This window comes from Massilia sp. Root335, from assembly GCF_001425685.1.
Lineage (GTDB): Bacteria > Pseudomonadota > Gammaproteobacteria > Burkholderiales > Burkholderiaceae_D > Telluria > Telluria luteola.
In genome coordinates, this window is sequence record NZ_LMCY01000013.1 from 7,502 (window position 1) to 63,409 (window position 55,908).

The window sequence follows — 55,908 nt, forward strand, 5'->3', positions numbered from 1 at the left end:
GCTCCACCTGGGCGAGCAGGACGGCATCCGACAGCGGCGGCGGCGCGGACGCGGGAACAGCGACCTTGCGCGCGGGCACGGGCGCCGCAGCGGGGCCGGAAACGGCGACCGGACCGGCCTTGCGCCCGGGCACAGCCGCAGGCTCGGGAACGACGACCGGGCCAGCCACCCGCGCAGGCGCAGGCGCGGGATTCGGATCGGGCGTCAGCCACAGCGTGGCCAGGCGCACGGCGCGGTCGCCCTTGTCGACGAGTTCCAGGTACAGGTGCACGTGGTCCGCGTCGACGGGACGCAGCGACGTCACGTGCAGGAATTGGCGGCCGTCGCGCCGCATCACGGACAGGTTCAGGCTGGACAGCACGGGCGGCACGGCGATGCCGGCACCGTCGTAGACCTCCGGACTGGCCACGCGCACGCGCACGGGCGTGGCGGCATCCTCGAGCATCGTCAGTTCGACGTCGGCCACGAGGGGTTGCCCGATATGGGAGACCACGCGCGGATCGCCCAGCTCGGCCGCATGGGCAGGCACGAACGCGGCAAGGGCGAGGCTGGCGAGGAAAAGGCGGGAACGGCGGGCCATGGCGTGGAAAATTAAGGGCTTCAGCGTTGTTAACGGTCGTTGCGGTACACTCTTTAATCCATTGTCAAACCAACAGGATCCCTCCATGGAAAACCGGACTGAAAAGGACAGCTTTGGCCCGATCGACGTACCGAACGATCGCCTGTGGGGCGCGCAGACCCAGCGCTCGCTGCACCATTTCCACATCTCGAGCGAAACGATGCCGCCCGAGCTGGTCGCCGCCCTGGCGCAGGTGAAACGCGCGGCCGCGGCCGTCAACCGCTCGCTCGGCAAGCTCCCGCAGGACAAGGCCGACGCCATCATCCGCGCCGCCGACGAGGTGCTGGATGGCCGCCATCCGTCCGAATTCCCGCTGTCCGTCTGGCAGACCGGCTCCGGCACGCAGAGCAATATGAACATGAACGAGGTGCTGGCCAACCGCGCCTCGGAACTGCTGGGCGGCGAGCGCGGCGAAGCGCGCCTGCTGCACCCGAACGACCACGTCAACATGGGGCAGTCGTCGAACGACATGTTCCCCACCGCGATGCACGTGGCGGCCGCGCAGGCCGTCGCCAAGAACGTGCTGCCGGCGCTGGCCAGGTTGCGCGGCACGCTGGAAGTGAAGGCGCGCGACTTCGTCGACATCGTCAAGATCGGCCGCACCCACCTGCAGGACGCGACGCCGCTCACGCTCGGCCAGGAATTCTCCGGCTATGTGGCGCAGCTGGAATTTTCCGAGCACGCGATCAAGAACGCCCTCCCCGGCCTGCTGCTGCTGGCCGCCGGCGGCACGGCGGTCGGCACGGGCCTGAACGCGCATCCGGAATTCGCCAACCGCATCGCGGCCGAGATCTCGTCGCGTACCGGCCTGCAATTCAAGTCGGCGCCGAACAAGTTCATGGCGCTGGCCGGCCACGACGCGATGGTGCTGGCGCACGGCGCCTTCAAGACGCTGGCCACGGCGCTCATGAAGATCGCCAACGATGTGCGCTGGATGGCGTCCGGCCCTCGTTCGGGCCTGGGCGAGATCACGATTCCGGAAAACGAGCCGGGCAGCTCCATCATGCCGGGCAAGGTGAACCCCACGCAGTGCGAGGCGCTGACGATGCTGTGTTGCCAGGTGTTCGGCAACGACGTCGCGCTCACCGTCGGCGGGTCCCAGGGCAACTTCGAGCTGAACGTGTTCAAGCCGATGATCGCCCACAACTTCCTGCAGAGCGCGCGCCTGCTGGCCGACGGCATGCGGTCGTTCGACGAGCACTGCGCCCAGGGCATCGAACCGAACCGCAAGCGGATCGGCGAGCTGATGGAGCAGTCGCTGATGCTGGTGACCGCGCTGGCCCCGCATATCGGGTATGATCGCGCCGCCCAGATCGCCAAGACCGCCCAGCACGACGGGCTCACGCTGCGCCAGGCGGCACTGCGCTCGGGCTTCGTCGACGAGGCGCAGTTCGACCAGTGGATCGTGCCGATCGAGATGACGCGGCCGAGCCCGGCATAAGCCGTCGCCGGCGATCTGCCGTCGTCCTCGCGCACGCGGGGATCCAATATTGCATGCACCGCCGCGGCGCATGACTTGGGTCCCCGCCTTCGCGGGGACGACGTGTTTTAAGCGGGGCGACGTGTTTTAAGCAGGAGCGACGTATTTTAGGCACTGTGTTGTCTAAACGAACACAACAGTACGACATTGATTTTTGACCGAGGATAGAATGCAAACGACAACTTTTGAATTGACATCGGAGTTCATCGAGCTGAACCAACTGCTGAAGCTGGTCGGCGTGGTGGACAGCGGCGGCGCCGGCAAGCACGTGGTGGCGAGCGGCGACGTGTCGGTCGACGGCAAGAAGGAACTGCGCAAGACGGCCAAGATCCGCTCGGGCCAGGTGGTGACGCTGGGCGACGTCCGCATCACCGTGCGCTGATCGCGTCCAGGCGCGCCGTGCGCACCCGCGGGTCGCACCGGGCGAGCCGTCCCCGACGGTAGGGGTTGACGTTTGCGCGCTGACAAACTTGGGCAGTCCCCCTTCTCTATATTGAAGTCGTAACATTCGGCTAAAGGTGAGGAAGATGGAAACCCCAGAACCAAGCTCCATGACGCAGCAGCGCTTGATCGGCGACCTGCGTCTCGTCATCGAAAACGCGGAAGAATTGCTCAAGAATACCGATCACTACACCGGTGTCGTGTACCAGAACGCCCGTGCCAAGCTGGCAGTGGCGCTCAATGCAGCCAACGAGGAACTGGCCCGCTTCGAGGAGGAACAGCTGAACCGGATGATGGAAGCGACGCGTGCGGCGAGCGAACTGCACCACGACAACACCGGCGAAGCACGCATCCTGCGCGCCTTCTACCACTGAACAGCGCGGCGCCGCCTCGAAGGCGCCGCCCTTGCCGCCGCATCACCCCTCCCCGCTGTCTCCGTCCCCGCTGTCTCCGTCCCCGCTGTCTCCGTCCCCGCCTGTCACGATCGCCGTCACGATCTGTCCATCCAGCCAGCGCCGCAAGTGCGCGGCCACGTCGAAATCCCCGTCCAGATCGAAGGCCGCGTCGAGCGCCATGCCGAACGTGCCGCCGCGCGCGAGGCAGGCCAGCGCCGCGTAGTCCGGCGCGCCGATGGCGTCCGCGATGACGTCGCCGCGGGGACGCCATACCAGCGCCCGCGTGTCCACGCTCAGCACGTCCGGGAATGCCGGGCCGCCGTCCTGGTGCGCCCGCCACAACGCCACCGTGGCCCAGGGCGACGCATGCAGGCGCAGCGACGGGTGCAGCACCGCGCGCGCGGCCTCGAAGACATCGGGTGAAACGCCGGCCAGCGGCGCGGGAGGACCGTCCGCGTCCGCGGCGAACCAGGCCTCGTGCACGGCCCACTCGAGGCGCGCGACGTCGGGCAGATACGGATAATCGGCGGCCGGCGCGAAGCCGGCGAGGAAATCCGGCAGCGCGGCGCCGAAGCGGTTCAGGTCCGGGTCGTGCGCGGGATGCGCGCGGCCGTAGACGCGCGCCAGCGCGTCGAAGAATTCGTCGCCGACGAGCCGGCGCAGTACCGGATAGGCGGACGACAAGGCGCGGCTCCAGTGCGCGCCCAGATTGCCGCGATAGATGCCGACGCGGCGCGGATCGCCCTTGAGCAGCGGCGCCAGCGCGGCCTCGCGCGTGCCGTCGAACAGCGCGGCGCCGAAGGCTTGCTGGACGGCGTCGAGGCTTACGGTCGCGGCCGCTTTCGTGCCCGGCGCGGCCGCAGCGGCGAAAACGAAGGCGGCAGGGCTGGCGGCGCGAGCGAAGACGGAGGGGTCGGCGGCGGAGGTAGCAGCGGTGACGCCGGGAACGAAGACGGCTGGCCTTGCCGCGGCCGCGATGCGGCCCGCCTGCGCCGCCTCGTCCAGCAGCACGTCGAGCGCGGGCAGGTCGGTGTCCCACTCGACCAGCGTGGGCACGGCGCCGAAGCGCGCCAGCGCCGCGCGGTACAGGTCCCACACGGGCGGCGCGACGCGGGCGCCGTGGTGGTCGATGAGGCCATCGCTGGTCACGAGGTGACCGCCCAGGTGGATCTCGCCCACGCTGGCGATCGGCAGCGCCGCGATGGCGGCATGCGGGTCCTCGCCGTGGTTGACCTCATTGACGTACAGATTGTTCACGTCCAGCAGCACGCCGCAGCCCGTGCGGCGCGCGAGTTCGGCGAGGAATGCCGCCTCGCTCATCGCGTCGCCCGCGAAGCGGACATAAGTGGAGACGTTTTCGACGAGGATGCGCCGCTTGAGCAGTTCCTGCACGCGCTGGACGCGCGCGGCGACGAGGTCGAGGGCGGCGGCGTCGAGCTGCAGGGGCAGCAGGTCGTTCAGCTGGCGGTCGCGCAGGGCGCCCCAGCTGAGGTGTTCCGACACGAGGACCGGTTCGAGCGCCCGCACGAGCGCGGCGACGCGGGCCAGGTGGTCGTCGGAAAAGCCGTGCACGGACCCGAGGCCGAGGCCGACGCCGTGCAGGCTGACCGGATAGTCGCGCCGCACGTCGCGCAGGACCTGCCAGTCGCGGCCGGCGCGCGCGAGGAAATTTTCCGTGTGGACTTCGACCCAGCCGACGTCCGGCTTCCGGTCGAGGAAGGCGCGGTAGTGCGGCGCGCGCAAGCCGATGCCGGCGCCTGTCACGGGTCGCGTGCTTATTTGCCCTGCTTGGGCGGATTGCGCTTGCCGCCCGCCTTTTCGCAGGTGCCCTTGGGGACGTATTTCCAATCGCCCGGGTCCTTGTCGGCCGTCGCCTGGCCGGCGCAGCCGTGGGTGGCGGTGCCGCAGTCGTTCTGGCCGGCCTTGGTGATGCCGTAGCATTTTTCCTGGTTGCCGGATTGCGTGTCCATCTGGCCGGCGGCCGATGCCTGGGCGGCGCAGACGCTCGCGAGCGCAGCGGCGATCAGGGCTTGTCGTTTGTTCATGAGGGGTCTCCAAATACCGGTACGTACATGCACCGCGGCAAGCATTCTATCGCGGCCGGGCGTGACGAGGGGAAGTGTACGCCGGCCGGGGCGGCCGTTATCGGCTGCGCGCCGGACGCCGGTCCTGGCTGCGCAGCCCGTTGGTGGCGGCTGAGCGGATGTATGTTGTGTGGCCGCCCCCGTCGCGCCGGGTACTGGGCCGATAACGCGGCGGGCGGCGATCCCGTTGACGTACCCGGGTGAATGTGCCGGTTCAGGCGGTGGTGTTGATATGGTTGCCCAGGTGCGGCGGCAGGTTCGGCGCCGGGGCGGCCGACTGCACGGCTTCCAGCATCTGGGTGGCCGCCGCGGCCTGGATGTCCTGCGACTTCTTGAGCACGGCGATGGCGACGTCCTGGCGGGTGCCGGTGTCGGCGATGCTGGTGGCAAGCTTGGCGATACCTACGGCGTCCATGATGCGCTCCTGGTGGGTGTTCTCGACGGGTCGACCGGCCGCGGGTTCGCCCGCACTGCCGCTCATCTGATATTAACGGCAGCACGCGCGCGGACTTTAGGCCGGTAGCCGATTGAAATTCCTGATCCAGGTCAGGACGGCGTCAGGGTCGAGCAAATCGAGCCACGCCACGTGCGGCGCCAGCCCGTCCGGCCGGGCGCTGCTGGACGCGACGGCCACGATGTGCGGGTCGTCCGGGAACATCGGCGGCTTGCCGACTTCGGGCCGGTACACCTCCAGCTTGGGCAGCGCTTCCCATTTATAGCCTTCCACCAGCGTCAGGTCGGCCGGCGCAAGACGCGCCAGGTGCTCGGCCAGCGACGGTTCGGCCGCGCCGCGCAGTTCGCGCATGATGGCCACGCGGTACGGCGACGCGATCATCACCTCCGCCGCGCCGGCCGCGCGCACGCGGGCGCTGTCCTTGTGCGGCGGCTCCAGCGTGACGTCGTGGTGGCTGTGCTTGATGACGTTGACGCGCAGTCCCGCCGCCGCCAGCCGGCCCACGACGTATTCCAGCAGCGTCGTCTTGCCGCTGCCGGACCAGCCGATGATGGCCATCACGGGCCCGCGGTCGGGCTCAATACGGGACACGGTAGCGGGTTCCCCGGTAATTCATGACGGCCGCCCTGGGCAGCAGTTTTTCCAGCACGAGGCCGGGTGCGACCTCCTCGCCCTCGTGGCGCAGGGCCTTGTCGACGATCAGCAGGCGGTCGGCCGGATTCGACGAATACATGTAGCCGCCGAACGCTACGCGCGGGATGTCGCGCTGCCGGGCCTCCGGCAACTGCTGCAGGAACGGCAGGCTCTCTTCCGGCGCCGGCCTGGCGGTGGAGGCGGCGGGTGCGGCCGCGCGTGCGGCCGCGGCCACGGCGGCCGGCGCAGGCAGCGGGGCGGCTGGCGCCGTCGGGGCCGGGCGCGGCGACGCCGGATGGGCGGCCGCGATCGCCGGTTCGCGTTCGGATTCGCGCGCGCGCGCGGGTGCCGGCGCGGGAACGGGGGCTGATGCAGGTTCGCGCACGGATGTGTATGCGGATGCGGGCGCCGGCTCGCGCACGGGCGTGGGCGCGGGCGGCGCAGTGACGGCCAGCGTATCCGGCGCACCGGCCGCAGGCGCCGGCGCATGCGCCGCCACCGATTGCGGCGCGGTCACGGTTTGCGGCGCCGCCACGGCTAGCGGCGCGGGCGCGCGCATAGGCGCGGGCACGGGCGCCTGCGCGCGCGGCCACACGAACAGCGCGCCGGCCGCCACGACGAGGGCGCCGCCGGCCAGGCCCACGAGCAAGGGCTTGCGGCTGGCCGCCGCGCCGGCCGGCGCCGCGGGCACGACCTGCGGCGCGTGGATCGTCGGCGCGCTGCCGAGCTGGCGTTCGGCCTGGGCCTTCTTCAACGCTTCGAGGATGTACGACATATCATTTTCCCGTGGCTACCAGCAGATGCGGCTCGTCGACGCCGGACAGCTGGTTCAGGCGCATATAGGTGCGCGGACCGGCCAGGCCGTCCGCCTTCAGGTTCTGCTTGACCTGGAACGCGCGCAGCAGGCGCAGCGACGGCTCGTCCAGGACCTGCCCGGCGGGCGGCGCCGCGTGCTTGCCGTCCAGTTCCGCCAGGCGGGTGGCGATCCAGTCGACGTCCGGGCCGCGGTCGCCCGGCCCCACCTGGTCGCGGAAACCGCGCGGCACTTTCCACAACGTCGTGTACTCGCCGTCGACGCGGGTTGCCAGCGCGCCCAGGCTCACCGAATGGGGCTGGCCGTCGATGGTGAGGGTGGCGCTGCCGTCGTCCATGCCGGTCAGCACGGCGTAGCCGACCTTGGCGCCGTCGTGCAGGGCGATGATGGCCGGCCGGTCGAGCAGGCGCAGTTCGTACAGCCCGCCGCGGCCCTGGTAGCAGCGCAGGCCGAGGCGCGGGGCGCCGTCGCACGGCGCGCCGGCCGGCAGTTGCTGGCCCCACAATGCCCCCAGTTCGCGCAGCGCATCGTTCTGCGTGGACAGCGCCAGCGGCCTGGCCGGCTCGCCGCCCCGTGCCCGCGCGGGCATGGGTGCGGCGGCAGGCGCCGGCGCCGGATTGTGCGGGACGGCCTGCCAGGCCGCCGCGCTGATCGCCGCACCGGCCAGCACGCCGCCGGCGACGAGCGGCCAGCGCATCGGCTTGCGCGGCGCGGCGGCCGCGCCCTCGCCGGCGAACACTTCGCGCGCGGCGCGGCGCAGGATCTTCGGCGTCACCTCGCGGCTGTTCTCGACGTACGCGCCGAGCAGCGCGCGGTCGCACAGCAGGTTGATGCGGCGCGGCACGCCGTCCGTCAGGCGGTGGATCTGCGGCACCAGCGCGGCGGGAACGGGCGCCGCGCCCTGCACGCCCGCGACGGCCAGCCGGTGCGCGACATACGCGCCCGTGTCGGAGGCCGACAGGGGCCCCAGGTGATAGCGGGCGATGACGCGCTGGGCCAGTTGCTCCAGTTCCGGCCGCGCCAGCATCGCGCGCAATTCCGGCTGGCCGATCAGGATGATCTGCAGGAGCTTGCGCTCGCTCGTCTCGAGGTTCGTCAGCAGCCGCAACTGCTCGAGCACCTGGGCCGACAGGTTCTGCGCCTCGTCGATCACGAGCACGTTGTTGTGGCCGCGCGCGTGGCTTTCCAGCAGGTAGGCGTTGATCGCGTCGACATAGGCTTTCACCCCGGCCGCGGGCGCGACCCCGATGCGGAATTCGTCGCAGATCGTCTGCAGCAGCTCTTCGACCGTCAGCTTCGGATTGAAGATATAGGCCAGGCGGCAGTCGTCCGGCACCTGTTCGATGAAGCAGCGGCAGACGGTCGTCTTGCCGGCGCCGATCTCGCCCGTGAGCAGCACGAAGCCGCCGCCGCTGCCTATCCCGTACAGCAGGTGCGCGAGCGCCTCGCGGTGGCGCTCGCTCATGAACAGGTAACGCGGATCGGGCGCGATCGAGAACGGCGCCTGCTTCAGATGAAAGTAATTTGTGTACATACCCATAGCAAAGGCTTACCGGCGCGGCGGCAGCGGTTTGAACTTCGCGCAGTATATTTTGCTTTTGGCATTGTAGTAAGCGATCGTACTGCCGGGGACGGATACGCGCAAAGGGTAAGGCGACGCATCGGCCGCCACATGGCGCACGCCGGCCGCCTTGCGGACGTCCTGCTCCAGCTCGTCCGGCGCCACCTCGGCGACGGCGCCCAGGAACACCCATTCGCTCGTGTCGTCGCTGACCATGACCTCGGTGACGGGCGCGCCCCACAGCGTCGTCTCGCCCGTGCGGAACCAGTATGCGCCGCCCTCGTGCTTGTAGGCCGGGCCGAAATGGGTCTTGAGCCAGGAATAGAAATACGCGTTGTCGAGATGGTCGTGGCACAGCAGCGCCGCGCCGATGACGGGGGCGAACGTGGACGGCTGCTTGTCCTGCGTTTGCGCGTGCGCCGTCCCGGCGAGCGTCAGCGCCAGTGCGAGCGGGGCCGCCCGCCGGCGCAGCGAAGTCACAGCTTGGACAGCCATGCGCGGTTGGCGGCGATCTTCGCCTTCACCGAGGCCGGCAGGGCTTCGTAACAGCCCGGATGCTGTTTGAGCGCATGCTCGCGCACTTCCTTTTCCAGGCCGTTGACGATGAAAACATAAACGGCGGCACCTTCCGCATTCTTGCGAGTGCCCATGTAGCGAATCACGATGGTCTCCTTGACGTGCCGCCCATTATGACATTCGCCCCCCGTTCCGGCCACGGCCGTGCGGCAGCCGTGCGTCGGGATGGGCTGCTGATCATGACCGGGCAGGCGCGGTCGTTGCGCTTGAGCCACATTCAGACGGTGCCGCGGCCGCGTTGCGTGGACAGACTGTCATGTTTTCCACGGCCGGGCGGGCCGCCGTCCGCCCCCTGTTTTGCGCAGCCTGTCCCGCGTTTTCGCGCATTCGTCGAAAGGCGGCTGCGCCGGGGTGCCGCATGCCGTATGGTGCAATCTCCCGGCACCGCCACACGACAACGACACATCATGAAAAACGCCCTCAAGCTCACCGCCCTCGCCGCCGCGCTCGCGGCCGCCGCCATCGCCACGACGCCCGCCTCGTTCGCCCAGCCGCAGGACGCGGGCGCCGGCGCCGCCACCGAACAGCGTGCGGTGACGGCGTTTTCCGCGATCGAGCTGGCGGGCCCGTACCACGTGGTGATCGACGCGCAGGCGAAGCCGGCGCTGGCGCTGACGGGCGAGCGCAAGCAGCTGGCCGAGGTCGAGACCGTCGTGCGCGGCGATACCCTCGTCGTGCGGCCGGTGCAGCGCAACGGCTTCTTCTTCAGTTTCGGCAAGCGCCGCGAGACGGTCACCGTGCACATCGGCGCCAGCGCACTGAAACGCCTGACGGTGGCCGGCAGCGGCGACGTCGACATCGACCGCATTGCCGGCGATCGCTTCACCCTGGCCGGCAACGGCCCCGGCGACGTGCACGCGAGCGGCGCCGTGCGCCAGCTGGCCGTGACGAGCAGCGGCAGCGGCGACCTGGACCTGCGCCGCCTGAAAGCGGCCGACGTCGACCTCGCGATGAACGGTCCCGGCGACGTGCAGCTGGCGGACGTGGCCAGCACCCTCGCCGTGCAACAGGGCGGCTCGGGCGACCTGCAGGCGGACGGCCTGCGCACCAGCAAGGTCACGGCGCGCATGCGCGGTCCGGGCGACGTCAAGCTGTCCGGCACGAGCCGCGAACTGGACCTCGAGATGTCCGGCTCGGGCGACTTCGAAGGGTGCGACCTGCGGATCGACGGCGGCGCGCACAGCGTGCAGCGGGGACCGGGCAATGCCTGCATCGCGGGCACCGTGCGCAAGTTCGACGGCGAAGTGGACGGTTCCGGCGAACTGGCCGTGCGCGGCCTGCAGGCGACGACGGCGCAGTTGCGCATGAACGGACCGGGCAACGCCGCGCTGGCCGGCACGGTGGGCGACCTGAACGTCGACATCGGCGGCTCGGGCGACCTCGACGCCGGCGGCCTCAAGGCGGGCAAGGCGACGGTGCGCGGGCGCGGTCCGGGCGGCGTCACGCTGGCGAACGTGGGCGACACGCTCGACGCGGAACTGAGCGGCTCCGGCGGCCTCGCGGCGAACCTGTCCGCCAGGCGCCTGCTGCTGCGCATGAACGGTCCGGGCGACGTCCGCATCGACGGCAACGTGGCGCAGGTCGATGCGCAGCTGTCGGGATCGGGCAGCCTGGATGGCCACGGCCTGACGGCGGGCCATGCGGACATCGCCGTGCACGGGCCGGGCAGCGCCAGCGTCAACGTCGTCGACACCGCCGGCGGCAGCGCCCGCGCCAACGCGAAGACCGTCGGACGCGGCCAGTTGCTGCTGGTCGACCGCAGCGGTTCGCACACGTCCCGGTAACGCAAGGCGCCGCATCATGCTGTCCGTGTTCGCCCGCCTGAAACGCTGCCTCGCGCCGGCGTCCGGACCCGCCGTGTGCGTCTTCCAGGACCGTTTCGCCACGCCGGGCATCGTCGTGCCGTGGGACGACGTCAGCCGCGTGCTGGCCCATGCGGACGCGAACGGCATGCGCATCGAAGTGCGCGCCGCGCACCTCGAGGACGCCGTCGTGCTGGCCGACACGCAGCCCGGCTTCGACGCCTTCGTGCGCATGGCCGACCGGCGCCTGGCCTTCCCGCTCGCGTGGTGGGAGGCGCTGCCGCGCGCGCGCCGCGTGGTGCTGTTCGAGGCCGCGCTGCGCGAAGTCCGGCGCGCCGATCCGCATCCCGCGCCGCGCAGCGCCCACGGCTGAAGGCGCGATCCTTGTGCTAATGTAGCGGCGCCGCCTACGACACGCCAAGGATCCCGATGACGCCTATCCCAGTCCGCCCCGCGCTCCGCCTGTCATCGCTGCTCGGCGCCCTGGCGCTCGCCGGACTGGCCCACGCCCAGTCGGCCCCGCAATATCCCGCCCTGCCCTCCGAGACCCCGGCCGAATTCACGCCGCCGAACGCCGGCTTCAATTACGTCAAGCGCACGGTGATGATCCCGATGCGCGACGGCACGAAGCTGAACACCATCATCGTCGTGCCCAAGGGCGTGCGGAACGCGCCGATCCTGCTGACGCGCACGCCGTACGACGCGGCCAGCCTCGTGAACCATGCGGAGAGTTCGGACCTGGAGACGATCCTGACCGGCTACGACAACGCGGCCGACGTCATCGCGGAAGAAGGCTATATCCGCGTCGTGCAGGACGTGCGCGGCAAGTACGGCTCGGAAGGCGACTACGTGATGAACCGCCCGCTGCACGGGCCGCTGAACCCGACGCCCGTCGACCACTCGACGGACACGTGGGACACCATCGAGTGGCTGACCAAGAACGTCCCGGAGACCAACGGCCGCGTGGGCATCATCGGCATTTCCTACGACGGCTTCCTGCCGCTGATGGCGCTCGTGAATCCGCACCCGGCGCTGAAGGTCGCGGTGCCGATGAACCCGATGGTGGACGGCTGGATGGGCGACGACTGGTTCCACAACGGCGCCTTCCGGCAGATCAATATGTCGTACATCCTCGAGCAGGTCGTCACGCGCGCCAACACCGCCAAGTGGCCCGTCACGAACTACGACGACTACGACATGTACATGCGCGCCGGTTCGGCCGGCAGCCTGGGACGCGAACGGGGCCTGGAACAGAGCGGCTTCTGGAACAAGCTCGTCGCGCATCCATCGTATGACGACTTCTGGCAGCAGCAGGCGATGGACCGAATCCTCGCCCGCCAACCCGTCACGGTGCCGACCCTGCTCGTGCACAGCCTGTGGGACGCGGAAGACATCTACGCCGCCATCGCCGTGTGGAAGGCGATCAAGCCGCACGATACGGAGAACAAGGTGTTCCTGTCGCTGGGCCCGTGGTCGCACGGCGGCGCCATCGGCGACGGCAGCACGCTCGGCACGCTGAAGTTCGGCAGCGACACGGCGCTGTACTGGCGCCAGCAGGTGTTGAAACCGTTCCTCGCGCGCTACCTGAAAGGCGACACCACCGTCCCCGCGATCCCCACGGTGACGGCGTTCGAGACGGGCACGAACAAGTGGCGCAACCTCGCCGCGTGGCCCAGCGGCTGCAACGCCGGCTGCGCCATCGAACCGGCCGTGCTGCGCCTCGCGGCGGGCCAGAAAGCCGTCCTCGGCGGCCCCGCCGACGCGCAAGGCTATGACGAATACGTGTCCGATCCTGCGAAGCCCGTGCCGTTCCGCCAGCGCCCCATTCCGCCATACGGCTACGACGAGACGAAGGGCCAGACGTGGCCGCGCTGGCTCGTCGACGACCAGCGCGAAGCGTCCGGCCGCACCGACGTGGCGACGTTCGTGTCCGACGTGCTGGCGGCGCCCGTCAAGATCAGCGGCGAGCCCGTCGCCCACCTCGTCGCCTCGACGAGCGGCACCGATTCGGACTGGGTCGTCAAGCTGATCGACGTGTACCCTGACCAGGTGGGCGCGCAACCGGCAATGGGCGGCTACCAGCTGATGATCGCCGGCGACATCTTCCGCGGCCGCTACCGCGACAGCTTCGCCACCCCGAAGGCGCTGGCGCCGAACAAGGCGCTGCCTTACCGCTTTGCCCTGCCGACGGCGAACCACGTGTTCCTGCCCGGCCACCGCATCATGGTGCAGGTGCAGTCGAGCTGGTTCCCGCTGTACGACCGCAATCCGCAGACGTTCGTGCCGAATATCTTCTTTGCCCGGCCGGGCGACTACAAGAAGGCCACCCAGCGCATCTACCACAGCAGCTACGTCGAACTGCCGCTGGTGCGGGCCGCGCAGTGACGGGCGGCGTGCGCAACCTGTAGAATCATATTTTTTCGAAGAAATCCTTCCAGATACTTCGCTTTTTCAAGATTCGTCATTGCCCTATCCTTCGCCTTGACAACGGCCTTCGAGGCCATGATTCTTGTTACCGATGAGAGATACGACCATGAAACGAATCCTGCTTTTCCTTGCCACCAACCTCGCCATCATGCTCGTGCTGGGCATCACGGCGAGCCTGCTCGGCGTCGACCGCTACCTGACGGCCAAGGGCCTGAACCTCGGCGCCCTGCTCGTCTTCGCCGGCCTGATGGGCTTCGGCGGCGCCTTCATCTCGCTGTGGCTGTCCAAGCCGATCGCAAAATGGACCACGGGTGCGCGCGTGATCGAGCAACCTGCCAACGCGACCGAGCGCTGGCTCGTCGACACGGTCGCGGACCAGGCCCGCAAGGCCGGCATCCCGACGCCGGAAGTGGCCATCTACGAGGGCGCGCCGAACGCGTTCGCCACCGGCGCGACGAAGAACGCGTCGCTCGTCGCCGTGTCGACGGGCCTGCTGACCTCGATGACGCACGATGAAGTGGAAGCCGTGCTGGCGCACGAAGTGGCGCACGTCGCGAACGGCGACATGGTGACGCTCACCCTGATCCAGGGCGTCGTGAACACGTTCGTGATCTTCCTGGCGCGCGTCGTCGCGTATGCCGTCGACCAGTTCCTGCGCCGCGACGGCGAGGAGCGCGGCCCCGGCCTCGCGTTCACGATCACGTCGGTCGTGTGCGACCTGCTGTTCGGCCTCGTGGCCAGCATCATCGTCGCGTGGTTCTCGCGCAAGCGCGAATACCGCGCCGACCGCGGCGCCGCGCAGATCATGGGCACGCCGCGCCCGATGATCGCCGCGCTGCAACGCCTCGGCGGCATCGATCACGCCGACCTGCCGAAGAACCTGGCGGCATCGGGCATCGCCGGCGGCGGCGTGCTGGCCCTGTTCAGCAGCCACCCCTCGTGCGAGGACCGCATCGCGGCCTTGCGGCACGCATGACGGACCGCCGCACCAGCACGCTCGTGGCGCCGGCGCTGTTCGCGCTGGCGCTTGCCGTCCTCCTGCAGCACTTCCTCGGCGCGCTGGCCTGGGCCGGCCTGCTCGCCGTCATCACCTGGCCCGCGCACGTGCGCCTGCAGGCGCGCGGCTGGCCGCCGGCCGCCAGCGCGGCAATCCTCGTCGGCCTGCTCATCCTCGGTTTCGTGGGCCCGTCGCTGCTGCTGCTCGATACGCTCGGCGGCGAACTGGCCGGCGTGCAGCGCCTGCTCACGCGCCTCAACGAGACCGGCGTGCCGGTGCCCGCGTGGCTCGCGCGGCTGCCTCTCGTCGCCGAACACGCCACCCAGTGGTGGAACGAACATCTGGCCTTGCCCGGCGGCCTGAATCGCCTCGTCGGCAGCGCGGCCGGCGACTTCGCCCCGCACCTGACGGGCGCCGCGCGCATCTGGGGCTCGACGATCCTCGCCAACGCGCTGTACCTGTTCCTCGCCCTGCTCACCCTGTTCGTGCTGTACCTGCACGGGCCCGCCGCCATCCGCCACGTCGACACCGCCGGCATGCGCGCGCTGCCGCGCCAGTATCCGATGCTGCGCCGCGTGTTCCCGCTGTCCGTGCGCGGCACGGCACTGGGCCTCGTCTCGGTCGCCATCCTCGAAGGCTGCGTGCTGGGCGCCGCCTACGCCATCGCGGGCGCGCCGGCGCCGGCGCTGCTGGCCGTCTTCACGGGCTATCTTGCGCTCGTGCCGGGCGGCGCGCCGCTGTCGTTCTCGCTCGTCGCGCTGCTGCTGCTGGGCCAGGGCCATTCCGGCGCCGCGCTCGGGCTGTTCTGCTGGGGCGCGTTCGAGCTGTTCATGGTCGACAAATTCATCCGCCCCAAACTCATCGGCCGGCGCGTCAACCTGCCCTTCCTCGCCGTGCTGTTCGGCCTCCTCGGCGGCGTGTCGACGCTCGGCGTCATCGGCCTGTTCGCCGGGCCGTTCATGATGGCGATCCTGTTCGAGTGGCTGCGCGGCGATGAGGACGACAATACCGCATTGAATACCAATTCAACGCATTTTTCTGGCTCTCCAATCAGCAAAAACGAGACCAGTTCGCCGCCGCCCGGGCAACGCGACAATACCAATTAAATACCTGTTGACAAGCCTATCAGTGCTGCCTATAGTGCCCTGACTTTCCCGGCACAGCATTCACTATGATCGACTATCTCATCGGCGTCGACGGCGGCGGCACCGGCACCCGCGTGCGCATCGCACGGCGCGCGCCCGGCGGCGCCGCCGAACTGGCCCAGGGCGCCAGCGGCCCGTCCGGCCTGGGCCTGGGCATCGCCCGCGCCTGGGCGGCCGTCCAGGAAGCCGTCGCCCGGGCGTTCGCCGCGGCCGGCATCGCGCCGCCGCCCCCGGACCGCATGGCCATCGGCCTCGGCCTGGCCGGCGTGCACAATCGCCAGTGGGCGCAGGAATTCGAAGCGTTTGACCCCGGCTACGCCGCGCTCGTCCTCGAAACGGACGCGTTCACGACGCTCATGGGCGCGCACGGCGGCCGGCCCGGCGCCATCGTCGCCATCGGCACGGGCAGCGTCGGCGAAGTCCTGCTGCCCGACGGCACGCGGCGCGAAGTGGGCGGCTGGGGCTTCCCCGCCGGCGACGAAGCGAGCGGCGGCTGGATCGGCCTCGCCGCCGTCAACCACATCGAACAGGTATTGGACGGACGCCGTCCAGCGAGCAGCTTCGCCGCCGACGTGATCGAAGCCTGCGGCGGCAACCGCGCCGCCATCCAGGTCTGGCTCGGCAAGGCCACGCAGACGACGTATGCGAGTCTGGCACCGCTGGTGCTCAGGCATGCCGACGATCCGGCCGCGCGCGCCATCCTGACGAAGGCCGGCGACGAAGCGGCCGCCATCGCCCGCGCGCTCGACCCCGACGGCACGCTGCCGCTCGCGCTGTGCGGCGGCTTGGGTAGCGCCCTGCGCGACTGGCTCCCGCCCGCGCTCGCGGCCCGCGCGAGCGCGCCCGCCGGCGATTCGGCACGCGGCGCACTGCGCCTGATCGAGCTGCACATCGCGGCATGAAAGGATTCCCCATGCAAGGCAATATCCTGACCCCGGACGGCTGGATCCGCGGCCGCCTCCACATCGGGGACGGCGCCGCGACGATCGCCGCCATCGACGGCGAGGCGGCCGATCCGGCATCCAATCCGGACGACTATATCCTCCCCGGCTTCATCGACCTGCACGTGCACGGCGGCGCCGGGCGCGACATGATGGAAGGCGGCGACGCCCCGCACGTGATCGCGCGCCTGCACGCCCGGCACGGCACGACGAGCCTGCTGGCCACGACGATGACCGCGCCGCTGGACGACATCGACCGCGCGCTCGCCGCGATCGGCGGCGCGTGCGAACAGCGCGGCAAGGGCGAGGCCCGCATCCTCGGCGTGCACCTGGAGGGGCCGTACATCAACTCCGGCAAACTGGGGGCGCAACCGCCGTTCGCACGCGAAGCAAGCATGGCGGAGGTCGAGCGTTTCAACGCGCAGGCGCCGCTGCGCCTCATCACCGTGGCGCCCGAAGTCGACGGCCACCTGGCCCTCGTGCGCCAGATGGCCGACGCCGGCATCCGCGTCCAGATCGGCCACACGAACGGCAACTACGACGACGGCGTGCGCGCGCTGGAACACGGCGCGGCCGGCTTCACCCACCTGTTCAACGCGATGCCGGGCCTGCACCACCGCGACCCCGGCATGGTCGGCGCGGCGCTCGCGCATGCGCAGTACGCCGAGATCATTCCCGACCTGCTGCACGTGCACCCCGGCGCCATCAAGACCGCGCTGCGCTGCATCCCGCACCTCTACTGCGTGACGGATTCCACGGCCGCCGCCGGCATGCCGGACGGCCAGTACATGCTGGGCCGCCAGGTCGTCCACAAATGCATGGGCGGCGTGCGCCTCGCGGACGGCACGCTGGCCGGCAGCACGCTCACGATGGACCAGGCGCTGCGCAACCTGGTATCCATCGGCCTCGATCTCGCCGACGCCGCCCGCCGCGTGTCGACCAACGCCGCCGACTACCTGGGCGAGACGCGCCGCGGCCGCATCGCGCCGGGCTGCTTCGCCGACCTGGTCGTCCTCGACCGCAACCTGAACCTGAAAACCGTTTATATCGAAGGAGAGCCCCGTGACCTCGCTGATGCTTGAAGAAGCCGTATCCGCGGCCGACTGCGTCGCCCTGCAGTTGTCGAACGACGCCGAGCGCTACGCGGCCCTGGGCCATCACCTGCGCAGCGCGCCCTTCCACAACGCGGTGACGGTGGCGCGCGGCAGTTCGGACCATGCGTCGGGCTACCTCGCCTACCTGATCATGGCGCGCATGGGCCGCCTGGTGACGTCGCTGCCGATGTCGCTCCTCACCCTGTACAAGGCGCCGCTGCAGGCGGCCGGCACGCTCGCGGTGTCGATCTCGCAGTCCGGCCAGAGCCCGGACGTGGTGGAACCGATGCGCTACTTCCGCGCCGGCGGCGCGACGACGGTGGCGCTCGTGAACGACATCGATTCGCCGCTCGCGCACGAAGCCGAATGGGCGCTGCCGCTGCGCGCCGGGAAGGAGCACAGCGTCGCCGCGACGAAGAGCTTCATCACGAGCCTGACGGCCGGCGCGCGCCTCGTGGCCGAGTGGCAGCAGGACGACGAACTGAAAGCCGGCCTCGCCGCGCTGCCGGACGCGTTGCGCCAGGCCGCGCACACCGACTGGTCGGCCGCGCTGGGCGTGCTGGCCCCGGCGCGCAACATCATGGTCGTGGGCCGCGGCATCAGCTTCCCCATCGCGCTGGAAGCGGCGCTGAAATTCAAGGAGACGTCCGCGCTGCAGGCCGAGGCGTTCTCCGGCGCCGAGATCAAGCACGGCCCGATGGCATTGATCGACGACGGCTATCCGCTGCTGATCTTCGCCACGCGCGGCCCCACGCAGGCGGGCCTCGTCGCGCTTGCCGACGAGATGCGCGGCCGCGGCGCGCGCGTGCTGCTCGCCGCGCCGACGGACGTGCCGTCGCGCGACCTCGACCTGCCCGTCGCGAGCTGCCCGGACCTCGACCCGATCGTCGCGATCAACGCGTTCTACGTGATGGCGGCGCACCTGGCGAAGGCGCGCGGGCTCGATCCGGACAAGCCGCGCCACCTGAACAAAGTCACGAAGACGCACTGACCCACCGACACGCTGACACACCGATGCACACGAACGATTTGCGCCGACTGGCCGGCCGGCTGATCATGATCCGGCTGTTCGGCACGGCACTCGATGCCGATACGGCCGACTTCATCCGCGCCAACCGCATCCGCGGCGCGTGCCTGTTCCGCCAGAACATGGTCGATGCCGCCCAACTGACACGCTTCACCGACGACCTTAAAGACGCGATGGGCGAGGAAGCGCTGATCGCGCTCGACCAGGAAGGCGGCGCCGTCGTGCGCGCGCTGTGGGTGCCGCCGCCGCCGTCCGCGATGGCGCTGGGCGCCGCCGGCGACGCGGCCCTCGCGCGCGACGTGGGCGCGGCCGTGGCGCGGGCGATCCGCGCGCTCGGCTTCAACTGGAACTTCGCGCCCGTGCTGGACCTGAACAACAATCCGCAGAACCCGGTCATCGCCGAGCGCTCGTTCGGCGCCGATCCGGCGCAGGCGACCAGGCTGGCGCTCGCGTGGATGGCCGGAAGCGAGAGCGAAGGCGTGGCCTGCTGCGTCAAGCACTTCCCCGGCCACGGCGACACGCACGTCGACTCGCACCGCGACCTGCCCACGGTGAACAAACCCTTGGCGGAACTGGAGCGCTTCGAATTCGCGCCGTTCCGCACGGCGGCACCGCACGCACCCGCCGTGATGACGGCGCACATCGTCTACCCCGCCCTCGACGCGGACCATCCGGCCACGATGTCGCGCGCGATCCTGCACGACCTGCTGCGCGCGCAATGGGGTTATGAAGGCGTGATCATCACGGACGGCATGGACATGCATGCGATCGCGCACCGCTACGGCGCCGGCGAGGCCGCCGTGAACGCGCTGGTAGCCGGCGCCGACATGGTGATGGCAATCGGCAGCCGCGCCACGCAGGAAGAGACCATAGCCGCCATCGCCGCCGCCATCGCGGACGGCCGCCTGCCGCTGAACGAGGTGCACGCGCGGCTGGCCCGCCTGGACGGCCTCGCGCACGCGCATCCGGCAGCGGCCGTGCCTTACGCCACGGAGGACGCGGACCGCGCGCTGATGGCGCAAGCCTGGCGCCGGGCACTGACGGCGCGCGGCAATCCGCACAGGCCCGTGCCGCAGGCCAGGGTGCGCCTGGTGGCGCGCCAGGACGTCGTCAGCGACGGCGTGTCGGAAGCGGGCGTGCCGGCCGGCGCCATCGCGGCGATGCTGCAAGAGCTGTTCGACGTCGACCTCGTGACGTTCGCGGACGCCGAAGCCTTCGACTGGAACGCCCTGCCGGACGACGGACGCTTCACGATCCTCGCGTCGACCTCGCGCCGCCGCTACGGCCCGCACGCCCGCGCCACGTGGGCGCCGGACCTGCATCTCGCGCTGTGGAATCCGTACCAGGCGCTCGACTTCGCGGCGCCCGCGCTGCTGACGTACGGCTTCGCGCCGCCCGCGCTGGACGCCGTGCAGGCGTGGCTGGCCGGCGCCGCCGAAGCGCCCGGCCACTGCCCCGTGCCGGGCTTTTGACGGTGCGGGGTAACGCATTGTAACGAGGCCGCGCGCACCCGCACGGCTCGGGCACAATTGTCACACCCATCAGCAGTTTGTGGGAGAATGCACGCTTTGTCCGAGTTCGGCACCAGGCACCGTCGGCGTATGTATGCAGAGCAACCAGCGGTGCAACCTTATCGTCATTAAAGAGTAAGAGAGGATTTTTCAATGTCCCAATTCCGTTTTGCCCGCCTCGCCCTGCTGCTGGGCGCCCTCGGCCTGAATGCCGCGCCGGCCCTGACGCACAACGCGTCGGCGCAGGACAAGAACGCGCCGGCTGCCCAGCCGAAGCCGGACACGGTCCGCCCGGAACTGTACAAGCTGCTCGACCCGGCCCAGATCAAGCCGCTGATGGACGCGAAGAACTACACCGAGGTGCAGAACCGCATCACGCAAGCGGAAGCGTTCCCCGACAAGACCCCGTACGAAACCTATGTGCTGAACCGCATGAAGCTGTCGCTCGGTACGTCGACCGGCAACGACAAGATGGCGATGGACGCGCTGGAAGCGATCCTGGCCTCGGGCAAGCTGTCGGAGGCGGACAAGCCGAACTTCATTCAGGCGCTGGCGACCTACTACTACAACGCCAAGAACTACCCGAAGGCGATCGAGCTGTACAAGCAGATCCAGGCGTCCGGCAAGGCGTCGGACCAGATCAACTCGGCGCTGATCCGCGCCTACTACCTGAGCGGCGACTACGCGTCGGCGCTGAAGGCGCAGGAGCCGGTGCTGCAGGCCGCGGAACAGGCCGGCAAGACGCCGACGGTGGAAGACCTGCGCCTGTACGCGTCCGCCGCGAACAAGGTCAAGGATGACGCGGCCTACCTGCGCGGCCTGGAAAAACTGGTCGCCTACTATCCGAACGACGATTACTGGACCGACCTGATCCACCGCGGCATCGTGCGCAAGCCGGGCTTCGCCGACACCAGCATCCCGGACGTGCTGCGCCTGGAATTCGCGGCCGTCAAGCAGATGTCGGGCGACGCCTATACGGAACTGGCCGAGCTGGCCCTGAAGGACGGCTTCCCGACCGAGGCGAAGAAAGTCGTCGACGCCGGCTTCGCGGCCGGCGTGCTGGGTACGGGCAGCGGCGCCGCCAAGGACCGCCAGCTGCGCGACCGCGCCACCAAGGAAGCCGCGAGCGACGCCAAGAACATCGCGGCGGGCGAAGCGGGCGCCAACAAGGCCAAGACCGGTGCTGGCCTCGTCAACCTGGGCTGGGCCTACGCGACGATGGACCAGTACGACAAGGGCATCGGCTTCATCCAGCAGGGTATCGCCAAGGGCGGCCTGAAGTCGCCGGACGAAGCGAAGCTGCGCCTGGGCATGGCCTATGCGAAAGCCGGCCAGAAAGACAAGGCCATCGCCACCTTCCAGGAAGTGAAAGCCGGCGGCGGCCTGGCGGACACCGCCAAGTACTGGATCCTGCTGCTGAACCATCCGAGCGGCGCGGCGGCAGCCAAGTAATTCCCGGCGGGGCCAGCCCCGTGGACGAGGCGGCGCGGACTCACGTTCGCGCCGCTTTTTTTCGTCTGTGTGAATCAGCGTACGGGCACAGCCGGCCCGGCGGCGGATAATCGCCGCACCACTTTCCGAAAGGCCGGCCATGAGCACCGTACGCAAGGGACAGGCGCCCGCGAAGCTGAACCGCAACGAATTCCACCTCGTCTTCGCGCGCGACTTCTACGACCCCGCCTACCAGGCCGTGGCGCGGGAACTGGCTGCCGTCGAGGAAGTCGCGTGGCAGAACTACATCGGCTCGCACAAGGCGCCCGTCACCGTCAAGGCGGGCCCCGGTTTCGCCGACCCCGACTACGACCTGTCGGTCGAATGGAAAGAAACGCACGACCGCCTGCGCGCGGCCGAGGCGCGCCAGAAGGACCCGGCGACGCCGAGCCGCATCCTGCTGATCAACGGCGCGGCCCGCAACGACGGCAGCTGCCCGGGCGAGGTCTCGAAGACGTGGCGCCTCGCGAAGCTGTGCGAGGAGACGCTCGCGGCGGAAGGCGTGGAGACCGACCTGCTCGACCTGTCGCGCATCATCTCCGACTACGACCGCCACATCCATCCGTGCAAGGCCTGCGTGTCGACGGCCATGCCGCTGTGCCACTGGCCCTGCAGCTGCTATCCGAATCATTCGCTGAACCAGGAGAACGACTGGATGAACGAGATCTACGAGCGCTGGGTCCAGGCGCACGGGATCATCATCGTCACGCCCGTCTACTGGTATCAGTCGCCGTCGATACTGAAGCTGATGATCGACCGCCTCGTGTGCGCGGACGGCGGCAATCCCGACCCGACGTCCACCCACGGCAAGGATGCGGAAAAAGCCAAGGCCCTCGAGACAGACTGGTCCTATCCGAAACACCTGGCCGGCCGCGTCTACGGCGTCGCCGTGCATGGCGACGTGGCCGGCATCGAAGGCACGCGGCGCTCGCTCTCCGACTGGCTCGACTGGATGGGCCTGATCGACGCGGGCCCCGTGGCCCAGCTCGACCGCTACGTCGGGTATTACGAATCGTATGCGGACAGCCATGACACGCTGGACCGGGACACGGCCTTCCAGGAAGAGGTGCGCAACGTGGCGCGCGCCGTGTCCGCCGGCGTCACGGCCGTGCGCTCGGGCAAGCTGCTGCAGCCTGACCGCAAGCTGGCCAATCCGCGGCCCAAGTAGGAGGCCGGCAGGCGGTCTTTTTTTGGTATCATCGAGGCTTCGTCCGTCCTGTCGACCTTCCCGCATGTCCCACCTCGCGCAGTTGATGCACCAGCTCTCCGCCACCAGCAACCTGCCGCTCTACCAGCAATTGCAGCGCGCCCTGCGCGACGCGATCGACCGCGGCGTCTACGGCCCGGCGGAAGCCCTGCCGGCCGAGCGCCAGCTCGCCGCCGAACTGGACATCTCGCGCATCACCGTGCGCAAGGCCATCGACGGCCTCGTCGAGGAAGGCCTGCTCGTGCGCCGCGCGGGTTCGGGCAATTTCATCAACACGCGCATCGAAAAGAATTTCGCCAAGCTGACGTCGTTTTCGGAAGACATGCGCTCGCGCGGACGCACGCCGCGCAGCGTGTGGCTCAAGCGTTCGGCGGGGACGGTGACGCCGGAGGAAGCGCTGCGCCTGCGCCTGTCGCCGGGCGCCGCCGTCTACCGCTTCAACCGCATCCGCTACGCCGACGATATGCCGATGTGCCTGGAATACGCGACGATCGCGGCCTCCGCCCTGCCCTCGCTGGACGCGGTGGACGTCTCGATGTACGAAGCGCTGGAAGCGAACGGCAAGCGCCCCGTGCGCGCCCTGCAGCGCCTGTCCGCCCTGCTGCTGAACGCCGAACAGGCGAAGCTGCTGCAATCGAAGGAAGGCGATGCGGGCCTGTGCGTGGAGCGGCTGGGCTTTTTGCCGGACGGGCAGGCGGTGGAATTCTGCCGCTCGTACTTCCGCGGCGACATGTACGACTTCGTGGCCGAGCTGAGCGCCGGCTGATACAACCCATTCAAAGAACCACCATGACCGAACTGACCTACGAAGCCTACCTGGACGAAGTCACCACGCTGCTGACCGAACTCTACGACCTGGACGACGCCACCGCCATCAAGCTCGTCGTCGACGCGCAGTCCGCCGAGTATTTTTCGCCGCATGACGATCATCCGGCGATGCGGACGCTCACGCGTGCGCGCGAGGATGCCGTCGCGTTGTACAAGGCGCGCCAGGCGCGCGTCGATACCCAGGCAAAGCAGCAGCGCGCCGCGCGCCGGAAGACCCCGCCGCGCAACGGCCGCGGGTAGGCGCTCAGATTGCCGTCAGGCCGCCATCGATCGCGAGCTGGTGGCCGGTCACGAACGACGCCTGCTCCGAGCACAACCACAGCGCCGCATTGGCGATCTCGGCCGGATCGGCGATACGGCCCATCGGGTGCGCCGACTTCAGCTTCTTGTCACGCCCCGGCTCGCGCTCGAGCATGCGCGCCAGCATCGGCGTCTTGACTGCGCCCGGGCAGATGCTGTTGATGCGGATACTGTCCTTGGCATATTCCACGGCCGCGCTCTTGGTCAGGCCGACGACGGCGTGCTTGGACGCCGAGTAGATCGCGCGGTGCGGTGCCGCGACGAGGCCGCCGGCATCGGCGATGTTGACGATCACGCCGCCGCCTTCCTGCTTCAGCATCTGGCGCAGCTGGCTCTTCATGCACAGCCAGACGCCCTTGACGTTGACGCTCATGATGCGGTCGAACTGGTCGTCGTCGCCCTCGGCCAGCGGCAGGTATTCTTCCTCGACGGCGGCGCCGTTGACGGCGCAGTCGATGCGGCCGTAATGGCCGACCGCCTTGTCGATCAGGGCCTCGACGTCCGCCGGGACCGTGACATTGGCTTTAACAAACAGCGCCTTGCCGCCCGCTTCGACGATCAGGGCCGCGGTCATGTGGCCGCCGTCGACCGACGTGTCGGCGATGACGACGCAGGCGCCCGCGCGCCCGAATGCCAGCGCCGTCGCGCGGCCGATGCCGCTGGCGCCTCCGGTTACCAGCACAACCTTGCCGGCATACGAAATGCCACTCGGTGTCTGCTTGGTCATGCCCTTCATCATGCTTCCTTTTCAATAGCTTGACGCAATCTTTGCTTCCTACAAGCAATACTGCGTTAAGGCAACATGATAGCGCCCGTGCCGGGCATTGACCAAGTTTCTCGACACTTCGGCCGGATAATGAACGACCGAGTGTTGCAATCAGGGTGCAGGTTTCACTTTTGCCTTGTCTCCAGCCATGACGACGGACATTTTCGCGGGGTCGACCGCCTTGCGGAACGCCGCGTTCAGTTGGGGCAACGTGACGGCCATCAGGTGTTTTTCGAACTCGGCCGACCATGCGTACGTACGGCCTCGGTACATGTACGCGGTCCAGCCGGCCGCCAGTGCGCCGTCGTCGGCACGATTCTGGATGCGTTGTTGCATCAGACCCGACTTGGCGCCTGCGAGTTCCGCGTCCGTGAAGCCATCCTTGAGCACGCGCGCGAGTTCTTCGCGTACGGCGGCGTCGACCTTGGCGAGGTTTTGCGGCGCGGCGATGGCGTTGATCGCGAACATGCCGGCACGGTCGAGGTCGCCGGCCGCCAGGTTCGAGCCGACGCCATAGGACAGGCCGTCTTTCTGGCGGATGCGGTCCATCAGGCGCGACCGCAGCCCGCCGCCGCCGAAGATGTAGTCGGCCAGCATGAGGGCCGGGTAATCCGGGTCGTCGACGTTCAGGTCGAGGTTGATCCGCGCCGTGTAATAGCCGTTTTCCTTGTCGGGCGTATTGAGGAATTCGTGGATCGGCGCGATGTCGCCATTCTTGCGCAGCACGGGCGCCACGTGCATCGGGGCTTTCCACCGCCCGAACAACTGGTCGATGAGCGGCACGACGGCCTGGGCATCGAAATCGCCGACGATGGACATTTCCGCCGGCACGGTGCCGTAATAATCGTGGTGGAAAGCCTTGACCTGGTCCAGCGTGGCGCCCTTGAGGTCGGCAAGATCTTCATCGTACGTCGTTTCGTGGCGAATATCGCCCTTGGGATAGATGTCGAAATGCTCATTCAGCGCGCGCGACGCCACGCTGGTCGGCTCGCTGCGGCTGGCCTGCAGCCCGACGATCGCTTGCTGGCGCAATTGCTCGAATTCGTTGGCCGGGAAGCTGGGTTCGCGCAGCACGTGGGCGACGAGTTTCAGGGCTTCCGGCAGGTTTTCGCGCGTCGTCTGGAAATGCGTGACGCTGCCGGAAATCTTGAGCTTGTCGAACGCGTCGGCCAGGTGCACGCGGTCGTACTTCGTCGTGCCGCGCATCAGCATCGCGGACGTCAGGCCGGGCAGCGCGCCCTTGCCGAACAGGTTCTGCTCGTCGCCGACGTGCTGGCGCAGGTCGACGGTGACCGTCTGGCCGCGATTCTTCTTGGGCAGCAACGCCAGCTTCACGCCGCCGGCCGTCGTCAGCGTGGTGCGCTTCATGATGTTGGCCTGGCTGGGATCGAAATCCTCGGCGCTCAGCGTGGATGCCTTCGGCTTGAAATCCTTCAACAGGCTTTGCACGCTGGGCGCGGGCGGGATCACGGCGCGCTGCGGATTATCGTCCGGGATGAATTCGCCCGTCACGCGGTTGTCGCGCTTGAAATAGCGGCCCGCTGCTGCCGCGATCTGTTCCGACGTAATCTTGTCGATGCGGTCGCGGCCGACGAAGAACAGGCGCCAGTCGCCCAGCGCGATGACTTCCGACAAGGCGAGGCCCACCTGCTGCGGGTCGTTCAGGCTGCGCTCGAATTCATTCAGGAAGCTGCGTTTGGTGCGTTCCATTTCTTCCGGCGTCGGCGGGTTCTTGGCGAACTCTTCCACGGCCTGCGTGAGCGCGGCGCGCACGGGTTCGAGCGGCGCGTCTTTCTTGACGACCGCGCCGAAGAATTGCAGGCCGGGCGCATAGCCCGTCTGGCCATAGGCGAACACCTGGCTCGCCTTGCCGGTCTCCACGAGCAGCTTGTGCAGGCGGCCCGTCGGCGCGTCGCCGAGGATGGTCGATGCGAAACTCAGCGCGTCGCTGTCGTCGTGCAGGCCGGACGGCACCTTGTAGCCGAGCGCGACGATCTGCACGTCGCCCTGGCGCCGCACGGTGAAGGTGCGGTCGCCGTCCTGCGTGGGTTCGACGGTCCAGAATTCCGGCAGCGTGCGCTTGGGTTTCGGAACCGCGCCGAACAGGCGGTTGATCGACAACAAAGTCTTCGCGGGATCGAACTTGCCCGCCACGAGCAGCACGGCGTTATCGGGCTGGTAATACGTGTGATAAAAATTCTGCAGATTCGTGATCTTGACGTTCTCGATGTCGCTCTTGTTGCCGATCGTGGACCGTCCATACGCATGCCAGTCGTACGCCACGCTCTGCATGCGCTTCATGAGGACGGCACCCGGCGAATTCTCGCCGTTCTCATACTCGTTGCGCACGACCGTCATCTCCGAATCGAGATCCTTCTTGGCGATATTGGAATGCGTCATGCGGTCCGCTTCCATGCCCAGCGCCCAGTTCAGGTTGTCGTCCGACGCCTGGAACACTTCGTAATAATTGGTGCGGTCGAGCGACGTCGTGCCGTTGAACTGCATGCCGCGGTCCTGGAACTGGCGCGTGATGTCCGGATGTTTGGGGCTGCCCTTGAACATCAGGTGTTCGAGCAGGTGGGCCATACCGGTCTCGCCATAATTCTCGTGGCGCGAGCCGACGAGGTACGTGACGTTGACGGTCACGGTCGGACGCGAGGAGTCGGGGAACAGCAGGACTTTCAGCCCGTTCGGCAGGCGGTATTCCGTGATGCCCTCGACGGAGGGGCCTTGCACAACGCCCTTGGGCAGGTCGAACGCCCAGGCGCTGCCCGTCGCGATGAAGGCGAGGCCGCCAACGACGGCATAAGTCGTCAAACATGCGGCCGCGCCGCGCTGGAAAAACGTCGAGCTCATAGTACTCCGTCTGTAAGAACCATTGTCCGTGGGACATGGTAACAGACGGGGACTTAGGCGAGCCTTACCCTCATTGCCGCGTACGCCGTTCGTGCTGTTGCTGGTAGGGGCTGATGCGGGCGAGGTCTTCCATTTCCTCGGCCAGGAAGCCGAGCAGGTCGTCGGCGCTGACGATGCCGACGAGGCGCCCGCCCTCGCCCACCACCGGCACCCGGCGGATGCCGCGCAGGCGCATGCGTTCGATGGTATTGGTGACGTCGTCGTGCTCGTCGGCGGTGAGCAGGTCGTCCGTCATGATGTCGCCCACCTGCAATCCGCCCGGATCGAGGCCGAGGGCGACGACGGAGACGACGATGTCGCGGTCCGTGACGATGCCGGCCGGCGTGGGGACGCTGTCCGCGGCGTCGACGACGACGATGTCGCCCACGTGATGTTTGCGCATGAGAAAGGCCGCGCCCTGCACGCTTTCGTCGCGCGCGCAGAATACGGTGTCGACCGTGCAGAGTTTTCCGACTTCCATGGCCAGCTCCAACGTCAGATGCTTACGCTATCCTTGGAGCATAGTGCAGGTTGGCGATAAATCAAACCCGCGCGGCGTCGATCAGGATGCTTTGTTTTCTGCCGGGGGAACGAAGCACGCCTCGACGACTTGCAGGTCGTTGTCTTTGGCGAAATTGCACACGAAGTGGTAGGCCAGCGGTTCGATGCTTTTGAGGGCATTGTTCACGACGACAGCCTTGACGCCGTTGACGACGGTCGGGTGCACGTACGGCGAAAACTTGAGGTGGGCGTTCGGTCCGCCGCTTCCGGCCGGCCGGAAGCACGACATGACGCCGCACAGACGTTCGGCCCAGTCACTCGGGCGGAACTGCCTGCCCTTACTTGTCACGCCGAGAATGAAGAATTCGTCGGCGCCTTTCCCGGTTTGCGGTGAGTCGGCCATAGTGCGGCTTCTGAAACAAAGGCGTGGATGAGAACAACCCGACTATTATATCTTATAGAAGACCTGCGGACGAGCCCCGCGTGCCGATCCGGTCGACCGGCACGATGACGGGCGCAACATCTTGCGGCCCGATGAAGGTCAGCCGAGCAGGACAGCGCCCGACAGCAGCAGCAGGAGCAGCATCCATAATAACAGTGCGCGCCACACCAGGCCGACCGTGCTTTGCAGTGCGCGCACGTTCGGCTCGTCGCCGGGCAGCATGTCGTCCTCGCTGGCCGACAGGTCGACCGCCGCCGCGTCGGCTGGCATCACGCGCGGCGCGTTCTCGGCCGGGCTGCCGAGGCGCACGCCCATGGCGCCGCCGCCCGCGGCCAGGATGATGCCTTTCGATTCGTCCGTCCACCGGTCGGCGAAATTGCGCCACGCATAGATCGCGTCCTCGAAATTGCCGACGACGGCGAACGCGATGGCCGTCAGGCGCACGGGCACCCAGTCGATCCAGTAGAACGCGCGGGCGGCGAATTCGCCGAACGCCTCGTTGCGCATATGGTCCGGTTCGTTCCATGCGCGCGCGAGGTATTCGGACACGCGGTACATGACGGCGCAGGCCGGGCCGAGCGGCATCAGGAACCAGAAGAACACGCCGAACACGTTGCGGTGCGTCGTGATGAGGGATTTTTCGACCGCGATGCGGGCGATTTCCGTCGCATCCATGCCGACCGTGTCGATCCTGGCCCATTCGCCCAGCAGCGTGCGCGCCGTGGCCTCGTCGCCCGCGTTGAGCGCGAACTGGATCGACGTGAAGTAATGGCTGTAATGGCGGAAGCCGAGCGTGAGATAGACGATCAGCACGTTCCAGGCGAACGCGGCGAACACGAGGCGGTAATACAGGAGGGCGCCGTAGATCACGGCCGTCGGCAGCATCAGGACCGCCATCATCAGGAACCAGCCCAACCGGCCATGGCTGGCCTGGCCGGCATTGAACCAGCCCTCGATCCGCATGGCCAGGCGCTTGATCTCGGCGTAGATCTGGTTATCTGCGCGCAGCGGCTTCAGCTGTTCGATGAGCAGCGCGCACAGGATGGAAAAGAATGTCATGCACGGTCCTTTGTCGTTGTTGCCTTACTTCACTGCCCGCTACGATAGCGCAGAGACCGGCGAGAGTCCATTCCCCATCAGGCGCGTAACAAATGAAACAGATTGCGCAGCATACCCGCCGTCGCGCCCCAGATGAAGAAGCGCTCGTAAGGCATCGCATAAAAACTGCGCCGGCCGCCGCCGTCGGGCAGGTCGAACGACATGCGCTGGTGGTTCATGCCATCCATCAGGAACTGCAAGGGCACTTCAAAAATGGCGGCCACTTCGTTCGATTCGGCGACCAGGTCGAACGGCGGCGTGACGAGGCCCACCACGGGCGTGACGACATAGGCCGAAGCGGTGACATGGTCGGGCAGCACGCCGATGATTTCCACGTGGCGGCGCCCGAGGCCGATCTCTTCCTCCGACTCGCGCAGGGCCGTCTCGATGGGCGAGGAGTCGCCCTCGTCCGTGCGGCCGCCGGGAAAGCTGACCTGGCCCGCATGGTTGGTCAAGTGTTCAGTGCGCTGGGTCAACAACACCGTCAGGCCGTCGGGCCGGCGCACGATGGGTATCAGCACGGCCGCGCGCCGCAGCGCCGGGAAACGCAGGCGCAAGTCCTCGGGCAATTCCGGCGCCCACAGCGGCGGATGGGCAAGGCGCTCGCGCAGCCAGGCGACATCCATGCGCTCGGCCGCCAGGGCGGGCTCGCCGGCGATCGCGTCGACGGGCAGACGCTTGGGATCGATATGCAGTGTTGCCAAGGCTTTCTCCAAAAAGAAAAGGCATCCAAATGGATGCCTTTTCCTCACCACAGACGCTATTACTTCGCAGCAGTCGTAGCGGCTTTGCGGGTCGGCAGTTTCTCTTTGATACGTGCCGATTTGCCCGAACGCTCGCGCAGGTAGTACAGCTTCGCACGACGCACGTCGCCGCGGCGTTTCACTTCGATCGAAGCGATCAGCGGCGAGTACAGCTGGAACGTACGCTCCACGCCTTCGCCCGACGAGATCTTGCGAACGATGAAGTTCGAGTTCAGGCCGCGGTTACGACGCGAAATCACGACGCCTTCGTATGCCTGGGCGCGCTTGCGGTTGCCTTCGACGACGTTGACGCTGACGACGACGGTGTCGCCCGGTGCGAAATCAGGGATGTTGCGGCCGAGGCGCGCAATCTCTTCTTGCTCGAGTTGCTGGATCAGATCCATTTGTAGACTCCTTATACCATCTTGCCGGCGCGTTCGGTGCCCGGTAGAGGATGGGGTTAAACACGGGGGTACCCATGCAGGCACCGATTGGTGCCCGCCTTTATTCCGCGACCTTTTCCAAGGTTGCGAGAAACTGCTCATCGGCCTTCGTCAGCAGACCGGCGCCACGCGCCTTGTCCAGCAGATCCGGCCGTTTCTTCGCGGTCGCCTCCAGCATACGCTGGCGGCGCCACTTCATGATCTCGGCGTGATTTCCGCCCATCAGCACGGGCGGCACGGCCTCGCCTTCGTAGACTTCCGGACGCGTGTAATGCGGCGAATCCAGGAGGCCGTTCACAAAACTGTCTTCGACCGCCGATGCACCGTCGCCCAGCACACCGGGCAGTTGCCGCACCACGGCATCCATCAGGGCCATCGCCGGCAATTCGCCGCCGGACAGCACGAAATCGCCGAGCGAGATTTCCTCGTCGACGACGCGGTCCAGCAGGCGCTGGTCGACCGCTTCGTAGCGTCCGCACAGCACCACGAGGCCGGGCTCGTTCTTCAGGCCCATCACGCGTTCGTGCGTCAGCGGCTTGCCTTGCGGCGACATGAATACGACGCGCGGCGCCGGGAGACCCATATCGACCTGGCGCTGCTTCGCCGCGCCGATCGTCGCTTCGAGCGGTCTGGCCAGCATCACCATGCCAGGGCCGCCGCCATACGGGCGGTCGTCCACGGTGCGGTGGCGATCTTGCGTGAAATCGCGCGGATTCCAGATCGCGAGGTTCCACAAGCCCTGCTCGTGCGCGCGCCGGGTCACGCCCGACTGCGTCAATGCGGCAAACATTTCAGGAAACAAGCTCACGACGTCAAACTGCATCGGGACCTCGCTTCAGGTGGACGGGATCAATAATCCAGGCCCCAGTCCAGGGTAATCAGTCTGGCTTGCAGATCGACCGTCTTGACGTACTGGTCCACGAACGGCACCAGCCGCTCCGGCGCCTTGGCGTCGGGAGCGGCGCTCGGATCGGACTCGGGCGTGATGCGCAGAATGGACTGCGCGCCATTGTGCATCATATCGGTGACCTTGCCGAGCGCTTCGCCCTGCAGGTTGACCGTATCCAAGCCGATCAGGTCGGTCCAGTAATACTCGTCTTCCGGAAGCTCCGGAAAATCCGCACGCGACACCTGGACCGTGGCGCCCTTCAGCGCCTCGGCCATCTCGCGGTCGTCGACGTCGGCCAGCGTGGCCGTCACGTCGCCGCTGTGATACTTGGCATTCCGCACTTTGACGGTATGCAGCGACGGCTTGTCGATCCACCAGGTTTTGACGCTCAGCAGCGCATCCGCATCCATCGAATGCGGCGTGACGCGCACGCCACCGCGGAGCCCGTAGGCGCCGGCAATGTAGCCGACCTGGATCAGGTCGTCAGGCACTTGCGTCCCGGCTTGCGCCGGGGTCGATGCCGAATGTGCTGCCGAATCGGTCAAACCGTACAACCTTGAATTAGGCTGCAGCCTTTTGCGACGAGATCAGGCGGGCAACGGTCGGGGACAGTTGTGCGCCAACGCCTTGCCAGTACGACAGGCGATCTGCGGTGATGTTCAGGCCGACTTCCTTGCCCGAAGCCATCGGGTTGTAGTAACCGATGCGCTCGATGAAACGGCCGTCGCGGCGATTGCGCGAGTCGGTTGCAACGATGTTGTAGAACGGGCGCTTTTTGGCACCACCACGAGCTAAACGAATAACGACCATAATATTTCCAAAAGTGTGCTGGACGGAGAAAGCCGACGATTATAGCGCGCTACACCGTGCATCAGCAAGCGTTTATATAATGGAACGTCAAAAACCTGCCGCGGGCTCGCGACGGTTTTTGAGGTTCCGTTAAACAACCAAGAACGCTGGGCGCGCTGTCCCGGCCGAATCCAAGATTATCGCCTATTTTGCGACGCTCCGCCACTATCCCGCCCTGCCGGCTTCCCGGGCGCCGCCTCGTGCGCCGGCGCGCGACCACGAAAGCGCGTGCTACGCATCCCGTTTTGGACGATACTGATGGCTTTCCTTTCAACAATAACGCGATGCCGCAGCATAAGAACAAGACTTTCGCCACCGCCCTCGCCTTCCTGCTCGGCGGGCTCGGCGCGCACCGTTTCTACCTCAAGGGCAGCGTCGACCGCATCGGCCTGCTGCACCTCTGCAGCGTCCCGGCGGCCGGCCTCGTGTACGGGATCGGGCACGCGCCCAATCCGTTCTATGTGCTGCTGCCCCTCATCGTGTCCTGGATCGCCGGGTTCGTCGAAGCCCTGGTCTTCGGTCTCATGCCGGACGAGAAATGGGACGCCCGCTACAACGCCGGCTCCGGGCGCACGTCGCATTCGCACTGGTTCGTGATCCTGCTGGTCGTGATTACGATGCTGGTCGGCACGACGGCACTCATCGCCACCATCTCGCGCCTGTTCGACCTGCTCTACACGGGCGGCGCATACGGCTGACCGCGCCGCGCCGGCATCACAAACCGCTCGTATATCACAAACCGCTCGTATTCCAGTTATACCGGGGCACCTGCGTGGGCGGCGTGCCCGTCACGACCACGATTTCACGGTGCGCATCCAGCGTGATGGCGGACGGATCGGCCGTGACGCGCGTGACCTTTTCCTTGTCGACGACGTAATAGGTCGGCTTGCCCGGCAGGCCGGCCACGGACGTGGCGCTCAACGGTTGCCCCCACAGCGCGAAGAACTGGCCCAGCGTGAAGACCTTGGGCACGTCCGTCTCGATGTGCATGACGCCCGAGCCATCGTGCGTGTGCATCTCGTACGCGCACCCGCTGCCGCGGCCGATCGACTCCGGCAACGCGAGCCGCACGCCATCCTGGTAGACCGACAGCAGCGCGTGGACGTGGTAGTTCTCGTTCTTCGCGCAGCCGACGCCGTCGACGATGGCCGTCCCCGAGTGGCTCCATGCGGGCCAGTGCGGCCGGCTGAAGGTCACCGTGGCTGAAATCTCGGTATAGCCAGGTGCCAGCACGATGTCGGGCGGCGGCGCGGGATCGGTGGGCGGAGGCGGCGCCGGCGTGGGTGCAGGGGTCGGCGCCGGCGTCGGGGCCGGCGTGGGCGCGGGCGTGGGGCTCGGGCTCGGCGCCGCCGGCGGATCGGCGGCCGTCGTCGTGGAGGCGGGATCGCTGCCGCCCCCGCAGGCGGCGAGCGCACACAGTACCGCGCAGGCCGCGGCAATCGGTAACACCGTATCAGGCTTCATGGAAAACATGGGCGCTCCTTGGTTGGCCATGCACCGCGAAACACATCCGTGGGTGCGACAGATCGATTCTAGGAGCACCAACTACCCATTACGCATGACGGGCGTCAAACACCTGGCGCCGGTCGGCAGCGCACAACAAATCGCCGGCCGAACGCCATCGCGGCCGCGCAGCGCCCAAAAAAAAAGCGGCCCGCAGGCCGCTTTCGAAGGGTCCGGCGCGAGCGTCAGAACTGGTCGGCGTCCAGCGCCAGCACGCCCGCGCTGCCGTCCACGATCGCATGACGCAGGCCGTCCGCCTGCGCCAGGACATGGTCGGCGAAGAAGCGCGCGGTGGCGATCTTGGCGCGGTAGAACGCCGCGTCGCCGGCGCCGTCCTCCAGCTTTTGGCGCGCGACCAGGGCCGCACGCGCCATCTGCCAGCCGCCCAGCACGATGCCGGCCAGTTTCAGGTACAGGACGCTTCCCGCGAACACGCCGCGCACGTCGGACTTCGCATTCGCCACCACGTAGTCGATGACGGTTTCCAGCGCCGCGCTGCCGGCCACCAGCTGCGTGCGGATTGCGGCGAGGTCGGCATCTTGCGCCTCGCCCAGCTGCGCCTCGGTCGCGCGGACCTGGGCCAGGATGGACTTCGCCACGGCGCCGCCGTCGCGCACGGTCTTGCGGCCCACGAGGTCGTTGGCCTGGATCGCCGTCGTGCCTTCGTAGATCGTCAGGATCTTGGCGTCGCGGTAGTGCTGGGCGGCGCCCGTCTCTTCGATGAAGCCCATGCCGCCATGCACCTGCACGCCGTCGCGCGCGACGTTCTCGCTCATCTCCGTCGACCAGCCCTTGATCACCGGCACGAGGTATTCGTACACGGCCAGGCTGGCCTTGCGGGCCGCTTCATCCGGATGGCTGTGCGCCAGGTCGGACAGGCCGGCGCCGACGTAGGCGAGCGCGCGCGCCGCTTCCGTCTGCGCGCGCATGGACATCAGCATGCGGCGCACGTCCGGGTGGTGGATGATGGCGACAGGACCCGCGGAGCCTTCGACGGCGCGCGACTGGACGCGCTCCTTCGCGAACGCGACGGCCTGCTGGTAGGCGCGTTCGGCGAGGCCGATGCCCTGCATGCCGACGCCGAAGCGGGCCGCGTTCATCATGATGAACATGTATTCGAGGCCGCGGTTTTCTTCGCCGACCAGCGTGCCGATCGCGCCGCCATGGTCGCCGAACTGCAGCACGGCGGTCGGGCTCGCCTTGATCCCCAGTTTGTGCTCGATCGAGACGCAGTGCACGTCGTTGCGTTCGCCCAGCGAGCCATCGTCGTTCACGTGGAATTTGGGGACGATGAACAGCGAGATGCCCTTCACGCCCGCGGGCGCATCCGGCGTGCGCGCCAGCACGAGGTGGATGATGTTCTCCGCCATGTCGTGCTCGCCGTAGGTGATGAATATCTTGGTGCCGAAGATCTTGTACGTGCCGTCGCCCTGCGGCACGGCGCGCGTGCGCACGGCGGCGAGGTCGGAACCGGCCTGCGGCTCCGTCAGGTTCATGGTGCCGGTCCATTTGCCGCTGATCAGCGGCTCGATGAAGCGCGTCTTCTGTTCGTCGGTGCCGGCGGTCAGCAGCGCCTCGATGGCGCCGTCGGTCAGGAGGCCGACGAGCGCGAACGCGATGTTCGCGCTATTGAGCATTTCGATGCACGGCGTGGCGACGAGCTTGGGCAGGCCCTGGCCTCCGAATTCGGCGGGATGCTGCACGCCCTGCCAGCCGGCGTCCGCGAAGCTCCTGAACGCTTCCTTGAAGCCTTTCGACGTCGTGACCTGGCCGTCGTGCCAGTAGCTCGGCTCCTTGTCGCCAGGGTGGTTCAACGGGGCGACGACGCCGCCGCAGAATTTCGCGTTTTCTTCCAGCACGGCTTCGACGGTGTCGGGCGTCGCGTCTTCGCAGCCGGGCAGCCGGTTGATCTCGGACAGGTCGGCCAGTTCGTTCATCACGAACAGCATGTCTTTCAGGGGGGCGTTGTAGGTCACCGCGGTCTCCTCGTTTTCTCTCGTTTACGTAAACGTCAACCGCCGAGCGCAAAAAAGGCGGGAACCCAAATACTCAGCGCCGCCAGCAATGGCAAGCGCCGGTCGTACGCTACGGACTTGGGTTCCCGCCTGCGCGGGAACGACGTATTTTTTGCTGGTGGCCATGCGTGCATGCCACCAGCGAGCGGCTTAGCCCAGTTCCTTGACCAGGGCCGGCACGACCTCGAACAGGTCGCCGACGATGCCGTAGTCGGCCACCGAGAAGATCGGCGCTTCCGGATCCTTGTTGATGGCGACGATGGTCTTGGAATCCTTCATGCCGGCCAGGTGCTGGATCGCGCCCGAGATACCGACGGCGATGTACAGCTGCGGCGCGACGATCTTGCCGGTCTGGCCGACCTGCCAGTCGTTCGGCACGTAGCCGGCGTCCACGGCGGCGCGCGACGCGCCCATGGCGGCGCCCAGCTTGTCGGCCAGCGGTTCCAGGATCTTGAAGTTGTCGCCCGAACCCATGCCGCGGCCACCCGAGACGACGACCTTGGCGCCGGTCAGTTCCGGACGGTCCGACTTGGCCACTTCGCGGCCCACGAAGCTCGACTTGCCCGAGTCCGCGACGGCGGCGACGGTCTCGACGGCGGCCGAACCACCTTCGGCGGCGGCGGCGCCGAAGCCGGTGCCGCGCACGGTGATGACCTTCACGTTGTCCGTCGACTGCACGGTGGCGATGGCGTTGCCGGCGTAGATCGGGCGCTCGAACGTATCGGGCGAATCGACCTTGGTGATTTCCGAGATCTGCGCGACGTCCAGCTTGGCGGCCACGCGCGGCAGCACGTTCTTGCCGTGGGCGCTGGCGGGGGCCAGGATGTGCGAGTAGTTGCCGGCGACGGCCAGGACCTGCTCGGCGACGTTCTCGGCGAGGCCGTCGGCGAACTGCGGCGCGTCGGCGACCAGCACCTTCGCGACGCCGGCGACCTTGGCGGCGGCTTCCGCGACGGCGCCGCAATTGCTGCCGGCGACGAGGATGTGGACGTCGCCGCCGCATTGTGCGGCCGCGGTGACGGTGTTCAGGGTGACTGCCTTCAGCGCGGCGTTGTCGTGTTCAGCAATGACGAGTGCGACCATGATGTTCCCTTATGTATTCTGTACTTAGATGACTTTGGCTTCGGTACGCAGCTTCGCAACCAGGGTCGCCACGTCGGGCACCTTGACGCCCGCCGAACGCTTGGCCGGCTCGGCGACCTTGACGGTCTTCAGGCGCGGCGTGACGTCGACGCCCAGGTCTTCCGGCTTGACGGTCGTCAGCGGCTTTTTCTTGGCCTTCATGATGTTCGGCAGCGTGACGTAGCGCGGCTCGTTCAGGCGCAGGTCGGTGGTGATGATCGCCGGCAGCGTCAGCTGCACGGTTTCCAGGCCGCCGTCCACTTCGCGGGTCACCGTGACCTTGCCGTCTTCCAGCACGACCTTCGAGGCGAACGTCGCCTGCGGCCAGCCCAGCAGCGCAGCCAGCATCTGGCCGGTCTGGTTCGAATCGTCGTCGATCGCCTGCTTGCCCAGGATGATCAGCTGCGGCTGCTCTTCGACGGCCAGCGCCTTCAACACCTTGGCCACACCCAGCGGCTCGATCTCGGCACCGGTCTCCACCAGCACGCCGCGGTCGGCGCCGATCGCCATCGCGGTACGCAGGGTTTCCTGGGCCTGGGCCACGCCGCAGGTCACGGCGACGATCTCGGTGACCTTGCCGGCTTCCTTCAGGCGCGTGGCTTCTTCCACCGCGATCTCGTCGAACGGGTTCATCGACATTTTGACGTTGGCGATATCGACGCCACTGCCGTCGGACTTGACGCGGACCTTGACGTTGTAGTCAACCACGCGTTTGACGGGTACCAGGACTTTCATAGTGTGCCTTTGAAAAATGGGTGAAAGACTAAAAATGATCCGAATTATAAAAGCAAATGTCGTTCAGGTCAGAATTAAAGCACGATCGTGCGTTTTTCGGTTAGAGGAATCACCCTAATCGTGTTTCATTGTGTTATCGGATTCTCGGAGAAAACCGGCGGGAGCGCCGAATGGTCGTGTACTGCCCCGCTCACGCTGACGGGGTGGCCTGCCCGGCGGGCCGGGCGGTGCGAGGCGCGGGTAAGCGGTTACTTACGGCGGAGCCAGAACGTGAATTCGCCGTTTATGTTCGTATGCGCCAGGAGCGCGTTGCCGGTCTGCTTGGCGAACGCCTGGAAGTCGCGTACCGAACCGGTGTCGGTGGCGACGATGCGCAGCACTTCGCCGCTGGCGAGCTCGGCGAGGGCCTTCTTCGCCTTGAGGATCGGCAGCGGGCAATTCAAGCCACGCGCATCCAGGTCCTTCTGGACCTCGATGGTGCCGGTGTCGATTATGGTTTCGCTCATCGATTGCCTGCTAGTTGGTAGGGCATTGACCCGATAGTACTCCAATTACCCCATTATGACGCGCCGCACCAAAATTTGGTATCCATGTTGCGGTGTAACAACGTCAATTACTTGACAGGCTGGAAGAGATGAGGCGGCGATGACCGGATGAGAGGGATGTAGGGTGGTCGGCTTTGCCGACCACGCGTTCAATTGCAACTAGGTTGATGTGGATCAATTCATGAGTAAATTGAACGCGTGGGCGGAATCCACCCACCCCGACCCGCGACGCATGCGCCGCCGGTTACAACAGTCAGGCGGAAACGCGCTCGCCGACCCAGCCGGCCACGCCGGCCAACGCCTGCGGCAACCCTGCCGGGTCCGTACCGCCTGCCTGGGCCATGTCCGGACGTCCGCCGCCCTTGCCGCCGACCTGCTTGGCGACGAAGTTGACGAGATCACCCGCCTTGACCTTGCCCGTGGCGTCGGCGGTGACGCCGGCGATCAGGCTGACCTTGCCCTCCAGCACGGAGGCCAGCACGATGGCGGCCGTCCCGAGCTTGTCCTTGAGCTTGTCCATCGTCTCGCGCAGGCCGGCGACGTCGGCACCTTCCATCGTTGCGGCCAGCACCTTGATGCCGTTCACGTCGATGGCCTTCGTCACCAGTTCATCGCCCTGGCCTGCCGCCAGTTTCGATTTCAGCGCCGCGATTTCCTTCTCCAGCGACCTGACCTGGTCCTGCACCTGGCCGATGCGGACCGGCAGTTCGTCCGGGCTCGTCTTCAGTGCGCCGGCCGCTTCGTTCAGCTTGCGGTTGATCGATTGCACCAGCGCCAGCGCGCCCTCGCCCGTCACGGCTTCCACGCGGCGGATGCCGGCGGCGACGCCCGATTCGGACACGATCTTGAACAGCCCGATGTCGCCCGTGCGGGTGACGTGCACGCCGCCGCACAGCTCTTTCGACGAGCCGATGTCCAGCACGCGCACGGTGTCACCGTATTTCTCGCCGAACAGGGCCATGGCGCCATGCTTGATCGCGTCGTCCATCGACATGTGGTGCGCCACGGTCGCGTGGTTCTGCAGGATCTCGGCATTGACGATCTGCTCGACCTTCGTGATTTCCTCGGCGGTCAGCGGGGCATTGTGGCTGAAGTCGAAGCGGGTCTTGTCCGGATCGACCAGCGAGCCCTTCTGCTGCACATGGCCGCCCAGCACTTCGCGCAGCGCCTTGTGCATCAGGTGCGTCGCCGAGTGGTTGCGGATGGTGCGGGCGCGTTTGACTTCATCGACTTGCGCGTCGACCACGTCGCCGACTTTCAGCGAACCCGACTGCAGCACGCCGTGGTGGCCGAACACGTCCGCCTGGATCTTCAGCGTGTCTTCCACTTCGAACAAGCCGCCCGGCGATTTCAGCAGGCCCTTGTCGCCCACCTGGCCGCCCGACTCGGCGTAGAACGGCGTCGTGTCCAGCACGACGATGCCGTCCTGGCCCGCCTTCAATTCCTGCACCGGGGCGCCGGCCGTGTACAGCGCGACGACGCGGCTGTTGTGCACGAGCGCTTCGTAGCCGACGAAGGTCGTCTTTGCGCCCGAGTACTCGACGTTGGCGGCCATCTTGAACTTGCCGGCGGCGCGGGCGGTTTTCTTCTGCTGCTCCATGGCGGCATTAAAACCTGCCTCGTCCAGCTTGATGTTGCGCTCGCGGCAGATGTCGGCGGTCAGGTCCAGCGGGAAGCCGTAGGTGTCGTACAGGGTGAAGGCGGTGGCGCCGTCCAGGTTCTGCGGGTCCTTCGCGAGCTGCGCTTCCAGGATCTTCATGCCGTGCTCGAGGGTCTCGCCGAAGCGCTCTTCCTCGGCCTTCAGCACCTGCATCACGCGCTCTTTCGCCTCATGCAGTTCCGGGTACGCGGCGCCCATCTCGATGTCCAGGTCGCCGACGAGCTTGTAGAAGAACGGCTTCGTCTGCCCCAGTTTGTGGCCGTGGCGCAGCGCGCGGCGGATGATGCGGCGCAAAACGTAGCCGTGGCCTTCGCTGCTCGGGATGATGCCGTCGACGATCATGAAGCTGGCCGCGCGAATATGGTCGGCGATCACTTTCAGCGAGTTGTTCGCGAGGTCGGTCGCGCCGGTTTCGCGGGCGGCGGCCTTGATCAGGTTCTGGAACAGGTCGATCTCGTAGTTCGAATGCACGTGCTGCAGCACGGCGGCCAGGCGCTCCAGGCCCATGCCGGTGTCGATCGACGGCTTCGGCAGCGGGGTCAGCACGCCGGCTTCGTCGCGGTTGAACTGCATGAACACGAGGTTCCAGATCTCGATGAAGCGGTCGCCGTCTTCTTCCGGCGAGCCTGGGGGGCCGCCCCAGATGTCCGGGCCGTGGTCGTAGAAGATTTCCGTGCACGGGCCGCACGGGCCGGTGTCGGCCATCTGCCAGAAGTTGTCCGATGCGTAGCGCGCGCCCTTGTTGTCGCCGATCCGGATGATGCGCTCCGCCGGGACGCCGATCTCGTTGGCCCAGATGCCGTAGGCTTCGTCGTCTTCGAAGTAGACGGTGATCGTCAGTTTTTCTGCCGGCAGGTCATACACCTTGGTCAGCAGTTCCCAGGCAAAGTGGATGGCGTCGCGCTTGAAATAGTCGCCGAAGCTGAAATTGCCCAGCATTTCGAAGAACGTGTGGTGGCGCGCGGTGTAGCCGACGTTTTCCAGGTCGTTGTGCTTGCCGCCGGCGCGCACGCAGCGCTGCACGGTGGTGGCGCGCTTGTACGGGCGCGTATCCAGGCCCAGGAACACGTCCTTGAACTGCACCATGCCGCTGTTGGTCAACAACATCGTCGGGTCGTTGCCCGGCACGAGCGGGCTGGAGCGGACGATCGTGTGGCCTTTGGACTCAAAGAACTTGAGAAACTTTTCGCGAATTTCGGTGGATTTCATGTCGTAGGGGCGGATTTAGGCAGCTTGCTATATAAAGAAAATCGATTATAGCGTAGCTATTGAAGGTAAATAGTTTTCGCGAGATTGGTTGTTGCAGGATCGGCAACAATTCTGGATCGGCATGGCGGGCTCGGGGAGCCCACCCTACGGACGCCCCGAGTCCACGCGACGCCGACCGGAATTCGTAGGGTGGGCACCCCGTGCCCACGCGACGCCGATCAGCGCAGCAGCGCCAGCACCGCCCGCGGCTCTCCGTTGGCCTGTGTAAGCATCGCCGATGCGGCCTGCTGCAGGATCTGGACGCGCGTCAACTGGACCGTGTCGCCGGCATAATCGACGTCCTGGATGCGCCCGCGCGCCGCTTCCAGGTTCATCGATGCCGTCTGGTTATTGCTGGCCACGACATCCATGCGGTTGCTGTAGGCGCCCACCTGGACGCGCTGCTCGCTGACGACGGCGAGCGCGTCGTCGATGTGCAGCAGCGCCACCGCCGTGTCGTGCATGTCCAGGTCGCCGAGCCCCAGCGCGTTTGCATTCACGGCCGCGAACTGCATGTCGATCAGGTCGCTGGCGTCGGCCCCGGCCTGGATCTGCACGCGACGCATGGACGGCGCGGCGGTGCCGATGTCCGGATACTCGACCTTGAAATTGCGCAGCGGCCGGTCCGGCGTGCCGGAGCCGGCGTCGGCGACGACGCCCTGCGCGTCGCGCGACGGCCCACCGTCCGCGTCGAGCCCGCCGATGGCGCCCGTGTCGGCATTCGCCAGGTTCATCGTGTCGGTGATGAAGCTGGCGCCGTGCGCGGAGAAGTCCGCCATGAAATCGCCCGTGTCGTGGTACTGCCCGCCGGTGACGGCGTTCAGGGCGGTGTCGAGGTCGGCCGTGCGGTGCGCGCTCAGGTAGGTCATCAGGCCCTTCATGCCGCCGTCGACGCCCATGCTTTTCAACCTGTCGTGCAGGTAGCGCGACGCGACGTAGCCGCCTTCGTAGGTAAAGCCGCCGCCCGCGATCGTCCCGACGATGTCGTCCGCCGTCTGGCCGCTGGCCAGCGCGCCCGCCACGCGCTCGTCCGCACCCTGGATCAGCTCGGCCGTGCCTTCCGTGAACCATTGCGGGAAATTGAAACTGGTCGAGCGCAGCATGATCGCGTGCACCATCTCGTGCGCAACGACGCGGTCATCGTACAGCGGCCCCGAGCCGCCGTCCGGCGTCGTGATGTCGCTGAAATCGGCCATGTCGATGTTCAGCGTGATGTCGCTGCCCGGCGCCGTCGAGCCCGTGACAGATGCGAGCACGCCGCTCTGCCCGTCCGTCGTGTCGAGGTTGATCTTGAGCGTCACGCCATCGGCTTGCAGGCCGTAGTACTGCTGGACCATGTCTTCGGCGGAGCTCAGCCAGCCGGCCCTGAGACTGTCCAGGACGGCACGTTTCTTCTTGTCCTCGTTCGCGTTCCCATTATCCTGAGAAAAGATCGTCTGGCCGTTGAACGTGGCGCCGTTGCCGGTCTGTGTGATGTGAGTGAGGATCTGGTCCGCTTCCGCCTGCAGGGTGTTGCGGTCGCTGTCCGTGTACGCGCCGTTACCGGACGCGACCGCCAGTTCGCGCAGGCGCTGCAGGCTGTCGGTGATGTTCGACAATGTGCTGTCCGCCACCTGCAGCATCGACGTCGCGTCGTTGATGCTGCGCATGGCCTGGCTCATCCCCGTCAGCTGCGACGTCATGCGTGACGCCAGCGCCTGGCCGGCGGGATCGTCCGAGGCGCCGCCGATGCGCGCGCCCGAGCTCAGCCGCGCGATGAGGCGGTTCGCTTCATTCGTATGGTCCGCGAGCTTGCGCTGGGTGTTCAGTGACAGTGAATTGTTGTTGATCGAAAGTGACATAAAGACCGTGACCGGTAGCCGAATGTCATTAACGACAACGCGTTACAATTCTTGAGGGAACGATCCGGTTTAATTGAAAGCGGGACCGATGAGGTCGATCCGGTCCGTGCACAATCCGTCCACGCCCCAGCCGAACAGCTCGCGCGCACGGGCCGGCGTATTGACGGTGTAGCAGAACAGGCCGAAACCGGCCGCCTTCACCGCGGCGGCCTGGGCGGCCGTCAGCCGCTTGTGGTCCGTGTGGATGGCGACCACGTCCAGCGCCCGCGCGCGGCGCGCCCAATCGCGCGGGAGCGATGCCGTCAGCCATGCCCGCGGCAACGCCGGCGCGGCGTGCCGGGCCGCCTCCAGCGCCGCCTCGCTGAACGAGGACAGCAGCGGCGCCCGCTCCACCCGGCCGGCGGCGAGGTCGTCGGCGAACAGGGCGGCGGCCAGGCGCGCGACCACGGTGCCGGTCCGCGCGTCATGGCCGGGCACCGGTTTGATCTCGATGTTCATCCACACGCCGTGCGCCTTGCAATACTGCGCGAACTCCGCGAACAGCGGCACCGGTTCGCCCGCGAATTCGGGTGCGAACCAGGCGCCCGCATCGCGCGCGGCGAGGGCGGGCGCGTCGATCTCGGCCACCGACCCGGACCCGGCCACCGTGCGGCCCAGCTCGGGATCGTGCAGCACGACGGGGACGCCGTCCCGCGCCAGCATGACGTCGAATTCGATGGCGCGGAACCCCGCTTCCATGCCGCGGCGCAGGCCGGCCAGCGTATTTTCGGGCGCCAGCGTGCCGCCGCCGCGGTGCGCCAGGATCTTCGGGTAAGGCCACATGATTGCTCCTCGTGAACGGTGCTCAGGCCAGCGCACGCGCCAGCACGCAGAATCCGGCAAGATTGGCGCCGACGGTCAGCCAGAACAAGTACCGGAACGGCATCTTGACGGTCTTGTGGCGCAGCCATTGTTGCGCCAGCAAGGCGCCGGGCCAGCCGCCGGCGAGGCCCAGCAGCAGCAAATTCCGCTCGGCCGTGCGGCGGTCGCCGCGCCGGGCCGCCGCCTTGTCGCGCGCATACAGCGCGAAGCAGGCGCCGCTGGCCAGCACGTACGCCAGCCCCACCGCGGACGGCAGGCCCAGCGCCAGCGCGGCATAAGCGTACAGGGCAAGGAACAGGAGCAGCGGCGCATAGGTCATGGCGCCAGCTTACGGCATGAGTGTCCACCAAGCAATGCCCGCGCCATTTCCTGTCCGTTAGCGACCGTACGGAGGAATCCCGCGCGAACGCCTACCCTTGCCCTTCGACGTCAACGCGGAGAACATCATGAGCTTTGATTTGGGCAATCTGTTGCAGCAATACCTGGGCGGCGCCAATCCGAACGTCAACCCGGCGCAGGCCGAGAACGATTTCGACAGCGTGGCCCAGAACGTGCCGCGCGCCACCGTCGCGCAGGGCGTGACGCAGGCGCTGCGTTCGGACCAGACGCCGCCGTTCGGGCAGATGGTCAGCCAGCTGTTCAGCCACAGCAATCCCGACCAGCGCGCCGGCATGCTGAACCATCTGCTGGCCAGCGTGGGGCCGTCCGTGCTGTCGTCCGTGGCGGGCGGCGCGCTGGGCAACCTGCTGGGTGGCGGCCAGGCGCGCGTGTCGCCGGAACAGGCGAACCAGGTGTCGCCGGACCAGGTGCAGGAACTGGCTTCCAAGGCCGAACAGCAGAATCCCGGCATCGTTGACCGCATGGGCGACTTTTATGCCGAACACCCGACCCTGCTCAAGGCCATCGGCGGCGCGGCGCTGGCGATCGCGCTCGGCCATATGGCGCAGGGCATGCAGCAGCGCCATTGAGCGCATCCATCCATCACCGAAAAGGACTCGCTATGGGCATCCTGAGTAATATCTTCCACAAGATCTTCCCGTCCTCGCATCCCGCCGCCCAATCCGGCGGACAGGCCGACCCGGGCTCCCAGCAACGCGCGCCGCAGCCGACGCAGCAGCCCGCGCAGCAACCGGCCCCGCAATCCGCGCAACAGCCGCAGGCGGCGCCGGCCGCTGCTCCCGCGACGATGCAGCAGGTGGACGTGGAAGCCGTCCTCAACAACATGGAGCGGCAGTCAGGCCAGCAACTGAACTGGCGCACGTCGATCGTCGACCTGCTCAAGCTGCTCGGCCTCGATTCCAGCCTGCAATCCCGCAAGGAACTGGCCGCCGAGCTGCACTACACGGGCGATACCAACGACTCGGCCAGCATGAACATCTGGCTGCACCGCCAGGTCATGAACAAGCTGGCGGCGAACGGCGGCAAGGTGCCGGCCGACCTGAAGGACTAATCCGCAAGGCTGACGTTGGCCGGCGTGCCGCACGAAAAGCAGTAGCGCGTGAAAGCGTTCTTGCGCGACGTGCACGCCGGGCAGCGGTCGAACAGGCCGATGCCGCAGTGCGGGCAATGGGCGAGGTGGTCGTCCTTGTAATTGGTCGCGCGCTCGCATGACGGGCATACGTTCCTGCCGATGCGCGCCATCGCCACGTCGTAGCGCATCGTCGTGCGGCGCTGCGCGTCGGGCATGGCCTCGGCGGCGCGCTGGCGTTCCAGCCACGCGTGCAGCCAGCGGATCGCGTAGCGGCCGGCGACGACCGTCACGACGATCCCCACGCCGTAGCGCACATAGCCGCCATAGATGGGCAAATACGGCACCAGCTCGACGAAGAACGCGAACAGCGCAAAGAAGATGAAGCCCCACGTGAACGGCCAGTAGGTGCCGTTGCGCTTGTACTTGAACAGTGCACCCGCCACCAGCAGCAGCGGCAGGGTCACGCCGAGGCGGATCAGGAAGACCTTGCGCTCGGCCCGTATCTCCGCTGCATACGCGGCCTGCTTTGCCGGTTCCAGCAACGCCTCGTAAGCGGCGCCTGCCTTCTGCTGGGCCTGCTTGGCGTCGAGTTCGACCTTTTCCTGGGCCTGCACCGCGGCGAGCGCGGCCCGTTCCTCGGCCACGAGCTTGTCCAGCTCGCGGTTGCGCGCGATCAGGTCCGTATCCTGGTCGGGACGCGCCGTCGCGTGGCGGGTCGCGATCCAGTTCTCGAAGGCCTCGCGCGCGCTCTTCGTGTTGGCCTGCGCGACCTGATGTTGCTGCTGGGCCTGCTCCAGCGCGGCGTCCGCCTTCTCGCGTGTGTCCTCCGCCTGCCGGACCGCGGCCTGCAGCGGCCCGGCCCTGGCCGGATCGAGGAATTGTTCGGGAGGCGGCACGGGCTCCAGGTACACCACGTTGTCGACGACCTGGTTGCCGAGCCCGATCAAAAAGCCGGCGAAGACGAATGCGACGATCCACAGCGCCCGGCGCATCCATTGTTCGGTCCAACGCAAACCCTTGTTCATGGTGCCGCTCCTCCATCGATGGCGAAAGCCGCAGCTTGCCATCAATACATGGAGCGGACCACAAGAAAGCGCAAAGCCATCGCCTTGCGCTACCTCACGTCGCGTCTATCGCTACCCGCAGCGGATCAGAAATAGGACAACCCGAGTGCCTTGCGCACTTCGTCCGTCGTGCGCGCCGCGACTTCGCGTGCCTTCATCGTGCCTTCCTTGAGGATCTGCATGACCTGCCCCTTGTCCTTGGCCAGTTCCTCGCGGCGGGCGCGGATTGGCGCCAGCATGTCCTGCAGGATGCCTTCCAGGCGCTTCTTGACGACGGAATCGCCCAGGCCGCCGCGCTGGTAATGCGCCTTCATCTCGGCGAGGCCCTCCTTGTCGGTGTCGAACGCGTCCAGGTAGAGGAAGGCGACGTTGCCTTCCAGGTGGCCGGGGTCCGACACCTTCAGGTGCAGCGGGTCGGTGTAGACCATCTTGACCGCGGCGCGGATCTCGTCGGCGGACGCGCCCAGGTTGATTGTGTTGCCCAGCGACTTGCTCATCTTGGCCTTGCCGTCGATGCCCGGCAGGCGGCCGACTTCCGGCACGATCGCCTTGCACTCGACGAGGATGTCGCGGCCGGCATTGCGGTTGAACTTGCGCACGATCTCGTTGCACTGCTCGATCATCGGGATCTGGTCCTCGCCCACCGGCACGATGGTGGCCTTGAACGCGCTGATGTCGGCGGCCTGGCTCGCCGGATAGGTCAGGAAGCCGGCCGGGATGTCGCGCTCGAAGCCGCGCAGCATGATTTCCTGCTTGACGGTCGGGTTGCGCTCGAGGCGCGCGACGGTCACGAGGTTCAGGTAATAGAAGGTCAGTTCGGCCAGTTCCGGGATCTGCGACTGGATCAGGATCGTCGACTTGGCCGGGTCGATCCCCACGGCAAGGTAATCGAGCGCCACCTCGATCACGTTCCGGTGTACCTTACCAATATCATCCATATTGTCCGTGAGCGCCTGGGCGTCCGCGAGCATGATGAATTGGCGATATTGATCCTGGTAAGTGACGCGATTGCGGAGGCTGCCGACGAAGTGGCCGAGGTGCAGCGGCCCGGTGGGCCGGTCGCCGGTCAGGATGATGGGCGTGGTAGCGGTAGGGGTTTGCAGACTCATCGAGTTGTCCTTGGGTGTTTGACCGCCCTGCCCCGATCCTGCCGCGCCAACAAAAACGCCACCTTGGAATCGAGGCGGCGTTTCGGAATACCTATCCAATTCACTGGCCGCGCGCAATCAGCGGCGCCACCAGGTGAGAACAGGATGTGGATACGAAAAATTCATGGATGGCATGGTTGCAGGTTGACGCGCGGCTGTCAACCGCCACCGCTCGAAAGCCAAAACGCTTCCCCGACTTTTTTGCCAGATCGGGACCATGCTGGATTTTTTGTTGCAATAAAACTAACAAACTGGTGATTTATGAATTCCACGAAGAGCACGAACAGCCACGCCCGTCCCCTCGAACTCTGGGGCGGCCTCGAATGCACCGTCAACCGCGTCCGCGACGACTACTTCCACCAACTCGACCGTAACGGCCACGCCGGCAGGCCGGACGACATCGCCCGCTTCGCCTCCCTCGGCATCCGCGCCATCCGCTATCCCGTGCTGTGGGAGCGCACGGCCCCGGACGGCATCGAGATTGCCGACTGGACCTGGCCGGACGAGCGCCTGAACGCCTTGCGCGCCCACGGCATCACGCCGATCGCGGGCCTGATCCACCACGGCAGCGGCCCGCGCCACACGAGCCTCGTCGATCCGGCGTTCGCGGAACAACTGGCCGAGTATGCCGGCGCCGTCGCCGCGCGCTACCCGTGGATCGAGTACTACACGCCCGTCAACGAACCGTGCACGACGGCACGCTTCGCCGGCCTGTACGGCGTGTGGTATCCGCACGGCCGCGACGACCGCACGTTCGTGCAGGCGCTGCTGAACCAGTGCCGCGCCGTCGTGCTGTCCATGCGCGCCATCCGCGCCGTGAATCCGGACGCGAAACTCGTGCAGACGGACGATCTCGGCAAGACCTACAGCACGCCCGAGATGGCCAAGGTCGCCGAGTTCTACAACGAGCGCCGCTGGCTCGCGTGGGACCTGCTGTGCGGCATGGTCGGGCCGGAACATCCGCTGTGGTCCTACCTGACGAAGACGGGCATCCCGGCCGACGAGTTCCTGTGGTTCCGCGAGAATCCCTGCCCGCCCGACGTCATCGGCGTCAATTACTATGTCACGAGCGAACGCTGGCTCGATCACCGTCCCGACCGCTATCCGGCGCACCACCGCGGCACGGCCGACGGCATCGCGTGCGCCGACATCGAAGCGTCGCGCGCGCTCGCGACGCCCACCGCGGGCATCGCCCCGCTGCTGCACGAGATCTGGGACCGGTACCGCATCCCGCTGGCCGTCACCGAAGCCCACATCGACGCCAACCGCGAAGACCAATTGCGCTGGCTGCTCGAAATCTGGGAAGCGGGCAAGGAGGTGCGCGCGAACGGCGTCGACCTGCGCGCGGTGACCGTGTGGTCGCTGCTCGGCTCGTTCGACTGGAACAGCCTCGTCACGCGCAACAACGGCTATTACGAACCGGGCCCGTTCGACGTGCGCGCGCCCGCGCCGCGCGCGACCGCCGTGGCGCGCATGATGCGCGAGCTGTCGGCCGGCACGCCGCTGTCGCATCCGGTGCTGCGCGGCCAGGGCTGGTGGCGCCGTCCCGGCCGCTGGCTGTGCCAGCCGGTTGCCACGCCGGACGCCCTCACGTCGATCACGGCCGACGGCCACACGCTCGTCGGCAAGGACGCCGCACCGGTCCTCATCACGGGCGCAACCGGCACGCTGGGCCGCGCCTTCGCCCGCATCTGCCGCAAGCGCAATCTGGCGTACCGCCTGCTGTCGCGCCAGGACATGGACATCACGGACCCCGATTCCGTCGAACGCGCGCTGGCGCGCCATCGTCCGTGGGCGGTGATCAACACGGCCGGCTACGTGCGCGTGGACGACGCCGAGCGCGATGCCGAACGCTGCTTCCGCGAGAACGCGATCGGTCCGGCGATCCTCGCCGCCGCGTGCGCCCGCCACGGCGTGCACCTCACCACGTTCTCCAGCGACCTCGTGTTCGACGGCGCCCTCGACCGGCCCTATGTCGAAAGCGATACCGTCGCCCCGCTCAACGTCTACGGCCGCAGCAAGGCCGAGGCCGAGCTGCGCGTGCAGGACAAGCACCCGGGCGCCCTCGTCGTGCGCACGAGCGCCTTCTTCGGCCCGTGGGACAAGTACAACTTCGTCACGCTGGCGCTGGGCGCGCTGGAACGGGGCGAACCGTTCCGCGCCGCGCACGACATGGCCGTGTCGCCGACGTACGTGCCGGACCTCGTGCACGCCTGCCTCGACCTCGCGATCGACGGCGAATCCGGCGTCTGGCACCTGGCCAACGTGGGCACGCTGACGTGGGCCGAACTGGCCGAGCGCGCGGCCGCGCAGGCCGGCGTGGACGCGAGCCGGCTGGAAGCCGTATCGACCGAATCGATCGGCTTCGCGGCGCAGCGCCCGCGCTACACCGGGCTGCACAGCGAGCGGGCGATCCTGTTGCCTTCGCTGGATCATGCGCTGGGGCGCTATCTCGAACTGCGCAACGAGATCGACCAGGAGATGGAAGAGGTGATTCTCACGGCGGAGAGCCGGCAGGCATAGTCGTTCGCGGTCGGCGGCACGCGTGCGGCTACGCTTGTGGCGTATCACCGCGTGGGCACGGGGTGCCCACCCTACGATGCGAGTGATGCCGTAGGGTGGGCTCCCCGAGCCCGCGCGTTAAAATTGGCGGGCCCCCTGTCCAATAAAGGCCTCACGTGCAAGAGCAACACGCCTTCCCCTTCCTGCGCGAAATCCTGCTGTTCCTCGCCCTCGCCGGCATCCTGATCCCGCTGCTGCAACGCCTGCGCATCAACCAGGTGCTGGGCTTCCTCGCCGTCGGCGCCCTCCTCGGGCCGTTCGGCCTCGGACGCATGGCGCAGGACGTGCACCTGCTCGGCCTGCTCACGTTTCCCAACAACGCGAACGTGGCGATGCTGGCCGAGCTGGGCGTGCTGTTCCTGATGTTCATGATCGGCCTCGAACTGTCCGCCGCGCGCCTGTGGGCCATGCGGCGCTGGGTGTTCGGCACCGGCAGCGCGCAGGTGCTGCTGTGCGCCGCGCTGATCGGCGGCGCGGCGTATTTTCTGATCGACCGCCGGCTCGACGCGGCGCTCGTGCTGGGCCTCGTGCTGTCGCTGTCGTCCACGGCCGTCGTGATGCAGCTGCTGGCCGAGAGCCAGCGCACGGCCGGTCCCGTGGGCCAGGCCGCGTTCGCGGTGCTGATGCTGCAGGACCTCGCCGTCGTCCCGATCCTGATCCTGATTGGTGCGCTCGGCAAGGGCGGCGCCGGGGCGGACACGAACGTGGCGCTGATCGCCCTCCTCGCGATGGCCAAGGCGGCCGGCGCCATCGCGGTGATCTATCTGATCGGCGGCAAGGTCGTGCATCCGCTGTTCCGTGCGTTCGCGCGCCATCGCCAGCCGGACGTGTTCATGGCGCTGATCCTGCTGTCGACGTTCGGCATCGCCGCGCTGTCGCACCTGGCCGGCCTGTCGATGGCGCTGGGCGCGCTGATCGCCGGCGTGCTGCTGGCCGAGACGGAATTCAAGCACGAGGTCGAGCTGATGGTCGAACCGTTCAAGGGCCTGCTCATGGGGCTGTTCTTCATGACCGTCGGGATGGGCATGGACCCGCTGCAGATCGTGCATGCGCCGCTGTGGCTCGCGTGCGCGGTGCTCGGACTCGTGCTGCTCAAGGGCGCCGTCATCGCGCCGCTGCTGCGGCTCGGCGGCCTGCCGTGGGGCCGTGCGATCGAAGGCGGCCTGCTGCTGGGCCAGGGCGGCGAATTCGCGTTCATCGTCATCGGCGACGCGATCGCGGCGCGGCTGCTGGACGGCGCCCTCGGCGCGCGCGTGATACTGGCCGTCGGCCTGTCGCTGTTCATCACGCCGCTGCTGGCACGGATCGGCCACGCGATCGGCGAGCGCTCCGCCGCGCACGCGCATGCCGCACAGGCGCAGCAGGACGACAACGAACTGGAACAAGCGCGCGGCCGCGTGATCATCGCCGGCTTCGGACGCGTCGGGCAGCAGCTGGCCAAGCTGCTGGCGGCGCAGAACATCCCGTACGTCGCGTTCGAGAACGACGCAAAGATGGTCTCGCGGCTGCACGCGGACGGGGTGCCCGTCTACTTTGGCAACGCGTCCCGGCCGGAGCTGCTGCGCCGCGTGCACGCCGACGAAGCGCCCGCGATCGTGCTGACGATGGACCATCCCGCATCGGCGCTGCAGGCCGTGCGCGGCATCCGGCGCGAATTCCCGCACGTGCAGCTGTACGCGCGCTCGCGCGACGAAAAGCATGCGCGCGCCCTCAAGCGGGCCGGCGCCAACGTCGTCGTGCCCGAGACGCTGGAGGCGAGCCTGCAGTTGTCGGCCTTCGTGCTCGAAGGGATGGGACTGGACGAGCGCGTCGTCGACGACATCGTCGACCGCGAGCGCGACCAGTTCGCCGCGGCCCTCGACGACGCCCGCTCGCGGGAGCGGGACGAGCGCGACGTATAATCCGCGCCGAGAACAACTCATCCATCGGAGACAGAATGGCATCCATTCCGAACGGACCGCACAACGGTCCGGACCATCGACTGCAGGGCGCGCTGGGCCACATCCGCGTGCTCGACCTGTCGCGCGTGCTGGCGGGCCCTTGGTGCTCGCAGAACCTGGCCGACCTCGGCGCCGACGTCATCAAGATCGAGCGCCCCGGCGCCGGCGACGACACGCGCGCGTGGGGCCCGCCGTACGCCCCGGACGCATCCGGCCAGCCGACCACGGAAGCGGCGTACTACCTGTCCGCGAACCGCGGCAAGCGCTCGCTCACGGTCGACATCGCGGCGGAGCAAGGCCAGGCGCTGCTGCGCGACCTGGTGCGCCACTGCGACGTCGTGCTGGAAAACTTCAAGGTCGGCCACCTCAAGCGCTATGGCCTCGACTACGCGACGCTGAAGGCCATCAAGCCGGACCTCGTCTACTGCTCCATCACGGGCTTCGGCCAGGACGGGCCGTACGCGCACCGCGCCGGCTACGATTTCCTCATCCAGGGCATGGGCGGGCTGATGTCGGTCACGGGCGAGCGCGACGACCTGCCGGGCGGCGGCCCGCAAAAAGTCGGCGTGGCGCTGACCGACCTGATGACCGGCATGTACGCGACCGTCGCCGTGCTCGCGGCCCTCACGCACCGCGACCGCACGGGCGAGGGCCAGCACATCGACATGGCGCTGCTCGACACGCAGGTCGCGATGCTCGCGAACGTCGGCAGCAACTACCTGAACAGCGGCAAGCGGCCCAGGCGCTGGGGCAATGCGCACGCCAACATCGTGCCGTACCAGACGTTCGCGTGCAGCGACGGCCACATCATCGTCGCCGCGGGCAACGACGGCCAGTACCAGAAATTCGTCGAAGCGGGCGGCCGGCCGGCGCTGGCGCGCGACCCGCGCTTCGCCACCAATCCGCTGCGCGTGCAGAACCGCGACCTGCTCGTGCCGCTGCTGGCCGACATGGTGCGCCAGCAGCCGCGCGACGCGTGGATCGCGATGCTGGAAGCCGTCGGCGTGCCGTGCGGTCCGATCAACGACCTGGACGAGGTGTTCGCCAACGAGCAGGTGCGCGCGCGCGGCATGGAGATCGCGCTGCCGCATCCGACCGCCGGCAACGTGAAACTGGTGCGCAGCCCGATGCGAATGTCGGCCACGCCGGCGACGAGCAGCCTGGCGCCGCCGCTGCTGGGCGAGCACACGGCCGAGGTCCTGCGCGACGTGCTGGGCAAGAACGACGAGGAGATCGCGGCGCTGCGCGCGGGCGGCATTGTGTGAACCCCATCGCATCGATGAGTTGACAATTTGCGGACAGACACGGATGATGGCCGCCATGAAATCCGCACCCATCTCTTTCGTTCTCGTACTCGCCTGCGCACCGGCCATTGCGCAGGAAGCGCCGGCGTGGATCGGCAAGCCGGACTGCCGCCTGGCCGCCGTGAAGCCGCCGCCCGCGCAGGCGGCTACCTGGAACGGCGGCTGCAAGAACGGTTACGCTGAAGGCAAGGGCGCGCTGGACTGGACGGATGCGGCCGGCAATCACTACAAGCTGGAAGCGGAATTCGCTGCGGGCCGGACGCGCGGCGAAGGCACACTGCACTACCCGCACGGCTCGATCTACACGGGCACGCTCAAGGACGGCCGGCCGGACGGGCACGGCTATTTCCGCGAGCCGAACGGCGACCAGTACGAGGGCGACATCCGGGAGGGCAAGCTCATGGGGCCCGGCGAAGCCCTGTACGCGAACGGCGACGATTACAAGGGCGAGTTCAAGAACAACCAGCCTGACGGCACCGGCACGATCACCTGGGCGCTCGGCGGCCGCTACGAAGGCGGCTGGAAGAATGGCGAACCGAGCGGTCCGGGCAAGATCGTCTACGCGGGCGGCGCCGGGCGCGAAGTGGCGGTGCAGGATGGGCGAGATCCGGGCCGGCCGCGCGCCGTCGCGCCCGACGGGACCTACACGGTCAAACAGAAATTCGCCACGATCGGCACGACGTTCCGGCGCGACGCGGCACGCGGCATTCCGGTGCCGCCCGAGCGGGGCTTCAAGGAATTGACCGCGGCGGAGCAGGCCACCATCGCCAACTGGTATCCCGCGCTCGCACCTGGGGACGAGCCGCCGTATCCGGCCAAGGGGCCCGCCGAGTTCCTCAGGGCGATCGTGAGCATCGTCAACAAGACGCTCGCGGAAGGCGACGTCACCGTGTACGTGCTGGTGGGTACCGACGGCAAGGCCCGCAGCGTCAGGGCGATCGGCCTGAACGATCCCGAGGTGCGCAAGACCGTCGCGACCGTGGCCAGCCTGATGCAATACAAACCAGCCGTCTGCGCCGGGCAACCGTGCGAGATGGTCTATCCTTATCGTCTCCGGCTGGGGCTGGAACCCTGAACGCCACGGCGCGCCGTGGCGCCCGGACGATCAGTGCAGCTTGTGCTTCAGGTCGGACAGCTCGGCGTGCACGCGGGTCACGGCCGCTTCCAGGTGGGCCGGCATGGTCGGCAGCGAGCGGCTGATGCGCTTGGCTTCGTCGCCCATGTCTTCCAGGTTGTCCACGCATTGCTGGATGCGCTGCTGGTCGTTCGACTGCATGACGCTCTGCGCCTGCTTGGCTTCGCGCGACAGCTTGTCGATCACGTTGCGGATCTCGTCCGGTGCGTCGCCGGCCTGTTTGCAGGCCTGTTCGGCCTCCTGGATGGTTTGCTGAATATGAGTGAATCGCTGCTGGATTTCGTTTGCTTGCAACATGACGTGCTCCTTGCATTGATGGCTCGTGTCCACATCCGCCGGGGATGCGGGGCTGGAGCGTCATGGTAGTCCTGTTGGGAATCGAGGGGCGCACGAACCGTATTGACGAGCTCAGCGCCCCTCCCCGGAATTACCGGATTTGATGACGCAAACGTCTCGTGGGCACGGGGTGCCCACCCTACGGCTTCGATTTGGTGATACAAACGTCCGGTGGGCACGGGGTGCCCACCCTACGGCCTCGGTTGCACGTAGGGTGGGCTCCCCGAGCCCGCCATTGCGACGCATGCGTTACGGATACTCGGCGTCGATCTCGGACCCGGCGTAGTTTTCGAGCTCCACGAACAGCTGCTTCATGGGCACCTTGCCCGCGATATTCTGCAGCAGGATGCTGTTGCGATAGCTCGCGATGCGGTCCGCGATGATGGCCTGGTGCGGCGCCGGGACGTGTTCCAGCAGCGCGGCCCAGCCGGCCTCGAAGTCCGGCTTGCTCTTGCGGACGGTCTGCACGAAGCGTTCGAATTCCTTCTGCCCCGTGCGCGCGACGATGCGCCCGCCGCCTTCGACGCCGAAGACGATCGCCAGCGCGATCACGCCTTCCGCGTTCAGGTCCGGGTCCTTGACGGGACCTTCCCAGTGATGCCGGCGCAGCCACTGGGCCGCGCGCACGACGGCCTGCACGTCCTTGCGCTGCTTGAGTTGCCCCAGGTAGCGCTCGTAGCCGGTCCACGTCTCGCCCGGGTCGGCCGTGCAGATGTCGACGAACAGTTCCTTGAGGCGCCGCTGCGAATACACCGGGTCGGCGTCGAACTCGCCGATCAGCGTGTCTTCCGGCAGCGCCGCGAGTTCGCGGATCAGGCGGAAGCCTTGCTGGAACACGTATTCCGCGCCCTCGCCCAGCAGCACGTCGAGCGCGTCCAGGTCGCCCTGCTCGTCGTCGCGCTGTTCCATCTCTTCCTTGACGAGATGTTCCAGGCCCAGCGACACGCCGCCGATCGTCAGCAGCT

The 55,908-nt window shown here is 67.4% G+C and carries 55 protein-coding genes (1 of these 55 running past the window's edge); 23 read left to right on the forward strand and 32 right to left on the reverse strand.

Annotation, left to right across the window (positions count from 1 at the left end):
- Nucleotides 1-580: FimV family protein (locus ASC93_RS09855; RefSeq protein WP_368854509.1), on the reverse strand; the 580-nt coding region annotated here is incomplete at its 3' end.
- A gap of 85 nt (nt 581-665) precedes the next feature.
- Between ASC93_RS09855 and fumC the strand changes: the two genes are divergently transcribed.
- The 3 genes from fumC (at nt 666) to ASC93_RS09870 (ending at nt 2,914) form a co-directional block, all read left to right on the forward strand.
- Nucleotides 666-2,060 (forward strand): class II fumarate hydratase, encoded by a 1,395-nt coding sequence (gene fumC, locus ASC93_RS09860; RefSeq protein ID WP_056440592.1) that lies wholly within the window; start codon nt 666-668, stop codon nt 2,058-2,060.
- A gap of 208 nt (nt 2,061-2,268) precedes the next feature.
- Complete coding sequence (locus ASC93_RS09865) at nt 2,269-2,481, forward strand: RNA-binding S4 domain-containing protein (protein ID WP_056440594.1); 213 nt, start codon at nt 2,269-2,271, stop codon at nt 2,479-2,481.
- Between the two features lie 145 nt (nt 2,482-2,626).
- The gene (locus tag ASC93_RS09870; RefSeq protein ID WP_056440596.1) at nt 2,627-2,914 is read left to right on the forward strand and encodes a DUF883 domain-containing protein; all 288 of its coding nucleotides are present in this window, start codon (nt 2,627-2,629) and stop codon (nt 2,912-2,914) included.
- 42 nt (nt 2,915-2,956) lie between these two features.
- Here the strand turns inward: ASC93_RS09870 and ASC93_RS09875 are convergent, their stop codons facing one another.
- From ASC93_RS09875 to ASC93_RS09910, 8 genes are all read right to left on the reverse strand, one after another.
- The gene (locus ASC93_RS09875) at nt 2,957-4,699 is read right to left on the reverse strand and encodes a DUF692 family multinuclear iron-containing protein (RefSeq protein ID WP_229412667.1); all 1,743 of its coding nucleotides are present in this window, start codon (nt 4,697-4,699) and stop codon (nt 2,957-2,959) included.
- An 11-nt stretch (nt 4,700-4,710) separates the two neighbouring features.
- Nucleotides 4,711-4,980: a DUF2282 domain-containing protein gene (locus ASC93_RS30595; protein WP_056440598.1), complete on the reverse strand. Its 270-nt coding sequence runs from the start codon at nt 4,978-4,980 to the stop codon at nt 4,711-4,713.
- Nucleotides 4,981-5,233: 253 nt separating this feature from the next.
- A complete protein-coding gene (locus ASC93_RS09885; protein ID WP_056440600.1) occupies nt 5,234-5,434 on the reverse strand; it encodes a YjfB family protein in 201 nt (66 codons plus the stop codon).
- A gap of 96 nt (nt 5,435-5,530) precedes the next feature.
- Nucleotides 5,531-6,031, reverse strand: coding sequence for a molybdopterin-guanine dinucleotide biosynthesis protein B (gene mobB, locus ASC93_RS09890; protein WP_056440601.1), 501 nt, complete (start codon nt 6,029-6,031; stop codon nt 5,531-5,533).
- Between the two features lie 19 nt (nt 6,032-6,050).
- The gene (locus ASC93_RS09895; RefSeq protein ID WP_056440602.1) at nt 6,051-6,881 is read right to left on the reverse strand and encodes a general secretion pathway protein GspB; all 831 of its coding nucleotides are present in this window, start codon (nt 6,879-6,881) and stop codon (nt 6,051-6,053) included.
- 1 nt (nt 6,882) lies between these two features.
- Nucleotides 6,883-8,454, reverse strand: a complete 1,572-nt coding sequence (locus tag ASC93_RS09900; protein WP_056440604.1) for an ExeA family protein — start codon at nt 8,452-8,454, stop codon at nt 6,883-6,885.
- 15 nt (nt 8,455-8,469) lie between these two features.
- On the reverse strand, nt 8,470-8,976 hold the full coding sequence (locus ASC93_RS09905; protein WP_056440606.1) for a hypothetical protein: 507 nt from the start codon (nt 8,974-8,976) through the stop codon (nt 8,470-8,472).
- Nucleotides 8,958-9,143 (reverse strand): hypothetical protein, encoded by a 186-nt coding sequence (locus ASC93_RS09910; protein ID WP_056440609.1) that lies wholly within the window; start codon nt 9,141-9,143, stop codon nt 8,958-8,960. Before ASC93_RS09910 ends, ASC93_RS09905 begins: the two co-directional genes overlap by 19 nt.
- Nucleotides 9,144-9,464: 321 nt before the next feature.
- On the opposite strand from ASC93_RS09910, the gene ASC93_RS09915 reads away from it, so the two are divergent.
- The 13 genes from ASC93_RS09915 to ASC93_RS09975 all read left to right on the forward strand — a co-directional run bounded on the left by ASC93_RS09915 (nt 9,465) and on the right by ASC93_RS09975 (nt 23,767).
- Nucleotides 9,465-10,841, forward strand: a complete 1,377-nt coding sequence (locus ASC93_RS09915) for a DUF2807 domain-containing protein (RefSeq protein WP_056440611.1) — start codon at nt 9,465-9,467, stop codon at nt 10,839-10,841.
- A 16-nt stretch (nt 10,842-10,857) separates the two neighbouring features.
- Nucleotides 10,858-11,232, forward strand: a complete 375-nt coding sequence (locus tag ASC93_RS09920; protein ID WP_056440613.1) for a hypothetical protein — start codon at nt 10,858-10,860, stop codon at nt 11,230-11,232.
- 56 nt (nt 11,233-11,288) lie between these two features.
- A complete protein-coding gene (locus tag ASC93_RS09925) occupies nt 11,289-13,244 on the forward strand; it encodes a CocE/NonD family hydrolase (RefSeq protein WP_056440615.1) in 1,956 nt (651 codons plus the stop codon).
- Nucleotides 13,245-13,392: 148 nt separating this feature from the next.
- The gene (gene htpX, locus ASC93_RS09930) at nt 13,393-14,262 is read left to right on the forward strand and encodes a protease HtpX (protein WP_056440617.1); all 870 of its coding nucleotides are present in this window, start codon (nt 13,393-13,395) and stop codon (nt 14,260-14,262) included.
- On the forward strand, nt 14,259-15,389 hold the full coding sequence (locus ASC93_RS09935; RefSeq protein WP_082547906.1) for an AI-2E family transporter: 1,131 nt from the start codon (nt 14,259-14,261) through the stop codon (nt 15,387-15,389). The genes htpX and ASC93_RS09935 overlap by 4 nt, the downstream gene beginning before the upstream one ends.
- 65 nt (nt 15,390-15,454) lie before the next feature.
- Nucleotides 15,455-16,330 carry a BadF/BadG/BcrA/BcrD ATPase family protein gene (locus ASC93_RS09940; RefSeq protein WP_056440620.1) on the forward strand — a complete coding sequence of 292 codons (876 nt, stop codon included), beginning with the start codon at nt 15,455-15,457 and terminating at the stop codon, nt 16,328-16,330.
- An 11-nt stretch (nt 16,331-16,341) separates the two neighbouring features.
- Nucleotides 16,342-17,451, forward strand: a complete 1,110-nt coding sequence (gene nagA, locus ASC93_RS09945) for an N-acetylglucosamine-6-phosphate deacetylase (RefSeq protein WP_157201835.1) — start codon at nt 16,342-16,344, stop codon at nt 17,449-17,451.
- A complete protein-coding gene (locus ASC93_RS09950; protein WP_200958298.1) occupies nt 17,444-18,454 on the forward strand; it encodes an SIS domain-containing protein in 1,011 nt (336 codons plus the stop codon). Before nagA ends, ASC93_RS09950 begins: the two co-directional genes overlap by 8 nt.
- Before the next feature lie 23 nt (nt 18,455-18,477).
- Nucleotides 18,478-19,962 carry a glycoside hydrolase family 3 N-terminal domain-containing protein gene (locus tag ASC93_RS09955; protein WP_056440624.1) on the forward strand — a complete coding sequence of 495 codons (1,485 nt, stop codon included), beginning with the start codon at nt 18,478-18,480 and terminating at the stop codon, nt 19,960-19,962.
- A gap of 192 nt (nt 19,963-20,154) precedes the next feature.
- Nucleotides 20,155-21,453 (forward strand): tetratricopeptide repeat protein, encoded by a 1,299-nt coding sequence (locus tag ASC93_RS09960; RefSeq protein WP_056440626.1) that lies wholly within the window; start codon nt 20,155-20,157, stop codon nt 21,451-21,453.
- Nucleotides 21,454-21,592: 139 nt separating this feature from the next.
- Nucleotides 21,593-22,660, forward strand: a complete 1,068-nt coding sequence (locus tag ASC93_RS09965) for a flavodoxin family protein (protein WP_056440628.1) — start codon at nt 21,593-21,595, stop codon at nt 22,658-22,660.
- Nucleotides 22,661-22,724: 64 nt separating this feature from the next.
- On the forward strand, nt 22,725-23,465 hold the full coding sequence (locus ASC93_RS09970) for a GntR family transcriptional regulator (RefSeq protein ID WP_056440630.1): 741 nt from the start codon (nt 22,725-22,727) through the stop codon (nt 23,463-23,465).
- Nucleotides 23,466-23,488: 23 nt separating this feature from the next.
- Complete coding sequence (locus tag ASC93_RS09975) at nt 23,489-23,767, forward strand: hypothetical protein (RefSeq protein ID WP_307188982.1); 279 nt, start codon at nt 23,489-23,491, stop codon at nt 23,765-23,767.
- A gap of 4 nt (nt 23,768-23,771) precedes the next feature.
- Here ASC93_RS09975 and ASC93_RS09980 read toward each other — a convergent pair whose 3' ends face one another.
- The 10 genes from ASC93_RS09980 to rpsP all read right to left on the reverse strand — a co-directional run bounded on the left by ASC93_RS09980 (nt 23,772) and on the right by rpsP (nt 32,414).
- Nucleotides 23,772-24,554, reverse strand: a complete 783-nt coding sequence (locus ASC93_RS09980) for an SDR family oxidoreductase (protein WP_056440693.1) — start codon at nt 24,552-24,554, stop codon at nt 23,772-23,774.
- 150 nt (nt 24,555-24,704) lie between these two features.
- A complete protein-coding gene (locus ASC93_RS09985) occupies nt 24,705-27,449 on the reverse strand; it encodes a pitrilysin family protein (protein WP_056440631.1) in 2,745 nt (914 codons plus the stop codon).
- Nucleotides 27,450-27,519: 70 nt separating this feature from the next.
- Nucleotides 27,520-27,969: a CBS domain-containing protein gene (locus ASC93_RS09990; protein WP_056440694.1), complete on the reverse strand. Its 450-nt coding sequence runs from the start codon at nt 27,967-27,969 to the stop codon at nt 27,520-27,522.
- A gap of 81 nt (nt 27,970-28,050) precedes the next feature.
- Nucleotides 28,051-28,392, reverse strand: a complete 342-nt coding sequence (locus ASC93_RS09995; protein WP_056440633.1) for a DUF3579 domain-containing protein — start codon at nt 28,390-28,392, stop codon at nt 28,051-28,053.
- 138 nt (nt 28,393-28,530) lie between these two features.
- The gene (locus ASC93_RS10000) at nt 28,531-29,490 is read right to left on the reverse strand and encodes a CobD/CbiB family protein (protein ID WP_056440635.1); all 960 of its coding nucleotides are present in this window, start codon (nt 29,488-29,490) and stop codon (nt 28,531-28,533) included.
- A gap of 77 nt (nt 29,491-29,567) precedes the next feature.
- Nucleotides 29,568-30,233 carry a CoA pyrophosphatase gene (locus tag ASC93_RS10005; protein WP_056440695.1) on the reverse strand — a complete coding sequence of 222 codons (666 nt, stop codon included), beginning with the start codon at nt 30,231-30,233 and terminating at the stop codon, nt 29,568-29,570.
- 59 nt (nt 30,234-30,292) lie between these two features.
- Nucleotides 30,293-30,676, reverse strand: coding sequence for a 50S ribosomal protein L19 (gene rplS, locus ASC93_RS10010; protein WP_056440636.1), 384 nt, complete (start codon nt 30,674-30,676; stop codon nt 30,293-30,295).
- Nucleotides 30,677-30,776: 100 nt separating this feature from the next.
- The gene (gene trmD, locus ASC93_RS10015; protein WP_056440638.1) at nt 30,777-31,538 is read right to left on the reverse strand and encodes a tRNA (guanosine(37)-N1)-methyltransferase TrmD; all 762 of its coding nucleotides are present in this window, start codon (nt 31,536-31,538) and stop codon (nt 30,777-30,779) included.
- A 26-nt stretch (nt 31,539-31,564) separates the two neighbouring features.
- Nucleotides 31,565-32,095, reverse strand: coding sequence for a ribosome maturation factor RimM (gene rimM / locus ASC93_RS10020; protein WP_229412668.1), 531 nt, complete (start codon nt 32,093-32,095; stop codon nt 31,565-31,567).
- A gap of 70 nt (nt 32,096-32,165) precedes the next feature.
- Nucleotides 32,166-32,414 carry a 30S ribosomal protein S16 gene (gene rpsP / locus ASC93_RS10025; RefSeq protein ID WP_056440640.1) on the reverse strand — a complete coding sequence of 83 codons (249 nt, stop codon included), beginning with the start codon at nt 32,412-32,414 and terminating at the stop codon, nt 32,166-32,168.
- A 323-nt stretch (nt 32,415-32,737) separates the two neighbouring features.
- Between rpsP and ASC93_RS10030 the strand changes: the two genes are divergently transcribed.
- The gene (locus ASC93_RS10030) at nt 32,738-33,151 is read left to right on the forward strand and encodes a TM2 domain-containing protein (RefSeq protein ID WP_056440641.1); all 414 of its coding nucleotides are present in this window, start codon (nt 32,738-32,740) and stop codon (nt 33,149-33,151) included.
- Nucleotides 33,152-33,185: 34 nt separating this feature from the next.
- Here the strand turns inward: ASC93_RS10030 and ASC93_RS30600 are convergent, their stop codons facing one another.
- The 9 genes from ASC93_RS30600 to ASC93_RS10075 form a co-directional block, all read right to left on the reverse strand.
- A complete protein-coding gene (locus tag ASC93_RS30600; protein ID WP_056440643.1) occupies nt 33,186-33,926 on the reverse strand; it encodes a hypothetical protein in 741 nt (246 codons plus the stop codon).
- Nucleotides 33,927-34,141: 215 nt separating this feature from the next.
- Nucleotides 34,142-35,932: an acyl-CoA dehydrogenase gene (locus ASC93_RS10040; protein ID WP_056440645.1), complete on the reverse strand. Its 1,791-nt coding sequence runs from the start codon at nt 35,930-35,932 to the stop codon at nt 34,142-34,144.
- A 189-nt stretch (nt 35,933-36,121) separates the two neighbouring features.
- Nucleotides 36,122-37,054: an electron transfer flavoprotein subunit alpha/FixB family protein gene (locus ASC93_RS10045; protein WP_056440647.1), complete on the reverse strand. Its 933-nt coding sequence runs from the start codon at nt 37,052-37,054 to the stop codon at nt 36,122-36,124.
- A 24-nt stretch (nt 37,055-37,078) separates the two neighbouring features.
- Nucleotides 37,079-37,828, reverse strand: a complete 750-nt coding sequence (locus ASC93_RS10050; RefSeq protein WP_056440649.1) for an electron transfer flavoprotein subunit beta/FixA family protein — start codon at nt 37,826-37,828, stop codon at nt 37,079-37,081.
- A gap of 248 nt (nt 37,829-38,076) precedes the next feature.
- Nucleotides 38,077-38,304, reverse strand: a complete 228-nt coding sequence (locus tag ASC93_RS10055; RefSeq protein ID WP_056440696.1) for a sulfurtransferase TusA family protein — start codon at nt 38,302-38,304, stop codon at nt 38,077-38,079.
- Between the two features lie 322 nt (nt 38,305-38,626).
- Complete coding sequence (alaS, locus tag ASC93_RS10060; protein ID WP_056440651.1) at nt 38,627-41,242, reverse strand: alanine--tRNA ligase; 2,616 nt, start codon at nt 41,240-41,242, stop codon at nt 38,627-38,629.
- A gap of 218 nt (nt 41,243-41,460) precedes the next feature.
- Entirely contained in the window at nt 41,461-43,122 is a 1,662-nt protein-coding gene (locus ASC93_RS10065; RefSeq protein ID WP_056440654.1) for a flagellinolysin, read from the reverse strand.
- A gap of 69 nt (nt 43,123-43,191) precedes the next feature.
- Entirely contained in the window at nt 43,192-43,944 is a 753-nt protein-coding gene (gene ugpQ / locus ASC93_RS10070; protein ID WP_056440656.1) for a glycerophosphodiester phosphodiesterase, read from the reverse strand.
- A gap of 22 nt (nt 43,945-43,966) precedes the next feature.
- The gene (locus ASC93_RS10075; protein ID WP_056440658.1) at nt 43,967-44,302 is read right to left on the reverse strand and encodes a DUF1294 domain-containing protein; all 336 of its coding nucleotides are present in this window, start codon (nt 44,300-44,302) and stop codon (nt 43,967-43,969) included.
- A 127-nt stretch (nt 44,303-44,429) separates the two neighbouring features.
- Here ASC93_RS10075 and ASC93_RS10080 point away from each other — a divergent pair, with 127 nt between their 5' ends.
- Nucleotides 44,430-44,951, forward strand: a complete 522-nt coding sequence (locus tag ASC93_RS10080) for a hypothetical protein (protein ID WP_229412669.1) — start codon at nt 44,430-44,432, stop codon at nt 44,949-44,951.
- A gap of 32 nt (nt 44,952-44,983) precedes the next feature.
- A complete protein-coding gene (locus tag ASC93_RS10085) occupies nt 44,984-45,433 on the forward strand; it encodes a DUF3597 domain-containing protein (protein ID WP_056440660.1) in 450 nt (149 codons plus the stop codon).
- Here the strand turns inward: ASC93_RS10085 and ASC93_RS10090 are convergent.
- Nucleotides 45,430-46,479 (reverse strand): hypothetical protein, encoded by a 1,050-nt coding sequence (locus tag ASC93_RS10090; protein WP_056440662.1) that lies wholly within the window; start codon nt 46,477-46,479, stop codon nt 45,430-45,432. The genes ASC93_RS10085 and ASC93_RS10090 overlap by 4 nt on opposite strands.
- Nucleotides 46,480-46,604: 125 nt before the next feature.
- Complete coding sequence (trpS, locus tag ASC93_RS10095; protein WP_056440663.1) at nt 46,605-47,627, reverse strand: tryptophan--tRNA ligase; 1,023 nt, start codon at nt 47,625-47,627, stop codon at nt 46,605-46,607.
- A gap of 300 nt (nt 47,628-47,927) precedes the next feature.
- Between trpS and ASC93_RS10100 the strand changes: the two genes are divergently transcribed.
- The 4 genes from ASC93_RS10100 (at nt 47,928) to ASC93_RS10115 (ending at nt 54,547) form a co-directional block, all read left to right on the forward strand.
- Nucleotides 47,928-50,189, forward strand: coding sequence for a family 1 glycosylhydrolase (locus ASC93_RS10100; protein ID WP_056440665.1), 2,262 nt, complete (start codon nt 47,928-47,930; stop codon nt 50,187-50,189).
- 155 nt (nt 50,190-50,344) lie between these two features.
- A complete protein-coding gene (locus tag ASC93_RS10105) occupies nt 50,345-52,129 on the forward strand; it encodes a cation:proton antiporter (protein ID WP_056440668.1) in 1,785 nt (594 codons plus the stop codon).
- Between the two features lie 35 nt (nt 52,130-52,164).
- A complete protein-coding gene (locus ASC93_RS10110; protein WP_056440670.1) occupies nt 52,165-53,433 on the forward strand; it encodes a CaiB/BaiF CoA-transferase family protein in 1,269 nt (422 codons plus the stop codon).
- Nucleotides 53,434-53,488: 55 nt separating this feature from the next.
- Complete coding sequence (locus ASC93_RS10115; RefSeq protein WP_162251838.1) at nt 53,489-54,547, forward strand: hypothetical protein; 1,059 nt, start codon at nt 53,489-53,491, stop codon at nt 54,545-54,547.
- A 30-nt stretch (nt 54,548-54,577) separates the two neighbouring features.
- Here ASC93_RS10115 and ASC93_RS10120 read toward each other — a convergent pair whose 3' ends face one another.
- Together ASC93_RS10120 and ASC93_RS10125 are read right to left on the reverse strand one after the other, a co-directional pair.
- Nucleotides 54,578-54,904 (reverse strand): hypothetical protein, encoded by a 327-nt coding sequence (locus ASC93_RS10120; RefSeq protein ID WP_056440674.1) that lies wholly within the window; start codon nt 54,902-54,904, stop codon nt 54,578-54,580.
- A 288-nt stretch (nt 54,905-55,192) separates the two neighbouring features.
- Nucleotides 55,193-55,908 carry the 3' portion of a hypothetical protein gene (locus tag ASC93_RS10125; protein ID WP_056440676.1) on the reverse strand. It continues 178 nt past the right edge of the window, so only the last 716 of its 894 coding nucleotides appear in the window; the start codon falls outside the window, past its right edge — the gene reads right to left on this strand; it ends in the stop codon at nt 55,193-55,195.

What these genes read in the sequence shown, in the direction of transcription:
- ASC93_RS10075 (WP_056440658.1), bottom strand. Translation starts at nt 44,302, where the DNA reads ATGACCTATGCGCCGCTGCTCCTGTTCCTTGCCCTGTACGCTTATGCC.
- ASC93_RS10065 (WP_056440654.1), bottom strand. Translation starts at nt 43,122, where the DNA reads ATGTCACTTTCGATCAACAACAATTCACTGTCACTGAACACCCAGCGC.
- mobB (WP_056440601.1), bottom strand. Translation starts at nt 6,031, where the DNA reads ATGGCCATCATCGGCTGGTCCGGCAGCGGCAAGACGACGCTGCTGGAA.
- ASC93_RS10000 (WP_056440635.1), bottom strand. Translation starts at nt 29,490, where the DNA reads ATGACATTCTTTTCCATCCTGTGCGCGCTGCTCATCGAACAGCTGAAG.
- ASC93_RS09905 (WP_056440606.1), bottom strand. Translation starts at nt 8,976, where the DNA reads ATGGCTGTCCAAGCTGTGACTTCGCTGCGCCGGCGGGCGGCCCCGCTC.
- ASC93_RS09980 (WP_056440693.1), bottom strand. Translation starts at nt 24,554, where the DNA reads ATGACCAAGCAGACACCGAGTGGCATTTCGTATGCCGGCAAGGTTGTG.
- ASC93_RS09885 (WP_056440600.1), bottom strand. Translation starts at nt 5,434, where the DNA reads ATGGACGCCGTAGGTATCGCCAAGCTTGCCACCAGCATCGCCGACACC.
- ASC93_RS09955 (WP_056440624.1), top strand. Translation starts at nt 18,478, where the DNA reads ATGCACACGAACGATTTGCGCCGACTGGCCGGCCGGCTGATCATGATC.
- ASC93_RS09935 (WP_082547906.1), top strand. Translation starts at nt 14,259, where the DNA reads ATGACGGACCGCCGCACCAGCACGCTCGTGGCGCCGGCGCTGTTCGCG.
- ASC93_RS30600 (WP_056440643.1), bottom strand. Translation starts at nt 33,926, where the DNA reads ATGTTTTCCATGAAGCCTGATACGGTGTTACCGATTGCCGCGGCCTGC.
- trpS (WP_056440663.1), bottom strand. Translation starts at nt 47,627, where the DNA reads ATGAGTCTGCAAACCCCTACCGCTACCACGCCCATCATCCTGACCGGC.
- ASC93_RS09870 (WP_056440596.1), top strand. Translation starts at nt 2,627, where the DNA reads ATGGAAACCCCAGAACCAAGCTCCATGACGCAGCAGCGCTTGATCGGC.
- rplS (WP_056440636.1), bottom strand. Translation starts at nt 30,676, where the DNA reads ATGGATCTGATCCAGCAACTCGAGCAAGAAGAGATTGCGCGCCTCGGC.
- trmD (WP_056440638.1), bottom strand. Translation starts at nt 31,538, where the DNA reads ATGCAGTTTGACGTCGTGAGCTTGTTTCCTGAAATGTTTGCCGCATTG.
- ASC93_RS09985 (WP_056440631.1), bottom strand. Translation starts at nt 27,449, where the DNA reads ATGAGCTCGACGTTTTTCCAGCGCGGCGCGGCCGCATGTTTGACGACT.
- rpsP (WP_056440640.1), bottom strand. Translation starts at nt 32,414, where the DNA reads ATGGTCGTTATTCGTTTAGCTCGTGGTGGTGCCAAAAAGCGCCCGTTC.
- ASC93_RS09950 (WP_200958298.1), top strand. Translation starts at nt 17,444, where the DNA reads ATGCTTGAAGAAGCCGTATCCGCGGCCGACTGCGTCGCCCTGCAGTTG.
- ASC93_RS10045 (WP_056440647.1), bottom strand. Translation starts at nt 37,054, where the DNA reads ATGGTCGCACTCGTCATTGCTGAACACGACAACGCCGCGCTGAAGGCA.
- ASC93_RS09975 (WP_307188982.1), top strand. Translation starts at nt 23,489, where the DNA reads ATGACCGAACTGACCTACGAAGCCTACCTGGACGAAGTCACCACGCTG.
- ugpQ (WP_056440656.1), bottom strand. Translation starts at nt 43,944, where the DNA reads ATGTGGCCTTACCCGAAGATCCTGGCGCACCGCGGCGGCGGCACGCTG.
- ASC93_RS09915 (WP_056440611.1), top strand. Translation starts at nt 9,465, where the DNA reads ATGAAAAACGCCCTCAAGCTCACCGCCCTCGCCGCCGCGCTCGCGGCC.
- ASC93_RS09960 (WP_056440626.1), top strand. Translation starts at nt 20,155, where the DNA reads ATGTCCCAATTCCGTTTTGCCCGCCTCGCCCTGCTGCTGGGCGCCCTC.
- ASC93_RS09990 (WP_056440694.1), bottom strand. Translation starts at nt 27,969, where the DNA reads ATGGAAGTCGGAAAACTCTGCACGGTCGACACCGTATTCTGCGCGCGC.
- ASC93_RS09895 (WP_056440602.1), bottom strand. Translation starts at nt 6,881, where the DNA reads ATGTCGTACATCCTCGAAGCGTTGAAGAAGGCCCAGGCCGAACGCCAG.
- htpX (WP_056440617.1), top strand. Translation starts at nt 13,393, where the DNA reads ATGAAACGAATCCTGCTTTTCCTTGCCACCAACCTCGCCATCATGCTC.
- ASC93_RS10110 (WP_056440670.1), top strand. Translation starts at nt 52,165, where the DNA reads ATGGCATCCATTCCGAACGGACCGCACAACGGTCCGGACCATCGACTG.
- alaS (WP_056440651.1), bottom strand. Translation starts at nt 41,242, where the DNA reads ATGAAATCCACCGAAATTCGCGAAAAGTTTCTCAAGTTCTTTGAGTCC.
- ASC93_RS09940 (WP_056440620.1), top strand. Translation starts at nt 15,455, where the DNA reads ATGATCGACTATCTCATCGGCGTCGACGGCGGCGGCACCGGCACCCGC.
- ASC93_RS09865 (WP_056440594.1), top strand. Translation starts at nt 2,269, where the DNA reads ATGCAAACGACAACTTTTGAATTGACATCGGAGTTCATCGAGCTGAAC.
- ASC93_RS10030 (WP_056440641.1), top strand. Translation starts at nt 32,738, where the DNA reads ATGCCGCAGCATAAGAACAAGACTTTCGCCACCGCCCTCGCCTTCCTG.
- ASC93_RS09970 (WP_056440630.1), top strand. Translation starts at nt 22,725, where the DNA reads ATGTCCCACCTCGCGCAGTTGATGCACCAGCTCTCCGCCACCAGCAAC.
- nagA (WP_157201835.1), top strand. Translation starts at nt 16,342, where the DNA reads ATGCAAGGCAATATCCTGACCCCGGACGGCTGGATCCGCGGCCGCCTC.
- ASC93_RS10090 (WP_056440662.1), bottom strand. Translation starts at nt 46,479, where the DNA reads ATGAACAAGGGTTTGCGTTGGACCGAACAATGGATGCGCCGGGCGCTG.
- ASC93_RS10120 (WP_056440674.1), bottom strand. Translation starts at nt 54,904, where the DNA reads ATGTTGCAAGCAAACGAAATCCAGCAGCGATTCACTCATATTCAGCAA.
- ASC93_RS10050 (WP_056440649.1), bottom strand. Translation starts at nt 37,828, where the DNA reads ATGAAAGTCCTGGTACCCGTCAAACGCGTGGTTGACTACAACGTCAAG.
- fumC (WP_056440592.1), top strand. Translation starts at nt 666, where the DNA reads ATGGAAAACCGGACTGAAAAGGACAGCTTTGGCCCGATCGACGTACCG.
- ASC93_RS30595 (WP_056440598.1), bottom strand. Translation starts at nt 4,980, where the DNA reads ATGAACAAACGACAAGCCCTGATCGCCGCTGCGCTCGCGAGCGTCTGC.
- ASC93_RS09900 (WP_056440604.1), bottom strand. Translation starts at nt 8,454, where the DNA reads ATGTACACAAATTACTTTCATCTGAAGCAGGCGCCGTTCTCGATCGCG.
- ASC93_RS09920 (WP_056440613.1), top strand. Translation starts at nt 10,858, where the DNA reads ATGCTGTCCGTGTTCGCCCGCCTGAAACGCTGCCTCGCGCCGGCGTCC.
- ASC93_RS10100 (WP_056440665.1), top strand. Translation starts at nt 47,928, where the DNA reads ATGAATTCCACGAAGAGCACGAACAGCCACGCCCGTCCCCTCGAACTC.
- ASC93_RS10080 (WP_229412669.1), top strand. Translation starts at nt 44,430, where the DNA reads ATGAGCTTTGATTTGGGCAATCTGTTGCAGCAATACCTGGGCGGCGCC.
- ASC93_RS09925 (WP_056440615.1), top strand. Translation starts at nt 11,289, where the DNA reads ATGACGCCTATCCCAGTCCGCCCCGCGCTCCGCCTGTCATCGCTGCTC.
- ASC93_RS09995 (WP_056440633.1), bottom strand. Translation starts at nt 28,392, where the DNA reads ATGGCCGACTCACCGCAAACCGGGAAAGGCGCCGACGAATTCTTCATT.
- ASC93_RS10085 (WP_056440660.1), top strand. Translation starts at nt 44,984, where the DNA reads ATGGGCATCCTGAGTAATATCTTCCACAAGATCTTCCCGTCCTCGCAT.
- ASC93_RS10115 (WP_162251838.1), top strand. Translation starts at nt 53,489, where the DNA reads ATGAAATCCGCACCCATCTCTTTCGTTCTCGTACTCGCCTGCGCACCG.
- ASC93_RS09965 (WP_056440628.1), top strand. Translation starts at nt 21,593, where the DNA reads ATGAGCACCGTACGCAAGGGACAGGCGCCCGCGAAGCTGAACCGCAAC.